At 33.5% G+C, this 57,671-nt stretch carries 47 protein-coding genes and 1 pseudogene (2 of these 48 only partly in view); 19 read left to right on the forward strand and 29 right to left on the reverse strand.

The window, feature by feature from the left end; genetic code table 11:
* Window positions 1-963, reverse strand: the beginning of a protein-coding gene (locus EB819_RS08975) for a TonB-dependent receptor (protein WP_069798573.1). 1,407 nt of this gene lie to the left of the window's left edge; only the first 963 of its 2,370 coding nucleotides appear in the window; its start codon is at window positions 961-963; its stop codon lies off the left edge, out of view.
* 79 nt (window positions 964-1,042) lie between these two features.
* Window positions 1,043-1,396: a hypothetical protein gene (locus tag EB819_RS08980; RefSeq protein ID WP_069798571.1), complete on the reverse strand. Its 354-nt coding sequence runs from the start codon at window positions 1,394-1,396 to the stop codon at window positions 1,043-1,045.
* 110 nt (window positions 1,397-1,506) lie between these two features.
* Here EB819_RS08980 and pfkA point away from each other — a divergent pair, with 110 nt between their 5' ends.
* Together pfkA and gap are read left to right on the forward strand one after the other, a co-directional pair.
* On the forward strand, window positions 1,507-2,493 hold the full coding sequence (gene pfkA / locus EB819_RS08985; RefSeq protein ID WP_069798569.1) for a 6-phosphofructokinase: 987 nt from the start codon (window positions 1,507-1,509) through the stop codon (window positions 2,491-2,493).
* Window positions 2,494-2,521: 28 nt separating this feature from the next.
* Window positions 2,522-3,526, forward strand: a complete 1,005-nt coding sequence (gene gap / locus EB819_RS08990) for a type I glyceraldehyde-3-phosphate dehydrogenase (protein WP_069798567.1) — start codon at window positions 2,522-2,524, stop codon at window positions 3,524-3,526.
* Between the two features lie 158 nt (window positions 3,527-3,684).
* On the opposite strand, the gene EB819_RS08995 is transcribed toward gap, so the two are convergent.
* From EB819_RS08995 to queD, 6 genes are all read right to left on the reverse strand, one after another.
* Window positions 3,685-6,540: an alpha-amylase family glycosyl hydrolase gene (locus EB819_RS08995; RefSeq protein ID WP_069798565.1), complete on the reverse strand. Its 2,856-nt coding sequence runs from the start codon at window positions 6,538-6,540 to the stop codon at window positions 3,685-3,687.
* Window positions 6,541-6,667: 127 nt separating this feature from the next.
* Window positions 6,668-7,207: a hypothetical protein gene (locus EB819_RS09000; protein ID WP_069798563.1), complete on the reverse strand. Its 540-nt coding sequence runs from the start codon at window positions 7,205-7,207 to the stop codon at window positions 6,668-6,670.
* A 9-nt stretch (window positions 7,208-7,216) separates the two neighbouring features.
* Window positions 7,217-8,272, reverse strand: coding sequence for a LuxE/PaaK family acyltransferase (locus tag EB819_RS09005; RefSeq protein ID WP_069798561.1), 1,056 nt, complete (start codon window positions 8,270-8,272; stop codon window positions 7,217-7,219).
* Window positions 8,273-8,309: 37 nt separating this feature from the next.
* The gene (locus EB819_RS09010; protein ID WP_069798559.1) at window positions 8,310-8,696 is read right to left on the reverse strand and encodes a GxxExxY protein; all 387 of its coding nucleotides are present in this window, start codon (window positions 8,694-8,696) and stop codon (window positions 8,310-8,312) included.
* Window positions 8,697-8,831: 135 nt separating this feature from the next.
* Window positions 8,832-9,632, reverse strand: a complete 801-nt coding sequence (locus tag EB819_RS09015) for a UDP-2,3-diacylglucosamine diphosphatase (RefSeq protein WP_069798557.1) — start codon at window positions 9,630-9,632, stop codon at window positions 8,832-8,834.
* Between the two features lie 103 nt (window positions 9,633-9,735).
* On the reverse strand, window positions 9,736-10,182 hold the full coding sequence (queD, locus tag EB819_RS09020) for a 6-carboxytetrahydropterin synthase QueD (protein WP_069798555.1): 447 nt from the start codon (window positions 10,180-10,182) through the stop codon (window positions 9,736-9,738).
* Between the two features lie 184 nt (window positions 10,183-10,366).
* On the opposite strand from queD, the gene EB819_RS09025 reads away from it, so the two are divergent.
* The gene (locus EB819_RS09025; RefSeq protein WP_069798553.1) at window positions 10,367-12,778 is read left to right on the forward strand and encodes a glycoside hydrolase family 31 protein; all 2,412 of its coding nucleotides are present in this window, start codon (window positions 10,367-10,369) and stop codon (window positions 12,776-12,778) included.
* Window positions 12,779-12,964: 186 nt separating this feature from the next.
* Here EB819_RS09025 and aceA read toward each other — a convergent pair whose 3' ends face one another.
* Window positions 12,965-14,242 (reverse strand): isocitrate lyase, encoded by a 1,278-nt coding sequence (gene aceA / locus EB819_RS09030; RefSeq protein ID WP_069798551.1) that lies wholly within the window; start codon window positions 14,240-14,242, stop codon window positions 12,965-12,967.
* 228 nt (window positions 14,243-14,470) lie between these two features.
* Window positions 14,471-16,042: a malate synthase A gene (gene aceB, locus EB819_RS09035; protein WP_069798546.1), complete on the reverse strand. Its 1,572-nt coding sequence runs from the start codon at window positions 16,040-16,042 to the stop codon at window positions 14,471-14,473.
* A 225-nt stretch (window positions 16,043-16,267) separates the two neighbouring features.
* On the opposite strand from aceB, the gene EB819_RS09040 reads away from it, so the two are divergent.
* The 3 genes from EB819_RS09040 (at window position 16,268) to EB819_RS09050 (ending at window position 19,992) form a co-directional block, all read left to right on the forward strand.
* Window positions 16,268-17,743, forward strand: coding sequence for a helix-turn-helix domain-containing protein (locus tag EB819_RS09040; RefSeq protein ID WP_069798544.1), 1,476 nt, complete (start codon window positions 16,268-16,270; stop codon window positions 17,741-17,743).
* Between the two features lie 148 nt (window positions 17,744-17,891).
* Window positions 17,892-19,148, forward strand: a complete 1,257-nt coding sequence (locus EB819_RS09045; protein ID WP_069798542.1) for a putative DNA modification/repair radical SAM protein — start codon at window positions 17,892-17,894, stop codon at window positions 19,146-19,148.
* Window positions 19,149-19,227: 79 nt separating this feature from the next.
* The gene (locus EB819_RS09050) at window positions 19,228-19,992 is read left to right on the forward strand and encodes a TIGR03915 family putative DNA repair protein (protein ID WP_069798540.1); all 765 of its coding nucleotides are present in this window, start codon (window positions 19,228-19,230) and stop codon (window positions 19,990-19,992) included.
* Window positions 19,993-20,103: 111 nt separating this feature from the next.
* On the opposite strand, the gene EB819_RS09055 is transcribed toward EB819_RS09050, so the two are convergent.
* Complete coding sequence (locus EB819_RS09055; protein WP_069798538.1) at window positions 20,104-20,607, reverse strand: hypothetical protein; 504 nt, start codon at window positions 20,605-20,607, stop codon at window positions 20,104-20,106.
* Between the two features lie 749 nt (window positions 20,608-21,356).
* On the opposite strand from EB819_RS09055, the gene EB819_RS09060 reads away from it, so the two are divergent.
* Both EB819_RS09060 and EB819_RS09065 read left to right on the forward strand, forming a co-directional pair.
* Entirely contained in the window at window positions 21,357-21,920 is a 564-nt protein-coding gene (locus EB819_RS09060; protein ID WP_069797984.1) for a Crp/Fnr family transcriptional regulator, read from the forward strand.
* Window positions 21,921-22,122: 202 nt separating this feature from the next.
* Window positions 22,123-22,803: a type 1 glutamine amidotransferase domain-containing protein gene (locus tag EB819_RS09065; protein ID WP_074650848.1), complete on the forward strand. Its 681-nt coding sequence runs from the start codon at window positions 22,123-22,125 to the stop codon at window positions 22,801-22,803.
* Window positions 22,804-22,988: 185 nt separating this feature from the next.
* Here EB819_RS09065 and EB819_RS09070 read toward each other — a convergent pair whose 3' ends face one another.
* The 3 genes from EB819_RS09070 to EB819_RS09080 all read right to left on the reverse strand — a co-directional run bounded on the left by EB819_RS09070 (window position 22,989) and on the right by EB819_RS09080 (window position 25,997).
* Window positions 22,989-23,282 carry a putative quinol monooxygenase gene (locus tag EB819_RS09070; RefSeq protein WP_069800796.1) on the reverse strand — a complete coding sequence of 98 codons (294 nt, stop codon included), beginning with the start codon at window positions 23,280-23,282 and terminating at the stop codon, window positions 22,989-22,991.
* A gap of 613 nt (window positions 23,283-23,895) precedes the next feature.
* Window positions 23,896-25,467, reverse strand: coding sequence for a Na+/H+ antiporter (locus EB819_RS09075; RefSeq protein ID WP_069800794.1), 1,572 nt, complete (start codon window positions 25,465-25,467; stop codon window positions 23,896-23,898).
* A gap of 20 nt (window positions 25,468-25,487) precedes the next feature.
* Window positions 25,488-25,997, reverse strand: a complete 510-nt coding sequence (locus EB819_RS09080; RefSeq protein ID WP_069800792.1) for a GNAT family N-acetyltransferase — start codon at window positions 25,995-25,997, stop codon at window positions 25,488-25,490.
* Between the two features lie 181 nt (window positions 25,998-26,178).
* Between EB819_RS09080 and EB819_RS09085 the strand changes: the two are divergent.
* Window positions 26,179-26,556 (forward strand): annotated as a pseudogene (locus tag EB819_RS09085) (transposase); the annotation flags it as partial.
* 111 nt (window positions 26,557-26,667) lie between these two features.
* On the opposite strand, the gene EB819_RS09090 reads toward EB819_RS09085, so the two are convergent.
* Window positions 26,668-27,165, reverse strand: a complete 498-nt coding sequence (locus tag EB819_RS09090) for a hypothetical protein (protein ID WP_069800789.1) — start codon at window positions 27,163-27,165, stop codon at window positions 26,668-26,670.
* Between the two features lie 755 nt (window positions 27,166-27,920).
* Between EB819_RS09090 and EB819_RS09095 the strand changes: the two genes are divergently transcribed.
* Window positions 27,921-28,430 (forward strand): YceI family protein, encoded by a 510-nt coding sequence (locus EB819_RS09095; protein WP_069800787.1) that lies wholly within the window; start codon window positions 27,921-27,923, stop codon window positions 28,428-28,430.
* Between the two features lie 64 nt (window positions 28,431-28,494).
* On the forward strand, window positions 28,495-29,322 hold the full coding sequence (ygiD, locus tag EB819_RS09100; protein WP_069800785.1) for a 4,5-DOPA-extradiol-dioxygenase: 828 nt from the start codon (window positions 28,495-28,497) through the stop codon (window positions 29,320-29,322).
* A 65-nt stretch (window positions 29,323-29,387) separates the two neighbouring features.
* Here ygiD and hutH read toward each other — a convergent pair whose 3' ends face one another.
* The 9 genes from hutH to folE all read right to left on the reverse strand — a co-directional run bounded on the left by hutH (window position 29,388) and on the right by folE (window position 43,120).
* The gene (gene hutH, locus EB819_RS09105) at window positions 29,388-30,881 is read right to left on the reverse strand and encodes a histidine ammonia-lyase (RefSeq protein ID WP_069800782.1); all 1,494 of its coding nucleotides are present in this window, start codon (window positions 30,879-30,881) and stop codon (window positions 29,388-29,390) included.
* Window positions 30,882-30,952: 71 nt separating this feature from the next.
* Window positions 30,953-32,878, reverse strand: coding sequence for a DUF3858 domain-containing protein (locus EB819_RS09110; RefSeq protein ID WP_069800780.1), 1,926 nt, complete (start codon window positions 32,876-32,878; stop codon window positions 30,953-30,955).
* A 2-nt stretch (window positions 32,879-32,880) separates the two neighbouring features.
* Window positions 32,881-34,767: a DUF3858 domain-containing protein gene (locus tag EB819_RS09115; RefSeq protein ID WP_069800778.1), complete on the reverse strand. Its 1,887-nt coding sequence runs from the start codon at window positions 34,765-34,767 to the stop codon at window positions 32,881-32,883.
* A gap of 151 nt (window positions 34,768-34,918) precedes the next feature.
* The gene (locus EB819_RS09120) at window positions 34,919-35,383 is read right to left on the reverse strand and encodes a DUF4890 domain-containing protein (RefSeq protein ID WP_124878743.1); all 465 of its coding nucleotides are present in this window, start codon (window positions 35,381-35,383) and stop codon (window positions 34,919-34,921) included.
* Between the two features lie 89 nt (window positions 35,384-35,472).
* Window positions 35,473-36,453 carry a glycosyltransferase family protein gene (locus EB819_RS09125; protein WP_069800776.1) on the reverse strand — a complete coding sequence of 327 codons (981 nt, stop codon included), beginning with the start codon at window positions 36,451-36,453 and terminating at the stop codon, window positions 35,473-35,475.
* Between the two features lie 259 nt (window positions 36,454-36,712).
* Window positions 36,713-37,642, reverse strand: coding sequence for a hypothetical protein (locus EB819_RS09130; RefSeq protein ID WP_069800775.1), 930 nt, complete (start codon window positions 37,640-37,642; stop codon window positions 36,713-36,715).
* Between the two features lie 210 nt (window positions 37,643-37,852).
* Window positions 37,853-40,504, reverse strand: a complete 2,652-nt coding sequence (locus tag EB819_RS09135; protein ID WP_069800773.1) for a 4-alpha-glucanotransferase — start codon at window positions 40,502-40,504, stop codon at window positions 37,853-37,855.
* A gap of 312 nt (window positions 40,505-40,816) precedes the next feature.
* Window positions 40,817-42,304 carry a cysteine--tRNA ligase gene (cysS, locus tag EB819_RS09140; RefSeq protein WP_069800771.1) on the reverse strand — a complete coding sequence of 496 codons (1,488 nt, stop codon included), beginning with the start codon at window positions 42,302-42,304 and terminating at the stop codon, window positions 40,817-40,819.
* Window positions 42,305-42,454: 150 nt separating this feature from the next.
* The gene (folE, locus tag EB819_RS09145) at window positions 42,455-43,120 is read right to left on the reverse strand and encodes a GTP cyclohydrolase I FolE (RefSeq protein WP_069800769.1); all 666 of its coding nucleotides are present in this window, start codon (window positions 43,118-43,120) and stop codon (window positions 42,455-42,457) included.
* 171 nt (window positions 43,121-43,291) lie between these two features.
* On the opposite strand from folE, the gene EB819_RS09150 reads away from it, so the two are divergent.
* Genes EB819_RS09150 through pyk form a run of 5 tightly spaced genes read left to right on the forward strand, consistent with a single transcriptional unit; the run spans window position 43,292 to window position 47,431 of the window.
* The gene (locus tag EB819_RS09150) at window positions 43,292-43,531 is read left to right on the forward strand and encodes an acyl carrier protein (RefSeq protein WP_069800766.1); all 240 of its coding nucleotides are present in this window, start codon (window positions 43,292-43,294) and stop codon (window positions 43,529-43,531) included.
* Window positions 43,532-43,557: 26 nt separating this feature from the next.
* A complete protein-coding gene (fabF, locus tag EB819_RS09155; RefSeq protein WP_069800764.1) occupies window positions 43,558-44,805 on the forward strand; it encodes a beta-ketoacyl-ACP synthase II in 1,248 nt (415 codons plus the stop codon).
* On the forward strand, window positions 44,805-45,572 hold the full coding sequence (gene rnc / locus EB819_RS09160; protein ID WP_069800762.1) for a ribonuclease III: 768 nt from the start codon (window positions 44,805-44,807) through the stop codon (window positions 45,570-45,572). The genes fabF and rnc overlap by 1 nt, the downstream gene beginning before the upstream one ends.
* The gene (locus EB819_RS09165; RefSeq protein ID WP_083250206.1) at window positions 45,544-46,002 is read left to right on the forward strand and encodes an IPExxxVDY family protein; all 459 of its coding nucleotides are present in this window, start codon (window positions 45,544-45,546) and stop codon (window positions 46,000-46,002) included. Before rnc ends, EB819_RS09165 begins: the two co-directional genes overlap by 29 nt.
* A complete protein-coding gene (gene pyk / locus EB819_RS09170) occupies window positions 45,995-47,431 on the forward strand; it encodes a pyruvate kinase (protein ID WP_069800760.1) in 1,437 nt (478 codons plus the stop codon). Before EB819_RS09165 ends, pyk begins: the two co-directional genes overlap by 8 nt.
* Window positions 47,432-47,475: 44 nt before the next feature.
* Here the strand turns inward: pyk and EB819_RS09175 are convergent, their stop codons facing one another.
* The 3 genes from EB819_RS09175 to hutI all read right to left on the reverse strand — a co-directional run bounded on the left by EB819_RS09175 (window position 47,476) and on the right by hutI (window position 51,210).
* A complete protein-coding gene (locus EB819_RS09175) occupies window positions 47,476-48,771 on the reverse strand; it encodes an NAD-dependent succinate-semialdehyde dehydrogenase (protein WP_069800758.1) in 1,296 nt (431 codons plus the stop codon).
* A 273-nt stretch (window positions 48,772-49,044) separates the two neighbouring features.
* Window positions 49,045-49,968: a formimidoylglutamase gene (gene hutG / locus EB819_RS09180; RefSeq protein WP_069800756.1), complete on the reverse strand. Its 924-nt coding sequence runs from the start codon at window positions 49,966-49,968 to the stop codon at window positions 49,045-49,047.
* A gap of 6 nt (window positions 49,969-49,974) precedes the next feature.
* The gene (hutI, locus tag EB819_RS09185) at window positions 49,975-51,210 is read right to left on the reverse strand and encodes an imidazolonepropionase (RefSeq protein ID WP_069800812.1); all 1,236 of its coding nucleotides are present in this window, start codon (window positions 51,208-51,210) and stop codon (window positions 49,975-49,977) included.
* Window positions 51,211-51,484: 274 nt separating this feature from the next.
* Here hutI and ruvB point away from each other — a divergent pair, with 274 nt between their 5' ends.
* From ruvB to coaE, 3 genes are all read left to right on the forward strand, one after another.
* Complete coding sequence (gene ruvB / locus EB819_RS09190; protein ID WP_069800754.1) at window positions 51,485-52,507, forward strand: Holliday junction branch migration DNA helicase RuvB; 1,023 nt, start codon at window positions 51,485-51,487, stop codon at window positions 52,505-52,507.
* 83 nt (window positions 52,508-52,590) lie between these two features.
* Window positions 52,591-53,457 carry an MBL fold metallo-hydrolase gene (locus tag EB819_RS09195; RefSeq protein ID WP_069800752.1) on the forward strand — a complete coding sequence of 289 codons (867 nt, stop codon included), beginning with the start codon at window positions 52,591-52,593 and terminating at the stop codon, window positions 53,455-53,457.
* An 18-nt stretch (window positions 53,458-53,475) separates the two neighbouring features.
* Window positions 53,476-54,096, forward strand: a complete 621-nt coding sequence (gene coaE, locus EB819_RS09200; RefSeq protein ID WP_069800750.1) for a dephospho-CoA kinase — start codon at window positions 53,476-53,478, stop codon at window positions 54,094-54,096.
* Window positions 54,097-54,165: 69 nt separating this feature from the next.
* On the opposite strand, the gene EB819_RS09205 is transcribed toward coaE, so the two are convergent.
* On the reverse strand, window positions 54,166-57,093 hold the full coding sequence (locus EB819_RS09205; RefSeq protein ID WP_069800748.1) for a reprolysin-like metallopeptidase: 2,928 nt from the start codon (window positions 57,091-57,093) through the stop codon (window positions 54,166-54,168).
* A gap of 132 nt (window positions 57,094-57,225) precedes the next feature.
* Window positions 57,226-57,671 carry the 3' portion of a DUF6048 family protein gene (locus tag EB819_RS09210; RefSeq protein ID WP_069800746.1) on the reverse strand. 205 nt of this gene lie beyond the right edge of the window, so 446 of the gene's 651 nt are visible here — the last part of the coding sequence; the start codon falls outside the window, past its right edge; the stop codon is at window positions 57,226-57,228.

A 57,671-nucleotide genomic window follows, 5' to 3' on the forward strand; every position in this document is an offset into this window, starting at 1 on the left:
CAAAGTAGTGTTATAAGAACTCACGTTGAAATAAGAATGTCCCCAGTTTTTATTGATTCCTAACATTAAGTTGCCATCAAATTCTTTGAAACCAGAGTTCAAGACTTTTCCGTCATATTTATTTTCGTAGTTACCAGCCAATTTATTGGTCAATCTTCCTTCCCAAACGAAGCCGTTTTTGTTTCCTTTATTCGAAAAAGAAGTCGCAATTAAATTGTTATTCGTTTGATAATTGGTAATTAATTGATTTTCGATTTTACCATTTGCAGCTGCTTTTGGAGAAATAAAATTCAGTACGCCCGCAATTCCGTCTGAACCGTACATTAAACTTCCTGGACCTTTTACAATTTCTACTTTCCCCACCGAAAATTCATCGATTTCTATTCCGTGTTCACCGCCCCATTGTTGACCTTCTTGCTTAATTCCATCTACCAAAGTGATTACTCTATTGTAACCTAAACCTCTAATTACAGGTTTAGAAATAGCCGTTCCAGAAGTAATTTGGTTCACTCCCGGAATATTTTTCAATCCATCAATTAAATTGGTAGAAGCATTTTGGTTGATGATATTTTTATCTACAGATTTAATGACTACTGGAATCTTTTTAAGTTCCGAAGCTCTGGTTACTGCTGTTACCACCACCTCATCTATTTCTTTGGCTGATTTTTGAAGAGTGAAATCAGAAACAGCATCTTGACTCACTTCTATGGAAACCAATAATGAAGTATAGTTATCTCCTGTGATTTCCACAAAATATTTTCCAGATTTTAAGTTTTGGAAAGCGTAATTACCATTTTGGTCTGAAACAGTACTTTTTTTAAGGTCTACCAAATAAACCGAAGCATTTTTTACAGGCTCTTGAGTATCAAAATCAGTGATTTTTCCACTTAATTTATATTGAGCCATTACCAACTGTGTTGCAAGAAACATTGCAACAAAAAAATATATTTTTTTGATTAACATTTAGATTAATTTTTGTTAAAATTGAAATAATAAAGGAATTTGCGAACTTCTAAAAATAGCATCGCAAGTCGTAAAAAATCTAAATGAAAACTGGTGGCGCCCGTAATGAGAAGAATACTACTTTTTCTGTAGGTACAGTAAAGTGATATTGGAAATTTTTAAGCGTAAATTTTTTAGAAATAATGAACAGAAAATTTGCATCGGAATCTAAAATCCCTATCCCAGCATTAAAAAAGTGTGAAGAGAAACAATCATCTACTCCACCAAAATTTACAATTTTTTCAGAAACGGGTTTCTTGCTAAAAGACAGTAAATCTTCTTTGAAATTATTGGTATGGGTATGGAAAAACCCCGAAAACACTACAGCAAACAGATATACACTTGCAAAAAGTGACGCCAGAAATCTTCTGTTTGAATGTAATTTTTTGTTCATTCCTACAAAAATAGCAATATTTTATTAATAGCCAAAAAATCAAATATGACCAAAAACATGGTATCCCGTTTTGTATTATTTTGTAAATTTGCATGTCAAATTAAAATACTATGGGTAACGCAAGTTTGAAAAAAATCGCGGTGCTTACTTCGGGTGGAGATGCACCGGGAATGAATGCAGCAATTAGAGCAGTGGTAAGAACTGCTAACTACCATAAAATAGATTGTATAGGTGTAAGAGGTGGTTACACTGGTCTTATCGAAGGTAATTTTACCAAAATGGGACCTCGTTCTGTAAGCAATATCATCAATTTAGGAGGAACTATCCTTCGTTCGGCTCGTTCTAAAGAATTCAGAACCGAAGAAGGTAGACAAAAAGCTTTCGAGCAATGCCAGAAAAACGGCATTGACGCTTTAGTATGTATTGGTGGAGACGGTACATTTACAGGAGCTAAAATTTTCGCAGAAGAATTTGGCGTAAAAGTAATTGGTGTTCCAGGAACGATTGATAATGATATCTTCGGTACAGACTTTACCATCGGTTATGATACTGCACTGAATACTGCAATGGAAGCCATTGACAAAATTAGGGATACTGCTACCTCTCATAATAGAGTATTTTTCATCGAAGTAATGGGAAGAGATGCTGGATTTATCGCTTTGAACAGTGGTATTGCTTCTGGAGCATTAGATATTCTTATTCCTGAGAAAAAAGACAGTTTAGAAGATTTGTTCGAAACTTTCGAAAAAGCACAAAAAAGAGGAAAAACTTCTAGTATTGTTATAGTAGCTGAAGGTGAGAGATTAGCTTCTACTTATGAGTTAGCTGAACAAACTAAACAAAGATTCCCAGATTATGATATTAGAGTTTCTATTCTAGGACACATCCAAAGAGGTGGTGCGCCAAGTTGTGCAGATAGAGTTTTGGCAAGTAGAATGGGATATGGAGCTGTGGTAGGACTTATGAAAGGATTAACGAATGTAATGGCAGGAATTAGATCAAACGATTTAGTTTTTACGCCAATAGAAGATGCGATTAAAAAGCATAATGAAATCAATCAAGATTTACTCCAGATTGCAGAAATCTTGGCAATGTAACTTAATTAAACAACTAAAAACAAAAAATATGTCAACAATTAAAGTAGGAATCAACGGATTCGGTAGAATTGGAAGTCTAGTTTTCAATGCAATGTTAGAAAGAGATAACATTGAAATCGTAGGGATTAATGACCTTATCAACGCAGAATATATGGCTTACATGATGAAGTATGATTCTGTTCACGGCAAATTTAATGGAGAAGTAAGACTAGAAGGAAATAACTTAGTAGTAAACGGAAAAACAATCAGAATCACTTCTGAAAGAGACCCTAATAACTTAAAATGGAACGAAGTAGGTGCAGATTACATCGTAGAATCTACAGGACTTTTCTTAGATAAAGGTACAGCTTCTGCTCACATTAATGCAGGTGCTAAAAAAGTAGTTCTTTCTGCTCCATCTAAAGACGATACTCCAATGTTTGTAATGGGAGTAAACCACAAAGAATTACCTGCTGATTTACAAATTTTCTCTAACGCTTCTTGTACTACTAACTGTCTTGCTCCTTTAGCAAAAGTAGTTCACGAAAACTTCGGAATCGTAGAAGGTCTTATGACAACTGTTCACGCTACTACAGCTACTCAAAGAACTGTAGATGGCCCATCTATGAAAGACTGGAGAGGTGGTAGAAGTGCTTTATTAAACATTATCCCTTCTTCTACTGGTGCTGCTAAAGCTGTAGGTAAAGTAATTCCTTCATTAAACGGAAAATTAACAGGAATGTCTTTCAGAGTACCAACTGCTGACGTTTCTGTAGTAGATTTAACAGTAAGATTAGAAAAAGCTACTTCTTACGAAGAAATTTGTGCTGCTATGAAAGCTGCTTCTGAAGGTGAATTAAAAGGAATCCTAGGTTACACTGAAGATTTAGTAGTTTCTCAAGATTTCGTAGGAGATAAGAGAACTTCTATTTTTGATAAAGATGCTGGTATCATGTTATCTCCAAACTTCGTAAAATTAGTTTCTTGGTATGATAATGAAACTGGTTACTCTAACAAGTTAACAGATTTATTATTACACTCTGCTTCTTTATAATCAGAAAGAAATAATATCAAACATAAAAACCTTCGGAATGTTTCTGAAGGTTTTTTCATGTCCATATTTTTCGAAAATAGAAAAACCATTTGCTCTATTTTCAAAAATAGAAAAGCCACTCTTTCGAATGGCTTTTTATTTGATCATATATTGTAATCTTATTTAATAATTACTTTTGAAACAGACATTCCTTGATCTGATTTCAGCATCAGTAAATAATTACCAGTTTGTAAATTGCTTACTGAAATGGTATCATCTCCAGAATTGGCAGAAACTTTTTGAGTTTTAAGCATTTTACCACTTAAATCATAAAGATAAAGATTACCACCTTTTGCATTAGAATATCTAACTTGAATTGTTCCGTTTGTAGTAGGATTTTGTAACACTTCTAATTTCTGAGACTGAGAAGGTTTTACTATATCATTAGTAGACAAAGCTGTTGCATTTCCAAAAATTCTGAATTCACCAGGATTTAGTGTTACTGGACTTGTAGTATTAGTTACATTAAGGGTAGAATTATCCATTAAATTATACCAAGTTCCTGTGTAAGGGAAATATGGCGTAATATTCTGAGAAGAAAGCGTGAAGTTTGCCAAAACCACTACATTTTTAAGTGATGTAGAAGGAAGTGCATCATTCCAAATATAGATTCTAGGCATTAAATCACCAGAATTGATAGTATATGTTTTGGTATTAAAAACTTCATTATTTACTCTTAGATTGATAATTTTCGCCCAAGCATCATAAACAGATTTTCTTTGTGTATCATTATAATAATTGAGTGTAGATGAAAAAGCACTTGGTTTAGAATCTGTTCTACAACCATTATTTATCGTTCCATTTGTACATCTATTGATACTTAAATCAAAACCTAATTCACCAAACTGCCAAATCATTTTAGGCCCAGGAATTGTGAATAAAGTTGCCGCAAAAGTTTTTTGTCTTTCTAAAGCAGTGGATAATGTTTTAACATTATAAGTTCCATTGGTCGCTCCAGAATTAAGATTTCTATACATTAATCTTTCTTCATCATGGCTTTCTCCATAGGTTTTATTTCTTCTTTCTGTAAATCCATGACTTTCATAATCTGCTCTATTTATATTACTACCTGAGGCAAATCCCATTGTATTTTGGTTATAAGCATAGTTCAGAATATCCCACATCATTACTCCTTTTCCTTCTCCTATTCTGTAATTTGCCCATTGCTGTTCTTCTGAATCCGTTCCTAAATGTTCAAAAATAACATAAGAACTTGGGTCAAAACTCCATTGTTTATCTGCATAAAGTTTTAAAACATCTACCCTATCTTGTTGATAAGCATTGGTACATGTTTGATCAGAAGAATTACAATTCTGTGTAAATCCTTTAGTTAGATCCCAACGGAAACCATCAACTTTATATTCTGTAATCCATTGTTCTAAAACTCTTTCTACATAATAACGAGTAGCAGCAGAAGAATGATTCATATCTTCATGTACATTATACGTATGCTTTGCAACAGTATTAAAATAAGGATTAGAAGAGTTAGGCGTTCCATAACCGTCTGCATCTGGATCATTATTCCATAATCTTACTAATGGATTTCTTTGTGTAGCATGATTAAGGGCTATATCTAGAATTACCGCAATTCCATTTTGGTGACATTTATCTATAAATTCTTTAAATTTATCAGAAGTTCCGTACGCTTTATCTAGAGCAAAGTGAAATGATGGGTTATATCCCCAAGAATTATTTCCTTCGAACTCCATTACTGGCATTAATTCTACTGCATTTATTCTCAAAGATTTCAGATAAGGAATTTTATCAATCATTGATTGCCAATTTTGCTCTACTGTAAAATCTCTTACTAAAAGTTCATAAACAATAAGGTTATCTTTAGCTGGCTTAGTAAAATTAGGAACTTGCCAATTATAAGTAGGCATTCCTGTTTGCACTACAGAAACATCAAACTGTTGACCAGCAGGATATGCTGGCAAATTAGGATAATCTGCTGCTTCTATATAAGGATCATCATCTGGTGAAAGCACCAATCTAGAAAAAGGATCTGCTACCTTTTTACCATCATCAGTTCTGTATTGGAAAGTATACATTTGCTGTGGCGTCAATCCCGTAATTTCTATCCAATATAAATTTGGATTGGTGGTATCTCTTTTCATAAGATACGCATTACTTACCGTCCAGTTATTAAAACTACCGATGACATGTACATAATTTTTCCCAGGCGCATAAATAGCTAAACCAATTTTATTAGGATTTGCCGCATCATAATTAATTCCTTGTCTTATCCAAGAAGGAATAGTAGCAGTTTGAACAGATGGTGTAGTAACCACTGTAAAGGATTTAGTTTGCACTTCACTATTTACAGTACTCGTTGCTTCTAATTCTATAGCCGCATCTTGAGTAACGGTGTAAGAATAATTATAAGAAGTAGCACCAGTACTTGTAGAGTTCACTACGTTTCCATTAGCTTTCAGTTTAAACGTTGCATTTTGTGAAGCGGTTGCACTTACTACTACACTGCTTCCAGAATTTAAAATGTTAGTACTTCCCGCAACTGGATTGGTTAAGTTCATCTGAAATTTCCCAACAGGAAGAACTATATCCTGTGATTTAAAGCTACCGTTAAGTGTTTTTACTAAAAATCCTATTCTAGACAAAGGAGTTGTTTTATTACCATAAAAAGATTTTACAGTATTCATGGTATAAGTATAAGTACCTGTAGTACCTGAACTACTTACATAAGTTAATTTACTAGCTGTTCCAGAATTAGTCCACGATCCATTAGTCGAAGCATCTTGAATTGCATTAGCTGAGTCAAAAGTCCAAGCCCACAAATAAAGCGCATGAGAAGAAGCTACACCAAAAGAGCTTTCATTAACGGTAAATGTAACTGTTATAGATTCTGTTTCCTCAAAAGTAGGTGGATTAACAGAATAACTTACATTAACTAAGGTCTGACTAAATGCAAAATACTGCATTAATAGTACTAATAATAAAGTAAATCTATGTTTCATTTCGTTTGATTTTCAAAAGGTAAAGATATATAAAAGAAATCTTTTTAAGAAGCATTTTTTTATGACTTTTGTAATTTTTCTAGAAAAAAAAGTCATTTTTTTTAACACAAATCTTAAAAAAGGAATATTATTTTTTATTTCCCAATTCATTTCTGAAAATAAATTCTTCTGTTTTTCCTTTTAATTCTAGTTTTTTGAAGTAAAAATTTCTAGATAATTTTCTTAAAAAATCTTTTTGGTCTACTAAATTCCAATAAAAATCTTCATGAATTTTTTGCGGTAATCTTCGGATATAGAATTCCGTTTTCCAAGTATCTTCATTGTGATAAAATTCTATCACGCCACAATGCTGGGGAATTTCTTCCAACGCAATCATTCCCATTGGCAATAGAAAGCTGAAATAATTACAGACATAATCACCACAACCAATTTTGTCATGCTTCAGAAATTTTTCTCCGCTATTTTGATTTTGATAAAATTTTTTGAAATCGTTTTTGAAATCGCTCTTCGATAACTTAATTTCAATTTCGTGAGAAAAACCTTCCTGATTAATCACCAAAATATCAGCTTCCCAATCGGTATGGAAATGATTGGTCAAGACAATATCTTTCTCAAAATCGCAAAATTTTTGAATATAGGCAAAAGTAAGTTCCTCTACTTTAATCATAGCAGAATTTTATGAAACCAATAAACTGCAACCGCGAATATCAGAATGGTCAATTCTTCCCAAAACCTGAAACGCATGTTTGTCATTCTGAGCATAGTGAAGAATCTCAAAATCATTTACAATTTTGCCCAAATCTTGTGTCGCAATAAAGCTGCAAGAATGTCTATTCGCCAAGTCTATGATGTTAATAGCGCCAGTTCTCCCTGCTTCCATATAAGAAAACGGATCTTCGGTATTTCTGATGAGAACACGCATCCAATTAGGCGTTTCGTATATATTTTCGCCTAGAGAATATGCCTGAGAAAGCAGTTCTGTCATAGAATATTCAGAGAAAATTTTATCTGTTCCGAAACCTTTTTGTAGAATTTTCAAAAGTTCATCTTTCGTCATTTCAGCTTTTCTGCCTTTCATTCCGCCAGTTTCTATGACTGTGAGGTATTCCGAACGAATTGAAACAGATTCTTCACTTCGTTCAGAATGACAATAATCTAAAAAATCTAACAAAGCAAAAGAAACACCGAAAAGAATTACTTTTTTATTTTCTTGACCTAATTTCTGTAACAATTCAAACAATTCTTGGTGATTATAGAGAAAATATCCGTTTTCAGGCTTTCCAGACTTTTTCATCAAAAAATCTACCATATAAATTAATGAAGAATGCGGATTTTCTGAATAATTGGGCAATAATCCTAAGAAAATATAATCTTCTGGTTTCCCTATAAACTGCTCAAAACTCTTATAAATACTTTCTTCGTAAAGGTTAAAATCTGCAATATAATGTTTAGAACGCGTCTGAATTTGCGTAGTTCCCGAACTTTGAAAATAGCTTAAAGGTTTGTCAGTCTTAGCGGAGCCGAAGACTTTGTCTAATACCAAATGGTTTTTAAACATTTCAATGGGTAAAAACGGAATATCTTTTATTTCTTTAATTTCCGAAGGGTTTTTACCTAAAAAATCTACAAATTTTTGGTAAACTTCTACATTTTCGTACTGATAGAAAAATATTTCCAAACATGCCGCTTGGAAATCTGCTTCAGATTTTATATTGAAAATATTTTTAAACACAGAGATACAGAGATTTTATATGGAGTTCACAGAGTTATTATAAGGAAACATTTCCGTTCAATATTCTTCTGTAACCGTTTTTAAATAAGTTAGTATTAAAATTAATAAGTAATCCCAATCTACAACCGCTTAATTTTAAATATGTTAAAACTTGAGCAAGATGCACATCGTTTAGTGCTTCACAGGATTTCACTTCTATTACAACGCTTTTTTCAACTAATAAGTCAATTCTATAGCCAATATCTAATTTCACTTCTTCGTAGATTAATGGCATTGGTTTTTGTTTTTCTACAAATAATCCAGCTTTTGAAATTTCATAAAATAAGCATTCTTCATAAGCACTTTCCAAAAGTCCAGGACCAAGATTTTTATGAATTTTTAGTCCCAAATCAAAAATAATTTTAGAAATTTCGTTTTCGTGCATACTATATTATTTTTTTAGCCACAGAGACATTGAGTTTTTCACAGCGCTCACAGAGAATTAATTTTGTGTTTTCTGTTATTTTCTGTGTCTCCTTATTTCTTTAAACCACGGACTTACAAAGTTTGCAAAAGCTTTTTATTCCTGTGTGCTCTGTGCATTCTCTGTGTCTCCGTGTTTCAATATTTTAAATTCCTCTCCATCAAAAACACCATACGTAAAATAAGAAATCCAGTCGCCAAGATTCACATGTTTCGCTTCCTTCCCATCAACTTTCAAATCTATAATCATAGGCAAATGACGATGACCGTAAACGAAGTAATCTAAATTTTCAGATTTCAATTTTTCTTTAGAATAAATGATAAGAAATTCTTTGTCCTCGCCTAAAAACTTCATGTCTTCTACTCCACTAATCATCTTATTTTTGGTAGAAAAATAAATCGCAATTTTCATCGCAATATCAGGATGAAGCCACTTAAAAAACCATTGCGCAATAGGATTAGTAAAGAGTTTTTTCATTCTCTTATAACCTTTATCGCCTGGTCCAAGTCCGTCTCCATGCGCTAAAAGGAAGTTTTTCCCAGAAACTTCATAATATTGTTTTTCGAAAAAAACTGGAATGCCGATTTCTTCTTCCAAATAATCTTTCATCCACAAATCATGGTTTCCAACGAAGAAATAAATGTCAATTCCACTGTCTTTCAGTTCGGCCAATTTCCCTAGAATCCTCACGTAACCCTTCGGAACTACATATTTCCATTCGTGCCAAAAATCAAACAAATCGCCCATCAAAAATAAAATTTGTGCATCGTGTTTTATTTCGTCTAACCATGCCAAAAATTTAGCTTCTCTTGGCTTACTCAACTCTGGAGTTGGCGCACCAAAATGCTGATCAGACGCAAAATAGATTTTTTTATTAGGCTGTAATTCGATTTTCATTTTTTTAGCTAAGATTAAAATCTTAGGGTAAAATATTTTTCGTCGCTCTGCGACTTCATTAATAATTCTATTTATTGGCTCTTTTAACTTTTTACTTGGCTCTTTAAGAATTTTCTTCCGCAAACCATTCTCCGTAAGAATTTTCGGTTTCGTGAAGTTTCAGATACGCCAATTGAACATGAGAAGGCAATTTATTTTTAATTTTTTCGGCAATTTCGTATAGCATATTTTCACAAGTGGGTTGGTAATTACATTCAATTACTTTATGCCCTTTATTAGCCAAATCTTCGCCCAATTCTTTATGCGGCGTCAATGCATTCAATAAAACAGCATGATCCCAAACTTCTACAATTTCCTCTTTTACAATTTTTTTAATGTCTCCAAAATCTACTACCATTCCGTTTTTCACGTTATTGATGTCATTAATTGGAGTTCCTTTTACGGTCACAAAAAGTTTGTAAGAATGTCCGTGCATATTTTTGCATTTGCCGTCATAGTTATACAAAACATGCGCCGTCTCGAAGGTGAAAATTTTAGTAATGCGTATCATGGTGCAAAGATAGAGAATTTTTGAAATTGAATTTGTTTTAAAACCATCATTTAATTAGCCTAAATTTGATTTAAAAATCTGCTCAATCAGCAAAATCAGCGAGACAAAATTCAAGATAAATTTCATAAATTTTTAAATTTCAATTTCCTTACCTTTACGCTAACAAATTTTAATGCTTTAGGAAATGAAACACCTTTTCAAGTTTTTGTTGCTTTTTTTTGCAACAAGTCTTTTCGCACAAAACAATCAAAGATTTTTTCAAAAAATTGAATTTAAAAATAACACCGCCGAAATTTCTGTCAATGACGGATTGTATCAAGTAAAATTTTATTCGCCAGAAATGGTAGAAACGGCTTTTATCCCAAAAAATCAAACGCTTGCAGAAAATTCTCACGCCGTAATTCTCTCTCCAAAATCTGTAAAATACAATTTCAGAGAAACCAGAGGTTTTGCATGGATTGAAACTTCTGGAATTACCGTAAAAATTCAAAAATTGCCTTTTCAAATTTCTTATTACAAAGGAGATGAACTCTTGATTTCTGAAAAAAATGGTTACGGAACTTATGAAAACGGCGAAATCAATAATCATCCACAAAATTTTGAAACATTAAATTTCAATCTTTCTCCAGACGAAGTTTTATATGGAGTTGGAGCAAGAGCACTCGGAATGAATCGTCGCGGAAACAGATTAATGTTATACAATCGTGCTCATTACGGCTACGAAACCAAATCTGAATTGCTTAATTACACGATGCCTATTGTAGTTTCGAGTAAAAAATATTTGATTCATTTTGACAATGCACCGATTGGTTACCTCGATTTAGACAGCAAAAAAGACAATTCATTGACTTACGAAACGGTTTCTGGAAGAAAAGTGTATCAAGTCATTTCAGGAAATTCTTGGGAAGATTTGGTTAAAAATTACACCAATTTAACAGGAAAACAACCCATGCTTCCAAGATGGAGTTTAGGGAATTTTTCGAGCAGATTTGGATATCATACACAGCAACAAACCGTGGAAACCATAGAGAAATTCAGAGCCGAAAATATTCCTGTTGATGCCATTATTTTAGATTTATATTGGTTCGGAAAATCTATTCAAGGAACGCTCGGAAATTTTGCTTGGGACAAAGATAATTTCCCAAAACCTCAACAAATGATTGATGATTTGAGAAAAAACAACGTAGAAACCATTCTCATCACCGAACCTTTCGTGGTGAATACTTCTTCGCGTTATCAGGAAGCTCTTGACAAAGATATTTTGGCAAAAAACAACGATGGAAAAGCATTTATGTACGATTTTTATTTCGGGCACACTGGTTTGATTGACATTTACTGTCAAAAAGGAAATTCTTGGTTCAAAAATATTTACAAAGACTTATTGAATCAAGGCGTTACAGGAATTTGGGGAGATTTAGGTGAGCCAGAAGTTCATCCTTCTACCATTCTTCACGGAAACGGAAAAAATGGCGACCAAGTTCACAATATTTACGGAATGGATTGGGCGAAATTAGTGAAAGAAAGTTTTGCAGAAACTTCACCAAATGCTCGTCCGTTTATTTTGATGAGAGCAGGTTATTCTGGAGCTCAAAGAAATGGGCTCGTTCCTTGGAGTGGCGACGTTTCTAGAAGTTGGGGCGGATTGCAAAGTCAACCCGATATTTCTTTACAAATGGGACTACAAGGAATAGCTTTTATGCACAGTGATTTGGGAGGTTTTGCAGGAAAAAATGAAGACGATGAATTGTATGCTCGTTGGTTGCAATATGGCGTTTTTAACCCAATTTACAGACCTCACGCTGATGAAAATGTACCAAGCGAACCGGTTTACAGAAGCGAAAAAGCAAAAAATTTAGCCAAAAAAGCGATTGAATTGCGTTACGCTTTGCTTCCTTATAATTACAATTTGGTTTTCGAAAATCATAAAAACGGAACTCCTTTAATGCGACCATTATTTTTTGAAGAACCAGAAAATCAAAAATTGTACACGTATAATACCGCTTATTTTTGGGGCAAAGATTTCTTAATTTCTCCGATTTTAAATAAAGGACAAAAAGAACAAAGCATTTATTTTCCTAAAAATTCTGATTGGGTAAATTTCTATACCGATGAGAAAATTTTAGGCGGAACTACTCAGACTTTTGCCACAGAAGAAGATAAAATCCCAACTTTTGTAAGAGCTGGAGCGATAATTCCGATGGCGAAACCGATGCAATCTACCAAGGAATATGATGGAAATACATTGATTCTTCATTATTATTTTGACGAAAAAGTAAAAGAAACCAAACTTAAATTGTACAATGACGATGGTTTACAAAACGGAGCCTACGAAAAAGGACAATTTGAAATGATGGAATTTGAAGCTAAAACCAACGGAAAAACCATTACTTTTGAACTGGGAAATGAAGTTGGTGCTAACTTTTCTGCAAAATCTAAAAATATAGAACTCGTTATTCACCATGTTTCTAAAAATCCAAATTCTATAAAAGCAGGTTGTAAAAAATTAGAATACACTTATGATTCTGAGAAGAAAACTTTGAAAGTGAATTTGGTTTGGGATTCTGCGAAAGAAAGTAAAGTGAAAATAAAATTATAAATTAAAATCGCCTCGCAAAATTGCGAGGCGATTTTTTCAACAAATTAAAAACTATGGACTCTTTGTTTGTTAAGAGTGACAAATGGAAATGAATTATGAATAAATCATTTTTTATTTTCTAAAATTTAAGAATCCTTTTAAACTATATTCTTACTTTTTACTTGAGTCTTTTTACTTGGCTCTTGATTAATGAAACTGCTCCGCTTCCGTAGAACCAGCTAAAGCTGTTGTAGAAGAATTTCCTGCTGTAACAACGGTTTGAACCGCATCAAAATAACCTGTTCCCACGAAACTTTGGTGTTTCACTGCACGGAAACCTTTCGCTTGTAATGCAAATTCTCTTTCCTGTAATTCGCTGTAACCCGCCATTCCTCTTTCTTTGTAAGCCAATGCCAATTCGAACATTGCAGTATTCAAAGCGTGGAAACCCGCCAAAGTGATAAATTGGAATTTGTATCCCATTTTTGCTAATTCTTCACGGAATGTTTCCATTTCAGGAACGGTTAATTTTGCTGCCCAATTGAAAGATGGAGAACAGTTGTAAGCCAACATTTTATCTGGGAATTTCGCATGAATTCCTTCTGCAAATCTTCTTGCATAATCTAAATCTGGGTTAGAAGTTTCCATCCAAATTAAATCTGCATAAGGCGCATAAGAAAGTCCTCTATCAATACCTTGCTCCACACCACAATTCACTTGGAAGAAACCTTCAGAAGTTCTTGCACCAGTTACAAATTTATGGTCTCTTTCATCAATATCAGAAGTCAATAAATCTGCTGCATCTGCATCTGTTCGCGCCACTAAAACCGTAGGAACTCCGCAAACATCTGCGGCTAATCTTGCTGCAATCAATTTATTGATCGCTTCTTGAGTAGGAACCAAAACTTTTCCACCCAAATGTCCACATTTTTTAGCAGAAGACAATTGATCTTCGAAGTGAACACCAGCTGCACCAGCTTCTATCATTTGTTTCATCAATTCAAAAGCATTCAGATTTCCTCCGAAACCAGCTTCTGCATCTGCAACGATTGGAACCAAATAATCTTTTTCACCACCTCCATTTACAGACTGAATTTGATCTGCTCTCAAAAGTGCATTATTGATTTTTTTAACCACAGCAGGAACCGAATTCGCAGGATAAAGCGATTGGTCAGGATACATTTCTCCAGAAAGATTCGCGTCTGCGGCAACTTGCCAACCAGAAAGATAAATCGCTTCTAAACCTGCATCCACTTCTTGAACTGCCTGATTTCCTGTTAAAGCACCTAAACCTGCAACAAAATCTTGATTGTTTAGCTTTTTCCAAAGCAACTCAGACATTTGAGTAGCGATGGTATAATCTAACTTGTACTTTCCTCTGAGTTTTAACACTTCTTCAGCCGAATAAGGTCTTGTAATTCCGCTCCATCTTGGATTTTCTCTCCATTCTTTTTCGAGCGCTTGGATTTGTTCTTGTCTGTTCATGATATTTTGGGTTTGTTTTGTTTATTTTAATTCACAGCGTTCATGGAGTTTTTCACTGAGAACACTGATTTTTTTAACGCAAAGCGCGCAAAGATTTTTTTTATTTTTCTTGAAAATATTTTTAAGTTCACAAAGAATCATCAAAGATGATTTGCAATGTCCGCAAAGGTTTTTCCTCTTTTTTAACACAGAGTTTTTTCTTGGCTCTTTTTACTTTTTACTTGGCTCTTAAATAAACGGATACGCTTTTAAGGTTAAAAAATCTTCAAAATTTTCATCGAAAACCAACTCATTAAAGAGTTTTGTTGCCAAATCGAATTTTCCTTTTTCGTAACGATTTTCGCCTACATATTTTTTGATATTTTCGAGTTCTTCTTTCTCAAATTCAAGAACCATTTCTTGGGTCAATGTTCTTCCGTCATTAAGTTTTGCTTGATTTTTTAGCCATTGCCAAACTTGAGTTCTAGAAATTTCTGCAGTGGCAGCATCTTCCATTAAATTATATAATGCAGCCGCACCAGTTCCCATGAGCCAAGATTCTATATAAAGAATTCCAACGTTGATGTTTTTTCTCACGCCTTTTTCGGTGATTTCACCTTTTGGAACTTCTAATAAATCTGCCTCTGAAATATGATAATCTTCGTGTTTTTTATCTATTTGATTTGGTGTTGGCATAAATTCGTCAAAAATTTTCTTCGCTACAGGAACCAAACCAGGATGAGCTACCCAAGTTCCATCGTGACCGTTTTTCACTTCACGCTCTTTGTCTGCACGAACTTTTGCATATGCCAATTCGTTTTCTTCTTCATTATTTTTTACTGGAATTTGCGCTGCCATTCCTCCCATTGCATGAACTCCACGTTTATGACAAACTTGAATTACCCGTTTAGAATAGGCACTCATAAAAGGCGAAGTCATGGTCACTTGATCTCTGTCTGGAACTAAAAATTCCTTGTGATTTCTGAATTTTTTGATGTACGAGAAAATGTAATCCCATCTTCCACAATTGAGTCCAGAACTGTGTTCTTTGAGTTCGTATAAAATTTCATCGAGCTGAAAAGAAGCAGTAATGGTTTCGATGAGAACTGTGGCCTTAATAGTGCCTTGAGAAATACCTAAATAATTTTGTGAGAAATTGAAGATCTCATTCCACCATCGTGCTTCTTTATAGTGCTCTAATTTTGGTAAATAGAAATAAGGACCACTTCCGTTTTCTAATAATTTCTTCGCATTTCTGAAAAAATAAATTCCGAAATCAATCAGAGAGCCAGAAGCTTTTTCTCCATTTATTGTAATATTTTTTTCTTCTAAATGGAGTCCTCTTGGCCTTACAATTAGCGTTGCCAAATTTTCATTAAGTTGATAAGGTTTACCTTCCTTATTTACAAAATCTATTTTTCTATTAATCGCATCCGTAAGGTTAATTTGACCTTCCATGCAATTTTTCCAAGTTGGCGAATTAGAATCTTCGAAATCTGCCATAAAAGTAGACGCTCCAGAATTCAAAGCATTGATAATCATCTTTCTATCAACAGGACCTGTAATTTCTACACGTCTGTCTTGTAAATCTTTTGGCAATCTGCTGCATATCCAATTTTCTTCTCTAATTCCTGCGGTTTCTTCTGGAAATTTTGGAAAAACACCTTCATCTATATTTTGTTGTACCATTTTTCTTGCAGACAACAATTCTAATCTGTCTTGATTAAATTTTTTATGCAAGTGAACCAAAAATTTCACCAATTCTTCCGAGAAAATTTCGGGATAATGATGAGCGGCTGTTATTTTAAAATTAGATTCCATAGTATATTTTGTTGTGGTTTCAAAAAAATGTGGTTATTAGTTTTATTTGAAACGAAATGAATAGATTTTGAATTTGTTCTTTTGCAAATATAGAAAATATTTTCACTTACAGCGAACGTTCGCTAAATTTTTATAAAAAATTATTATGCGAAAAATCGCTTATATTTCTTATCTTTGAATTTCAAAGGGTTTTACCACTTATTTAGATTCAATAAAAATTTTATTATGAGTAGCGAAAGTGATTTTATCAAGACCGTTTTTGGTTTAAAACTGAGACAACAGAGACAAAAGAAAAATTGGTCTCTGCAAGATTTAGCAGACAAAACCAAACTTTCTAAATCTTATCTCAACGAAATAGAAAACGGAAAAAAATACCCTAAACATGACAAAATCATTCAGTTAGCCGATGTATTGAATTGTAAATTTGACGATCTAGTCTCTACCAAATTGGATAAAAACCTCGCTCCATTTAGTGAGATTTTACAAAGTGATTTCTTCAAAGAAATTCCTCTAGAACTTTTTGGAATCAATAAGAATACACTCATTAATATCATCAGTGAAGCGCCCAAAAAAGTAACTGCTTTTATCAACACTTTGATTGAAATTTCTCAAAATTACAATCTCGGAAAAGAGCGTTTTTACTTCGCCGTGGTGAGAAGTTTTCAAGAATTATACGACAATCACTTCCCCGATATCGAAGAAAAAGCCAAAAATTTCGCCGAAGAAAATCAATTAAAGCTTGGGAGAAATATTGACATCAAACATTTAGAAAAAATCCTGATTGATGTTTTCGACTATGAAATAAAATCCGAAGATTTTGAACAATACGGAACCTTAAATCATCTTCGTTCGCTTTACGTTCCTGAGAAAAAATTATTGCTTCTGAATCGTTTGCTTGACGAGAATCAAAAAACCTTTATTCTAGCCAAAGAAATTGGGTTTCAAGTTTTAGAACTTAATCCAAGACCAAATACTTATTCTTGGTTAGATTTTACCAGTTTTGAAGAATTATTGAGCAATTTCTACGCTTCCTATTTTGCAGGTTGTATTCTGATACCAAAAGATGAATTGATTGAAAAAACAGAAGAATTCTTTGACGAACCAGACTTTAATTCTCAAAAATTTGATGATTTAATCGCTCATTTCACCAATTCTCCTGAAACTTTTTATTACCGATTAACCAATTTACTTTCAGCAGAATTTGGGATAAAAGACTTATTTTATTTGTGTTTCGTCAAAAAGAAAAATACAGATAAAGTTCAAATTCTCAAGGAATTACACCTAAATCAACAACAAGCTCCTCACGGAAATGCGACTAACGAACATTATTGCAGACGCTGGATTGCCATTAAAAATCTAAAAGAACTAAAAGAAAACGAGACCGCAACTTCTGCACAAATTTCCCATTACAAAGATTCTGGACTGAGCTATCTGGTCATTTCTACCTCGCACAGAAATCCTTTCTCAGACGGAACCAACAGAAGTTACTGCTTGGGAATTTTACTGAATTCAAACTCTTTGAAAAAAATAAAATTTGCGAAAAACGACAGCATTAAATCTGAAGATGTAGGCGTAACCTGCGAAACTTGTAGCATCTCTGATTGCGAAGTAAGAAAAGCACCACCAACCCGATTAGAAAAAGAACACTTCAATGAAAGCATGAAAAAAGCGATTGCAAAAATCAGAAAAGAAGTGCTTTAATTTACGATTTGTGATTTGTGATTTGCGATTTTGTTAAGATTTAAATTAACTATTACAATTATTTCTTTTTAACATTTTTTGCGGATAACTTTAGACAAAATCTATTGAAATTTTATTTTGTTGGTACTATCTTTGACCTGAGAAGATTATGAATTTCGACAGAATAAAAGAAAAATTAGAAATCCTTGCAGACGCTGCTAAATACGACGTTTCCTGCTCTTCGAGTGGTGGAAATCGTAAAAACAAGGGCGGACTAGGCAACAGTCATACTGCGGGAATTTGTCACTCCTTTACTGAAGATGGCAGATGTATTTCTTTGCTCAAAATTCTCTTGACCAATCATTGCATTTACGACTGTTTATATTGCGTTTCCAGAAAATCAAACGATATAAAACGGGCTGCTTTCACGGTGGAAGAAGTGGTAGATCTCACCATGAATTTTTACCGCAGAAATTATATTGAGGGCTTATTTTTAAGCTCTGGAATTTTTAAAAATGCAGATTTCACCATGGAACGATTGGTGAGAATTGCCAAAAAACTGAGAGAAGAGCATAACTTCAATGGCTACATTCACCTAAAAACCATTCCTGGCGCAAGTGATGAATTAATTAGAGAAGCTGGCCTGTATGCAGACAGACTTTCCATTAATTTGGAAATTCCTACAGAATCTGGCTTAAAACTTCTCGCTCCTGAAAAATCTCATCAAGACATGATAAAACCGATGGGTTTTATTAAAAATGCTTTAACGGTTTATCAAGAAGAAAGAAAAATTTTCAGAAAAGTTCCGAAATTCGCTCCAGCTGGTCAATCTACCCAAATGATTGTAGGCGCAACCAATGAAACCGACCTCAAAATTATTCATGTAGCCAAACATTTTTACCAAAATTACAACATGAAACGGGTGTACTATTCTGGTTACGTTCCTGTTTTAGAAGATAAAAATTTACCTTCCATTCATGCGCAAGTTCCGATGCAAAGGGAAAACCGACTGTATCAAGCGGATTGGTTGATGCGTTTTTATGGTTTTGATGCTAATGAAATTTTAGACAAAAACCATCCGTTTCTAGATTTAGAAGTAGACCCAAAATTAGCTTGGGCGCTGAGAAACAGAGAAAAATTCCCAATAAATATCAATACTGCTCCGAAAGAATTGCTGTTAAGAATTCCTGGAGTGGGCGTAACTTCTGTAAATAAAATTCTGATGGCGAGAAAATTTCAGAAACTGAATTTAGAACACCTCAAAAAAATGGGTGTTGCGACCAACAGAGCCAAATATTTTATAGAATTTGAAAGTCAAAATATTTTCAACCGATTGATTGACGAGCAGAATTTCAGACAAATCATTGTAAAAGGAATGAAATCTAAATGGCAAAATCCGTTTTCGGAGCAGTTGAGTTTGTTTTAAATTGCCACGAATACACGAATATTTAATTACAAAGATTATCATTTATATTTCATTAATAATTTATTATCATTAATAAAAATTGACCACCCTACTCTACGATTCCACTTTTGAAGGATTAATGACGACTGTATTTGAAGTTTTCGAGTACAAATATGATGTGGTGGAAATTGTGGCTCAACAAAATTACAGTCAAGAGAATTTCTTTGCAGAAACGCATGAAGTGATTACTGATTTTACCAAATCTGACCGAGTTCTGAAAAAATTAGATCAAAACCTAGGAAAGCAAGGCATTTCTCAACTCATGATGGTTTATTTCTCGGAGAGAAAAGACTTTGAACGATTAATTTTGAGCGCAGTTCGACATTCTATAAAACATCCAAAACAAAATATTTTACAAGATTTTGGGAATGAAGATATTCTAGAAATTTCTAAAATTTGCAGAAGCGTAAGTAGAGAACGACACAGAATGCTGGCTTTTGTACGTTTTGAATTATTACAAGACGAAGTGTATTTTGCCAAAATAGAACCTGATTTTAATGTTTTACCACTTATTAGAAAACATTTTAAAGAAAGATACGCTGACCAAAAATGGATGATTTTCGATTTGAAAAGACATTACGGAATTTTCTATGATTTAAAAGAAGTTCATTTTTTCACGCCTGATTCTTCTCAATTGCAAAATTTCAGAAATTCTGAACAATTCCATCACGAGGAAGAGAAAAAATACCAAACACTTTGGCAACGTTACTTTGTAAAAACAGGAATTCCTGAAAGAAAAAACATGAAACTTCATATTCAGTGGGTTCCGAAACGTTATTGGAAATACTTAACTGAAAAGTACTAAAACAAACCTCTCTAAAATTGCTTCTAAAGAGGTCAAAATATATGTTTTTGAAAACTATTTTCTAAAAAAAAGAAGTTGTGCAACAGTTATCGATGTTGTAGGCAGTTTCTTTTATTCAAGTTTATGTTTTTTTTGATATACAGATATTAAACTATTATTTTTTTTGTCATCAAAAATTATTTTATCATCTACAATTCTGCCTTTTAAAAATGTTCTTTTATAAATTTTAGTTTTACTTCCTTTTGACGGAGCAAAACATTCAAGTTCAATAGTATTTCCTGAAACTTTGTATTTTCCTCCACTCCAAATTGTTTCTTTAGTTCTGTAAGAAAAGTTTTTGTAATATTTTAAAGAAGAATCCTTGTAAAATCCGTCATTATGAAATTCCAAAACCATAGGATTTTTTATTTCATCTTCATTATAATATCTTTCTTCAAATATTTGTATATAATATGCGGTTGTATCAATCTTTTTTAGATTTTCCACACTTGGTTTTTCAGTAAAAGTATAATTCATATTTTTTCCGAGTTTAGGTTCTCCATTCTTATCATATTCCACGATATATGACTTACAACCTAATAGAAAAAATAGCAATAAAAAAATAAAGATTTTCATATATGTTTTTTTTATGAAATTGCCTTAACGGTTCGGCGGATTTGCGAAGTCCCGAAAAGGAAGTTTACTTCCGTTCTTAGGATTTTGCAAATTCATAGTGTATGTTGCACATACTCAAATGTACTAAAAATTTTTATAAAAACTATGCTTTACAACTTCAATAACTCCATTGTAAGCGCTCTAAATTTTAATATTTTAAAAACAAACCTCTCTAAAATTGCTTTTAAAGAGATTTTTTATATTTATTTTCTAAAAAAGGAGTTTTGCAACAGTTACCGTTAGCTGCAGTTTTATTTTTTTTAATAAAATTTTTATTTCAACTGCGAGACAATTTTAATGGATGGTATTCTTATATAGGTTCGTTAACATTCCATTTTCCTAAGCATACCAATTTCAATGCAATCATCGCTGTGATAGTTTTGACTAAAGAATTAACAATAAAAATAGAGTTGTATGATGCATTAGTTCCTTCAGATCCTTAAAACTTTTTTGCGATATTGATTTGTTGTTTCATTAAAATAATAAACTGTTTTTTTTGGATTTCTTTTATCAATTGATTTTTACAATCCTCAAAAACAAAAATAGGTACGACCAAGATATCATTCTATAGCTTTTGTTTTCTCTACCAATCCATAAGAATTTTATCTACCATATTTAAAAAATCCATCAAGAGCGATGGATTTTTTGGTTTCAATAGTTTACATTTGGAGTGAACAATTCTTTTGTTTGCAATTTAGAATGATAAAAATATGAGTGAGATTTTAAGACGTCAAATTGAGAAAATTACGCCATTAACTGACCAGGAGTTCGAGTATATTCTGTCTCATTTTACCTTGAAAAAATTTAAAAAGCATCAGATTTTAATTCAAGAAGGAGATACCGTACAAAATGATTATTTTGTGATGAATGGTTTGTTAAAAGCATCTTACCTTAATCAAGAAGGGAAAGAGCACATCATGCAATTTGCAATGGAAGATTGGTGGATTACCGATTATCAGGCGTATTTTAATCAAACGGAAGCTACTTTTACCATTGATGCATTAGAATCTACCGAAGTACTTACTTTGTCTCTCTATAACCGAGAGAAACTCTGTGCAGATATGCATAAAATAGAACATTTTTTCAGGAAAAAGTCTAATAATGGTTATATCGCACTCCAAAGAAGGATTTTGTCTTTGCTGAATAGCAATGCCAAAGAACGCTACGAACAATTTATTTCTCAATATCCTACACTTTTACAACGATTGCCCAAAACATTAATCGCTTCGTATTTAGGTGTTTCCAGAGAAACCTTGAGTCGGCTTTCGGTGTAATGTGATGTAGGTCACAAAAAAGTTGTGAGGTAGGTCCTGTTGTTTGTGGGGAGCTACATTTACCTTTGCACTATCAAATCATTAAAAAATCAATAGTAAAATGAATTACAACAAGTTTTTATCAAAGATAATTTTCTTAACGAGTTGTATTCTTTTTTTAGGAATCAACATGGTAAATGCACAAACAATAAAATCTAACAAAATGAGCAAAAAAGTATTATTCGTGGTTACGAGCCACGACAAATTAGGAAACACTGGTGAATCTACCGGGTATTATTTAGGTGAAGTTACGCATCCTTGGGCTGTATTAGTAGATGCTGGTTACGAAATAGATTTCGTGAGTCCAAAAGGTGGAAACCCGCCATATTATGGAAATACTCCAGATGATAAGGTTAATGAAAGATTTTTAGCAGATGAGTATTATCAAAATAAAATTCAGAATACCATGACCCCTGCAGAAGTACATCCTGATGAATATGTGGGGATTTTTTATGCTGGAGGTCACGGTACGATGTGGGATTTTCCAGATAATGAAGAATTGGCAGTAATCGCACAAAAAATCTACGAAAAAAATGGAATCGTAAGTGCGGTTTGTCACGGTCCTGCTGGATTGGTGAATATTAAACTCAGCAATGGAAAATATCTGGTAGATGGCAAAAAAATCAATGCTTTCACCAATGAAGAAGAAGCTGCTGTGAAATTGGATGATGTGGTTCCATTTAGATTAGAATCTAAATTAATTGAACGCGGAGCCAAGTTTGAAAAATCTGGCTTATGGCAGACTCACGTTACCGTAGACGAAAGAGTGGTAACAGGACAAAATCCTCAATCTGCTCATGCAGTTGGCGAAGCTGTTTTAGAAGAACTTAAAAAACTTCAATAGTTAAGAATACAAAAGAGACTGTTTTCAGTCTCTTTTTTTTGAGCTCAATTGAAATTTTATTCGAATAATCTAGATAAAACTTTTATACATAGCAAAGGTTCAACATGTCACAAAATGATAAAAAAATGGAGCCAGGTAAAATTCCTGACTCCATTTAACTGTATTAAAAATTTGTGTTCGATTGCTTATTTTACCGCAAGTAGATCTACCATTTCAAGTACAGGATCTTTCGCAAGTAATTCAGAAGCATTGGCCATTAAAGCTTTTGCAATCTCACCATTCAAGTGAGCATCTCTTGCATCTGTAGTTCCGAACGTATCGAATATACCAAAAGTAGAAGGGCCGATTTGTAAAGCATACCATCTTATGGTTCCTGGCTCACCTTCCGCAAGCGGTAAAGCTGACTTTAGGAATTCCAATACGTCATTTTCTTTACCCGGTTTTGCTTCTACTCTAGCTAATATTGCAAACTTTTCCATAATTTAAAATTTTAATGTTATTAAGAGTGTTCTTCAACTCTTTATAACAAAAATAAGTTTTCCTTATCAAACTAAAAACACAAAAGATGTTAAATAACGTTAATGTTGATCATTGAAAATCAGCAAATTTTCTAATGTGCTCTCCCATTAAAATTTGTTCATCATAAAATATTTCATCCCACCAACTAAAAATCCGTCTAATAATCTTATTTTTTTAGAATTTTTCTCAATACTCTCTAAAATATTTGATGATAATAGTAAGATTATTCCAATAAATGCTAAACCAAAAGAAATAGGAAAGGGATATTTTAAAAATGAATAAGTTTATTTCGTGATAGCGAATATTATATTTTGGGTTGGTTATGCTTTGGGCACAACGTAATTATACACTACGACACACCTTGGAACTCTACCAAACTGATACAATGAATAGGGCGTGTAAATCGTATCGGAACAAAAGCAAGTGCCATTTACAATTATTTATTTTACCCTTCGGCTCAAGGCGATTCAGAAATACGATTGAACAAAACCGCCTTGAAGAAAATTCACGTGTAATATCCTTTAGCACAAAAGAATAACGCTACACGTCAACAAAGTGCATTGTTTTAGAAATTTAATGCATTCCCAGTTTTTCCTCCTGTAAATCGAGCATTTTTAAATGTTTACGTATAATTTCTTCATCCAGCAGAATTTCCTCACGGTTTTTGGAGATCAGCCATTCGCGCTGCTGGTTGATGATATCCAGGTAAATTTCACGGTATTCCGGAAAATTCAGAATTACTTCCGAACTGTTGACACGATTTTCCCAGATTTGCAATTGATCCTGTAACGCCGGGAATTTTTCAAGTTTTTCAAAATGGGTATCCCAGATTCTCTTCACTCCTATTTTTGCAAGTTCGTTCCGGATTTCATAATCGATTTCCTTTTCCGAGCGGGTAAAATCAGGATCCGGAATTTTAAATTTTTTGATGAGAAAAGGCAACGTCAATCCCTGAACCACCAAAGTGAGCAGAATGACCACGAAAGTGATAAATAAAATCAAGTTCCTGTGCGGAAAGGGTGTTCCATCCTGCAAAGTCAGCGGAATAGAAAGTGCAGCAGCCAGTGAAACTACGCCGCGCATTCCCGTCCAACCGATTAAAGCAGGTCCTTTCCAGCCTGGATTTTGTCGGTCGGCAACAGTGATGAAATTACGCATAATCATCGTGGTGAATACGGCGCCATAAGCCGCAACGACTCTTGTTATCATCAGAATAACTGTAATCAAAACGCCATAACCGAATGCTGTGAACAAGTCTGTTTCAAGCCCTGAAACAATCTGCGGAAGGTCGAGCCCAATCATCATAAAAACAATACCATTCAGCAAAAAAACCAAACTGCTCCAGACATTTAGCGTCCCTAAACGCGATGAAGTAGCCAGAAACGAATGACTTCTGTTGGAAAGCAACAAACCACCACTAACTACAGCCAAAACACCGGAAGCGTGAAGCTCTTCCGCCACAAGATACATGAGGAACGGCGTCACGAGTGTGAGGACGATATCGATATTGGCGTCAGTTGGCAACAAGCGGTGCATCTTCATAAAGAAAATCCCTATAAGGATTCCGATTCCAGCACCACCGATACACATCCACAGGAAACTAAGGGCAGCTTCATGCCAGATGAATTGTCCTGTCGCAACGGCAATCATTGCAAAGCGGAAAATAATCAATGATGAAGCATCGTTCAGCAAACTTTCACCTTCAAGAATCGAAGAATACCGTTTCGGAATTTTTACAAATTTCAAAATCGCTCCAGCACTTACGGCATCTGGCGGCGAAACTATTCCACCCAAAAGAAATCCCAGCGCCAGCGAAAATCCAGGAATAAAATGATTGGCGACAAAAGCTACTACCAAAGAGGTAATAAACACCACCACGAAAGCAAAACTGACCACAATCCTACGCCAGCGCCACAATTCTTTCCACGAAGTCGCCCAGGCAGCTTCATACAAAAGTGGCGGCAGGAATATAAAAAATATCAGTTCAGGTTCTATATGAATTTTGGGCGTGCCGGGAATGAAACTGATGCCCAGACCGGCCAGGACCAGCAAAACCGGATATGCAACTTTTATTTTTTTGGCGAGCATCACCAGCAACACGGTGATGATCACCAGGATCAGGTAAAATGTGAGGTTCTCAAGCATTTAGTTTTTAGATTTTAAGATTAAAGAAGTTTCTCGAAAGCTTTTCTTTCACCGCCTGCCAGGTAAACCTCGCCGCAATAAGTATAGTCTAGTTTTTTGAGTATGTGAAGCATGGCTGCGTTATCAAAATTCGTGTCCACTTTTACGCTGAAAATTCCGTTTTGGCGAGAGAGATCTTCAATCCTTCGGAAAATCTCTGTGGCGTACCCTTTTCCTGCAACTTCATCAGAGACTGCTAATCGGTTTACCACATTGAAATCCCCGTCCGAAAGCCATTTTCCCTCAATATTTTCATAAGCCGGTTCATCGTTCAAAATCACGGCACTGTAGACGACAACATTATCATTTTCCTCAAGAACATAGCCGATTTGCTTTTCAATATCTGAATGTACGGTTTCGGGATTTGGATATCCGTTTTGCCACTGTTGGGAGTTGTCCAGCCTGCGTCTTTCGATGGCCTGTTGGAGAATTTTCCAGATTTTATCGGAGTCGTCCTGCGTTGCCTTTCTGAATTTTATTTCTGATATCATTAATTATGTACGTCTTCAAACTAAATTGGACTTTTTTTTAAGAGGTATTTAGTTAATAATTCAAAGATAAAAGATTTTTTTGATTTGTTGTTAATTTTGATTTTTGGTGCTCATTTCTACGGTTTATAATTGCCATTTTCTTTAATCGTTCACGTTCTTCTAAAATCAGTTCACCTCTCCCAAAATAGACGACAGCATCCACAAAGAACATTACGACCGCATGCATCAAACGCTCACACAGAATGCAACCTATGCCAAGAAAATGGTAAAAGTACGAAGTAAAACGGTAGAACCCGTAATAGGAACCTTGGTCAACTTTACGAACATGAAAAGAGTAAACACAAGAGGCATCAAAAACGCAAACAAACATGTACTGATGGCAAGTTTAACCTATAACTTGAAAAAATACTTGCGCTTTACCATCAAAAAACCAAGTGTTAAAGCTCAGGTTCTATCTCTAAAACAATGGAAGAACTTTGCTTTTGTAAAATCAGTCTTCCCAAGCATCAATAACTCAATTTTAAGCACACCAAATTTTATGATTTTGAATCTTAATTAAAAAATAAACCTCTCTAAAATTGCTTCTAAAGAGGTCAAAATATATGTTTTTGAAAACTATTTTCTAAAAAAAGGAGTTGTGCAACAGCTATCCTTGTTGGCAGAAGTTTTTTTATTTATTGGTTTTTGTGACTTCGTCAAATTTCAGTTCAATTTTTTTACCTTTTCCATATTCCACAATCAAGACATTAGAATTTATTCCGATAATTTTTCCGTCAACAATTTCTCCTTTTCTTTTAAAAACAACAGAGTCTCCAACTTCAAGTTTAATTTCCGCATTTGCAGAAGTATTAACAGCTACCATTGCATTTTGTATTCCCCAAACATCACCAATAACTTTCACTTTTTTTCCGTTATCTTTTACATAAATTTTTGCATTGCGAATAAATTCACCTTCATATTTTTTTGTTAAATCGTCAATTGCATTTTCCAAAGCATCGGAATCAGCATCTGCAATTCCTTCGACTTCTCGGTTTAAAAGGACGTATTTTTTACTATCGTCCAAATTTCTGTTACTAATAGAAGTTAAATCTCCGATTCTTACCCAAGAACCGCATGAAATAAGTGTTGAAAAAGCTAATACTGCAAAAAATAAATTTGTGTTTTTCATAAAAAATTTTAGATGTTAAATTGCTTACTTTCAGTTTTTTTCAAGTCGCTGTTTCGGCAATTCCGACTATTGTCAGAATTTAAGATTTTGGTTTTCAGCACCGAGTTTGTATAAAATTTCTGCCAACACTCAAATATACGAAAGTTTTGTGAAAGAGCTATTTTTTTGGTAAATTTTACCTACATGCTATACATTCAGTGTTTTTTGTGTATATTTTGTTTCACATTTCGTATAGAGATTTTTAGAATTTATTGCTTTCCATTTTTATAATCTACTCAAAATGAGTAATTTAAATTATAAATAAACGGTTGTATAGTTATTTTAGGTCGACGCACATTTTGAAGAAAACAAATAAGGGTTTGAGTTGAATCAAGTGGCAGTCAAACTCGAGTTTTGTTCGCAAAAAGTACCCTTTTTCCGAAGCTGATTCGAACTTGATTCGAACCTGATTCGAACAAATGTCTAAAAAAAGACAAAAAACAGATGAAATAAATACCAACGAAAAGTAAAATAAAAACAAGCTACCCTATTTTTTTTCAGACACGAAATAACACTTGCGTTACCTGTTTACTTCCTGAAATAAATGCTGTGGAATAGTTATTGAAAACATTACAATACGCACATTACAGATTATCAATCTTTTCAAATCAATGGTAAATGTATTAAAAAAATCATTTCTTATCTTACATCAATGCATCTAGGATTCTGTGCGCTGTACATTTGCACCATAATAAATAACTAAAATACAAAATATTATGGCAACAAAATGGAATTTAGACACTACGCACAGTGAAATTACCTTCAAAGTAAGACACATGATGATTTCTAACGTAAAAGGAGCTTTCAATACTTTTACTGCAGAAGTAGAAGCAGAAGATGATACTTTCAAAAACGCAAAAGTAAGCGCGACTATCCAAACAGATTCTATTGACACAAATAACGCAGATAGAGATACTCACTTGAAAAGTGCAGATTTCTTTAACGTAGAACAAAACCCAACGATTACTTTCGAAAGTGCTTCTTTAGCTGATGATGTAACAGGACATTTAACTATTAACGGAGTTACTAAACCAGTACAATTAGAAGTGGAATTTGGTGGAATCAACCAAGATCCTTGGGGAAATACTAAAGCTGGATTTACTTTTGAAGGAAAAATTAAAAGAAGTGATTTCGGTCTAAACTGGAATGCAGCCTTGGAAACTGGCGGTGTTTTAGTAAGCGATGAAGTAAAAATCGCTGGAGAATTACAATTCGTAAAAGCATAATAAAAACACAAATGATGAAAGATGCAGAATGCTCTAAAGTATTCTGCATCAATTTTTAATCAAGATGAACATCAACGTATTAGAATACATTTCTGAACAATTGCCAAAAAGCGAAAAAATGCCGGTTCTATTTTTAGGACATGGTTCGCCGATGAGTGCAATAGAAGAAAACCAATTTGTGAGAGGATTTAGAGAAATTTCTAAAAAAATTCCTACTCCCAATGCTATTTTGTGTATTTCTGCACATTGGTACACCAAAGGAACTTATGTTACTTCGGGAGAAATGCAGAAAACGATTCATGATTTTTATGGATTCCCGCAAGAACTTTTCGAGGTAGAATATCCTGCAAAAGGAAATCCTGAATTGGCGAAAGAAACAGCAGAACTTTTGGCGCCCACTTCAGTTATAGAAACCGATAGTTGGGGACTAGATCATGGAGCTTGGAGCGTGATAAAACATTTGTATCCCGCAGCAAATATTCCTGTAATTCAAATGAGTATAGATTATACTCAGCCTGCTCAATATCATTTTGATTTGGCTAAAAAATTACAAAAATTAAGAGAAAAAGGCATTCTTATTATCGGAAGCGGAAACATAGTTCACAACCTGAGAATGATTGACTGGAAGAACATCAATACGGTTGGCGCTGGTTGGGATTGGGCAATAGAAGCTAGAGCTAAAACGAATGAATGGATTCTCGATGGAAATTTTCAGAATTTAATTCATTTTGAAAAACAAGGTGCAGCTTTACAAAATGCAATTCCTACACCTGATCATTATTTACCGCTGATTTACACGCTTGGTTTGAAAGAAAAAAGCGACAATATATCACTTTTTAACGACGAACTCATCGGTGGAAGTCTAAGTATGACGAGTGTTTACATAGACTAAAACAAATTGAGTGAAATAAAAACCCCACCAAAGTTAAGTTTGGTGGGGTTTATTTTAATAGCGACTTAAACCTCCACTTTAAATGCTCTATTTTTCACCATTTCTGCAATGGTGAGAATATCTTCGCCAATTAATCTGTCGTTTTCTAGTTTTTTCACTTTAGCTCGAATGATTTCGTAGTTTTCTTCAATGATTTTAGAAGATTTCAGCGGCCTACGGAACTCTAAACCTTGCGCTGCAAACATCAATTCTATTGCTAAAATATTTTCTAAATTTCCTAAAACTTGATTGAATTTTCTTCCTGATATACTTCCCATAGAAACATGGTCTTCTTGTCCGAGACTTGTAGGAACAGAATCTGCCGAAGCTGGGAAACAAAGCGTTTTGTTTTCGGTAACCAATGCTGCAGTAGTATATTGCGGAATCATAAATCCAGAATTCAATCCAGAACTTTCAATCAATAATTTTGGCAAACCATATTTTCCTTCGAGTAAAAGATAACTTCTTCTGTCTGAAATATTCCCTAATTCTGCAGCTGCTAAAGTTGCATAATCAATGGGTAAAGCCATTAATTGACCATGAAAATTTCCTCCAGAAATGGCTTCTTCATCAGAAATTACAATCGGGTTATCCGTTACAGAATTCAGTTCTGTTTCTGCCATTTGTTTTAAATGTTCATAAGCATTTCTACTCGCACCGTGAACTTGCGGAACACAACGCATAGAATACGGGTCTTGAACTCTACCGCAATTTTCGTGGTAGTTTAAATTTTCAGAATTTTTGAGCAGTTTGGTCATTCTTTTCGCCACCAATTGACTTCCTTTGTACGCTCTAATTTCGTGTAATTCTTTCTTAAAAGGACTTGCAGAACCTTGATATGCTTCTATAGAAAAAGCTGCAGCTACATCTGCTAAATCTAATAAATATTTAAATTTATCTAATCCTAAAATTGCATGTGCCAGAATAAATTGAGTTCCATTGATCAATGCTAAACCTTCTTTGGCTTGTAATTTTAGAGGTTGTAATTGATGTTTTCCTAAAACTTGGGCAGTTTCTACTGTATTTTCGCCTTCCCAAACTTTTCCTAAACCTAAAAGTGGTAAAACCAAATGAGAAAGCGGCGCTAAATCTCCACTTGCGCCAACTGAACCTTGCTCCGGAACTACAGGAATAATGTCTTTTTCTAGCATGAGCATCAATCGTTCTACAACGTCTAAAGAAATCCCCGAAAATCCTTTTGACAAAGCGTGAATTTTACACACCATCATAATTTTTGAAAGTTCTTTAGCAATTGGTTTTCCTACTCCTACAGAATGTGAAATGATAAGATTCTCTTGTAACTGTGCGGTTTCTTCTTCGGAAATTTTCACGTCACAGAGCGGACCAAAACCGGTATTAATCCCATAAACGGTTTTATCTGATTTTACAATCTTCTGTACATTTTGGTAAGAATTCTGGATTTGGGATTTTGATTTTTTATCCAAATTTGCTTTTTGCTTGCCATTGATAATATTGATGACATCTTGGTAAGTAAAGTGGTCTACTCCGTAAATTAACATTTTAAAATATTTTGCCTAAAATTACACAAATCATTGCAAAGAAAAAAGCGAGAAAAAATCTCGCTTTTTGTTTATTTTTTTACCAATGTTACCAGCTGACCTTCGAGTTGTGTAATGGCATCAAAAATCTGCTTAAATGCAGGGTAATATTCTTTAGGAAAATTATCCGAGTCTATTTTAACTGAGGTTTCTACAGTGATTTTGTTCCCTTCAGTGCTCACTAGATAAGAATAAACAATCCCTTCATCTTCGGTTTTGAATTTCTTAGACTTCGGAAGATTTTCAAATTTATAGTTATCTGGAATAGTGATGGTTACTTTTTTTACCGTTTCATAAGGAGAAAGAAACTCTATAGGATATTTTCTTTCTTCGGTTTGATTAAATTCGTGGTTTTGGCGGTATAAAAATAGCAGTGGATTGAAAATTAATTTACCCCCAACTCCATCTACAAAACCGTCTGTATTGAAATCAAAACTGGTCTGAAACTCATTATCATTTACTACTTCTGATTTATAATTATTAAAATTAAAGGTGTATCTTTCTTTGTACTTTTTCTCGTAGTCTTGTTTATTGTCTACATATTCATCATAGGCAAGAATCGCAAAAGTTTTAGTATCTCTATCTTTAAAGTTGCCTTCAAAAGTAGTATCTTCATTCAGTTTAGCATCTACATTAAGATAAGTTTTACTTTCGATGAAATTATTAATTTGTAGAATTTCCGCTTTTTTATCTTTTAACAGAATAGCGTTATAGTTATAAGCTCTTGGTGGCAATAGATTAGGCAAAGAAAATTTAGAAGTTGCATCAAACAAATAGTAATTACCATTATCTTCTAAACAAGCTACTACATAATTAGGAGCACCAATTGTAGGAAATGCAATATTCAAAATTCCTCTATTTACAGTATTCATAATCATTGGACTTACATTAAGCCCAGCTTCTCTCATCAGCATAATTAAATAAAGATTAATCTCTGCACTATTTCCTATTTTAGAATCTATTAAGCTTTTTATACCATCTCCTGTAAATAACCCAACATTTCCGTCCCACGTATAAGTTGATTGCACAAATTTCAGAATTTTATTGGCTTTTTCTTTTGGCAAAGTCATGCTTAAAATATCTTGTGAAAGAACATTTCTTGCCAAAGATTTTTTACTTAATTGTCCACCAAAATCATCATACTCTTTTAATTTATCTCTCACATCATCCCAAGTTGTAGCGTAAGATTTAAATGTATTATTAAAATTAGTAGAATTCAATTCTGGCCTTACACTGGTAATATAATTTCTTTCATTTTTCATGAAATTTTCGGCTTTAAAAGGCGGTACATTTTCAAAACCTAGTCTCAAACTGTAGTAATCTTGACCATACATCATTTGAGCTTGATCTTCTTTATATTTTGGCATTAATCCTCCTTGAAAATTATAATTGTAGCCAAAAAACTTAGGAAAATCAAAAACATATTCTTCATAAATAACGGGAATATCAAACTCTAAGTAAGTTTTGTCTAACAATTGTAGAAAAGGCGTATTTACTTGATATTGATATTCTATAATAGAACCATCTTTTACATTAGGAAATGTAAATTTCTGGATGAATTGATTTTTTTGTTCCTTAGACTTAAATTTTGCATCTTTTTCTACTTTAGAAGTAATGACTTTATCATTGTCTAAGTTATATGTTACCGCTTTCAGTCCAGAAACATATTCTTTTTCTCCATTTCCTTCATATAAAGGTATTTCTACATCTAAATACTGAGAAGATTTTTCTTTATTGTAAATTTTAATTCTTTTAAAGACTTTAGTTTCTAATTGTCCATTAATAATCAAATTACTAATAGAGCTGTATAAAATTTCTGCGGGAGCATCTTCTTTGATAGTAGATTTTGTTTTAGAAAGTTCATTTTTATTGAACTCTGGATATTTCATAAACTTGTGCTGCGAAAACACAAACACAGAAATAGAGAATAAAAAAACAGTAAAAATTTTAGTCTTCATGGTTATATTTTAGTTAAAAGAATTTTAGTATTATCTAGGTTATTGGTTTTTTTTCTGAATTCTATATATTCTTTAAATTTTTCTTTAGGATAAATATTTTTCAGAATCGTAATTTTTCGTTGAGTAACCAATTTGCCATTTTCCATAGAAAATTGGAGAGAATAGCTGCCAAACTCTGAATTTAACTGTACAGATTTTGGAACTTCTGCTAACTTATATCCTTCTGGAATTTCTAGGGAAAAATTGTAAGTATCTTGATAAGAAAAATAGACTTCTAATGGTAATTTTCTGTCTTCATGACTGGTCGTTTGCATAAGATCTAAGAACGGCATTACTCTTAAAATGATGTCGTTTCCTAATTTTTTAGAATAATTTTTCGCTTGCAACTTCACTTCATAATTTATCAGCGCTTCATCTCTATTATTAGTCACATTATTAGCCTCCAGATTTTCCATATTAAGGTAATAAAATCTTTCTTTAAGCGCTTCCTTTACCTCATCTTTGTTTAAGGAAGTAAGTGGCATCTGGAAATCATATTGCGCCCCAGAAAATCTAAATTTAGCATCCACATTTATGCTATTATCTGGATTTAGTTGAACCGCAGCATTTAGAATTTCACTGCTTTCTTCTGGTTTATATGTAGGCGTATTGATTAACTTAATTTCGTTCTCAGAAATGGCCATCACATTTCTATCTAAAGAAGTATAATTCAAATGATTAAAAGCAATTTCTTGTGAAGTATTTTCTAACCAAATGTTTCCTTTTTCTGTAGGAACCATTAGAATAGCATGATTTCCAAACATTTTTGGAAAATCTTCAGAAAATTTTATCGGAGAACGATCATCTGTGATAATACAGTAATAAGATTTAATTCCTGCAGCTTGTAATAAGGTTCTCATGTAATTGGTTAATGCTTTACAATCACCATAACCTTTTTTTCTAACATCTTCTACCAACATAGGTTTCCAACCACCAATTCCTATTGCTACCAAAACATATCTGGTTTTGCTCTGCATGTATTGGAAAAGTTTTTTCACCTTATCATGTGTACTTCCTGTAAGATTAAGTGCTGCAACTTCTGCTTGAAGCGCAGGTGTAATTTCTGAAACAGGGTTGATTAGATTTTGGTAATACCAATTCCCAAATTCATTCCACTGAGTAAGGTTTCCTTTTTTCCCTTCTAAGGAAAATTGATCTAACGAAAACTCTGCTTTTGGTAAAAAATCTATTAAACTAGGTGAGCGTGGTTCATCTTCTACTGCTGGAACATTAGAAAAACTGTAAAAATATTTTTGCCCATTTTCTGTAAATGAAATTTTCGCGAAATCTGCTTCATGAACCTTTGTTCTTAATCTGATTCCAGATTTATTATTAATCGCTAAACTCGTTTTTTCTGTAGAAATATTATAGCCATCGATTGGGAAAAAATCTGGCATAAATACTGTATTTCTTGTCTCTGTGGTATAAGAATACTGTATAGAATACGGATAAGAAATTGACATGTAATTTAGAAACAAAATTCTACTATCATCATAAAAAGAAAAACTAGGACTATGACTAGCATCTATAAAATCGCTTTTAGAGTATTTCTTAATTACTTTTCCGTTTTGGTCTAAAATAGACACTTTTATATTGCTTACCGAAACACTTTTATCATAAGGAATACGAATACTCGAAAAATTTTCACCAGATTTATTCAGTATGGTAATGGTTTTATTGTAAGTCTGCACCATATTATCTATGGCATTAATATCAATAGTAGTTTCATCATTTCTTACTACAGCATTGGCTTTATGAAGTAAATTTTCTGGAATCGCAGAAACCGCATAATTTTGAGAAAACAAGAAAGCACTGAAAACAAGAAAGATAAAAGATAAAAGCTTGTTCATAAAATGGTTTTGATAGTTTTTGCTAAATTTATAAAAAAACTTTTATTAAACAAACCTTTAAGAACTTGATAAAAATCACAAAAAAAGCGAGAAAGAATTTTCTCGCTGTGTGAATTAAAAATTAAAATAAAAAGTTTATGAAGTTTGTGTTTTATTGAGGAGTATTTTGTGATTTCATTCCGCCTTGTTTCCCTCCTTTTCTCATGGCTTTATTTTTCCATGCGTCTCTTTGTTTCTGCATGTTTTCTAATCTTTGTTTTTGCCATTTATCATATTGTTCAGGCGAAAGGATTTTTTTCATTTCTGCATCATGAGCATCTCTTTTCGCTTGCATTTCTTGTTGTCTTTGCTTTCTCATTTCTTCCATTTTTGCTCTATTCGCTTCTCTTTCTGCATTATTTTTTTCTTGCAAAGCTTTTATTTGTTCCACTTGCTTTTTAGAAAGATTAAGTTCTGTGGTCATCTTTTCTAAATGAGCTTGTTGTCTTTCTTTCGCTTTCTGAACCATTTCGGCTTTTTTAGCTTCTCTTTGTTCTGGCGTAAGTTTTTGTCTCTCTTGTCCGAACATGAATACTGCACCAAAAATGGCTGCACTTAAAATCATTTTCTTTGTCATTTTTTTGTAATTATTTGGTTAATTATCTTTTTGATGACAAAACCTTACCAAGGTTAAATGCTGAAAAGCTAAAATTTTGTTAAAAAAACTTAACTGTATTTTTCAATAAGGTTTTTAATGACTTCTTCTGTTTCATCAGGAAAATTGACTTGAATGGGTTCTGCATTTTTGAGCCAATGATTTAATTTTTGGTCAAATTCTTTTTCACTCCAAATCACAGTTGCTCCTATTTTTTCGGCAGCCAAAGCATTGCATTGCTGTTCATACTGATGAAACATAGGCACACACAGAAGTTTTTTGCCCAAGAATAAAGCTTCTGCAGGACCTTCAAAACCGCCACCCGTTAATAATCCTTCGGATTTTGCTAAAGATTGATTAAATTTTTCATTATTCACCTTATAGACTTCTACATTTTCTTGAGAATAATCTTCGCGAGTATGTTTAGAAAAAACTTGAAACTTTTGGCCTGGATGTTTTGACAATTTTTTCAAAATAAATTCATCTGAATACGCAGGAAGATAAACCGTGTAATGTCCTAAATTTTCTGGTTTTAAATTCCTTATTTCCGAACGAATCACAGGAGTCCTGATAAAATCATCATATCGCTCGAAATGAAAACCCACTTTATCAGTAGCTGGAGCATAATTTTTGAGAATGATTTCACCCAAATGAATTCCAGAAATAATAGGCGTTTTAGGAGACAAAAATGCTGATTGATGACTCAGCGCAACCGATTTTTTCCCTCTCAGTTTACAAGCCCAAGCGGTAATAGGTTCAAAATCATTAATCACCAAATCATAATCTTTCACAGGGAGATTTCTAATATCTTTTATTAATTGTGAAAAATCTGCTTTTCGGAAACTGCCTCTATAATCTATTCCACCCTTGGTTCCGAAATCAAACCCGAAACCTTTGAACTGATATTTTATTTCTTCATCTAGATTTACATCGGCTTGAGTTCCACTGATGAGAATATCTAGTTCGCCATATTTTTTAAGAATGGGAATAATTTCTCTAGCTCTGGAAACATGTCCGTTTCCTGTTCCTTGAATCGCATATAAAATTTTCATAACTACGAAGTTAGAACAAAAATTTTCTCAAAACTCAAGTTTAAATAAATTTAATGTTAAATAAAAAAAGCGAAACTAAAGTTCCGCTTTTGTGTGAATGTAAAAAATTAATTTGATATGAAGAATTACTTCTCTTATTTAACATAATCAAATCTCGTGCCTAAAAATTGGTTTATGTTTTTTATCATAAAAAATGAGGAACAATAGAATCGTTCCTCAATTAAAAAATCAAAATATTGGTATGTAAAGTATGATGTTTCTATCTAAATCCGCCACCTCTATTTCCGTTTCCGTTACCATTTCCTCTTCCATTTCCTGAAGAACGATTTTCTGAAGCCTTGTTTTCTTGGCCTTGATTTCTAAAACCACCGCTTCTTACTGCGTCATTTCCTCTGTTTTGGTTTTCACTTCTTTGAGGATAAACGCTTCTGAAGCCTTCATTTCTAGATGGTTGTTGATTTTGGTTCCCGTAGTTTCTGTCATTATCATTTCTAGAATCTGAACTTCTAAAACCTCCATTATCTCTAGGTCTTTCCTCAGATGAACCTGATCTAAAACCTGAATTTTCTCTAGATTTCTCGAAGTTTCTATTATCATTATACGCTCTATCATTATTTCTGAAACCTCCTGTTCTGTAAGCATCATTTTTAAATGTTCTTACATCTACATTTCTATATCTAGGAGTCACATAAACCGTTGGTCTATAATGTTTTACTCTATAATTTTGATAATAAACAATCGGATTATAGTTTCGATAATATCTTTGATAATACACTACGTAAATTCTAGGACCTAAAATTCTTTCTAATGCAATAAATCTGTCATAATACCATCTGTTAGGATTATATCTGTAATATCTGTGCCAGTTTCCGTAATTAGAGAAACGTGAGTTCAAAATTCTTATTTCTCTTATTTGATAAGGAGAAAGCCTGAATTCTACGAAAAATCTGTCCCAATTGATGCTGATAATCGTGTTCCTGTAATCATTATAATATCCTCTATATAAATCATTGGTGTAATAATCATTAGGATATTCATAATAATATTCGTCTGGATAATTGTAATCATCATAATAATATTCATAGCCATAATTGTTGCCATAATCATCATTAGGATAATATTGTGCGTATGAAATTCCTATAACTGATAACGCAGAAACGAGGAATAATTTTGTGAATATAGATTTCATCTTCTTAGTTATTTAAGGTTCTATTATGCATTATTAAAAATACGTGCCAAACTTTCTATTTTTTTGATAACGATAGGTTGTATCTTTTTAAAAATGTAGAATTTAAGCCATATTTACTAACTAAGAATTTGATGTAGAAAAATAAAAAAAGTTAAAATCTAAACTCGATTTTAACTTTTTTATTGTGTAACTAAGGAATTTTAATCTTAATTATTGTCTGTTTGATTCACTTACAAACTGTGCAATTTTATCATTAAAATGTTCTTTTTGTAATAAATCTTCTAGTGCAATATGCATTCTGTATCTCCAATAATGAGGGAAAACCGCTGGATTATTGATTCTCTCGTCATCTGCATAAGGATTTACAATTTCATAATCTGTAGCAAAATACTCTTGAATTGGGAAAATCGCTAACATCGCTTGAGAATGCAAATGCTGTTTCATAATAATCTCTGCCAATTCTGGAAGAAGTTCCGAAGGCGCAGTTCCGTATTGATTAAGCTGATTATTATAATAATTTTGTGTAAGTTCTCTGTTTTCTTTCCACCATTGTCTTAATGTAGAACTGTCGTGAGAAGAAGCTGTAACTACATTCATATAACCTGCATTTTGAGGATTATAATATGGAACATCTTCTTTTGGCGAACGCTGAACTTTTAATGCTGTAATTCCTAAAGCATCCATCACACCAGGAACACAATCTGGAACCAAACCTAAATCTTCGCCACAAATTAACATATCTGTTGCAGAAAGCAACATAGGTAATTTTTCCATGGCTTTTTCATGCCAAAGTCCGTCTTGTCTTCTGAAGAAATAATCGATATACAATTCATGTAATGCATTCTTTTCCCAATCAGAAAGATGTTGATAGGAAGACGTTTTTTGAATATTAAATCTTGGGTGATAAACAATGTCTTCGCCATTATTTTCGGTTAAGAATAACACATTCGCGGCAAGTGAAATCAGTTTTTCTTCCATCCAATCTCTAGGATGTGTTTTAAAATAATCTACTAATTTTCTTTGCGAATCATATTCTGGTTTGAAATGATACACTCCATTTTCTTGATACAAGAAATGTTCTGCAATCGCCTCTTTTTCGTAACCGAAATTATCCCAAAGAATTTGGTCATTGATAAAAGGTCTGCAATATCTATCATAATTAAATGGAATATGTCTTGCCGAAAACTCTTGCAAAGTCACAGGAACCGCAGGATAAAAATACCCTAAAATCCCTTGTGTAGCAGTCATTGGCATTCTCCAAATTCTGAAAAATCCTAGAATATGGTCTATTCTCATCGCATCAAAATAGCGCGCAATTACGTTAAAGCGTTTTTTCCACCAATCGTAATTGTTTTCTTTCATTACTTCCCAATTATACGTTGGGAATTCCCAGTTTTGACCTAAATCAGAGAATTCATCAGGTGGTGCTCCTGCTTGAAAATCCATCCCGAAAAGTTCTGGCTCTGTCCACGCATCAGCAGAAAATCTGTAAATACCGATTGGCAAATCTCCTTTCAGAGAAATTCCCAAACCGTGAGTATAATCTACAGCGTCTTTTAACTGCAAATGCAATTGATATTGCACCCAAGAATGAAGCATTACGCCTTCAAATTCGGCATGTTTTGCATCAAAAAATTGAGAAATTTTTCCTGCAACGTATTTTTTATGCGTTTTCCAATTATTGAAATTCGGAGTGTTATTTTTGTCTCTTAAAACACAAAAAGCAGCATAAGGTTTCAGCCAATCTGCATTTTCTTTCAAGAATTTTAAGAAATCTTTGTCTTTAAGAATTTCAGATTTATTTTCTTCAAAAACAGCTTTGATGAATTTCCATTTTCCTGAAATCATTTGTTCATAATCCACAAACTTTTCAGCATTTAATTCATCTTTTTTGTGCTTATATTCTACTTTTAAATCTTCTGGAATTGAAAATTGCAGATTCTCTAAACTCAAATACTGTGGATGCAATGCATACACCGAAATCGCAGCATAAGGATAAGAATCCGTCCAACTGTAATTAGCGGTAGTATCATTAATTGGTAAAATCTGAATGATAGAAAGATTGGTTTTATGTGCCCAATCTGCTAATTTTTTAATATCTGCAAACTCACCAACTCCAAAACCGTTTTCGCTTCTTAAACTGAAAACAGGAATGGCAACTCCCGCTGCTTTGTACAATTGTTCGGCATTAAATCTGAAATAATGATCTGCGTGAACTTGCAAAACTTCTGCATATTGATTCGGGAAAGCCAATCTGTTTTCGCCGTATTCTACTGCAATAAATTCACCTTTTTTCTCGTCGAAAATCCCGTATTTATACTGTACAAATTCTTTATGTTTTTTTAAATCTACTGCCAATTCCCAAACGCCAACAGATGTTTGAGCCATTTTTGGAGCATCAGCATAATTCCAGTTACCCAAAGCTTCATTATTTCCTAGAATCACAACCTTCCAATCAGGCGAATACAGCGGAGCTTCTATTCTGAAATGATGCGTATGTTTCTTAAGAATGGCAACTTTCTCTGCTTTGAAATCTCCTAGTTTGTTTTGAAGAATCTTATTATTGAGATAGTTTTCTGGGAAATTTTTATTGTTCCAGACATCGTAAATATTATACTCTTGAAAATTATTCACAAAATTCAATCGATGATGGCAAATCTCCTCATTAATGATTTGATTATTAGCATCTAGAACCAAATATTTGTATTCTATAGATTTAGAGAAAAAATCGATTTCGCCCTTCCAATTTCTATTATCAGAGAAATGAAGGTCATGTGTTTTCACATTTTTCCCTTCAGAAACTTGAATGGCTAACCTCTGCCCAAACTCAGTTCCATAATTAATAGTGAAATATAATTTCATTTTTTTCGTTTTTCAAATCACGAATTTACAAAAATATATATGCTTTAGAAAAAATTAATTATATGATTTTTAATTTGTTTCTGATAATTTATGCCTTTAAACAAAGGGATTTAATGTCTCTTGATGATATAATAATGTTTAGTAAAGTATCTAAAAATTCAAGGTATTTTAAAAAATTTTATTCTACTGAAAATTTATGATTTTTAATAAAAAGAATTCCCAATTTACAATCAGGAGTCTATTTTCAAGAAAACAAAAAACCCTTTCTATATTTGGAATACAAAAAGGGTATATTATAAAAATTTGATTTTTTTAATTTAAAACGTAAGAAGTTCCTTCTCTTCCGTCTTTCAATTCTATGCCTTGCTCTAATAACTTATCGCGAATTTGGTCTGAAAGTTCAAAATTTTTGGCCTTTCTAGCTTGATTTCTCAACTCAATTAAGACTTGCAACGTTTGGTCTAGTTTGGCGTTGTTATTTTCTTCGATATTTTGAAGTCCTAAAACATCAAAAACAAAAGCGTTCATCAATGTTTTTAATTCTTCCAAATCTTCAGTAGAAATGGTTTCTTTTCCGTCTTTTAATTTGAAAATAAAACTTACCGCTTCAAAAAGATGAGAAATTAAAATTGGTGAATTGAAATCGTCATTCAAAGCATCATAGCATTTTTCTTTCCATAAATTTAGATTAAAATCACTTTCTGCTTTCTGCTTTCCGCTTTCTGCCGATTGCTGATTGCCGATTGCTGATAGCGTTTTCAAAGATTCCATCAAACGTTGGAAACCTTTTTCCGAAGCGAGCATTGCTTCATTTGAAATATCAAGAACGCTTCTGTAATGCGCTTGTAAAAAATTAAAACGAACTACAGTTGGATGAAATGGTTTTTCAAAAAAATCATTTTCACCAGAAATTAATTGCTGCGGTAGAATGTAATTTCCTGTAGATTTACTCATTCTTTGTCCGTTCATGGTCAGCATATTGGCGTGCATCCAATATTTCACTGGCGAAACGCCGTTGCAACCTTTTCCTTGTGCAATTTCGCATTCGTGGTGCGGAAATTTAAGATCCATTCCACCTCCGTGAATATCAAATTGTTCTCCTAAATATTTGGTACTCATTGCAGTACATTCTAGATGCCAACCTGGGAAACCTTCTCCCCAAGGTGAAATCCATTTCATAATGTGTTCTGGTGATGCTTTTTTCCAAAGGGCAAAATCTTGTGGATTTTTCTTTTCGTTTTGTCCGTCTAAATCACGAGTATTGGCAAAAAGTTCGTCGATATTTCTTTTGGAAAGTTCACCATAATTTCCTCCTTTTTCGTTGTAAGTTCTTACATCGAAATACACAGAACCATTACTTTCATAAGCCAAACCTTTTTCAATTAAATCTTTAGTTAATTCAATTTGTTCGATGATATGTCCAGTTGCAGTAGGCTCAATCGTTGGAGGCAAAAGATTAAATTTTTCTAAAACTTTATGAAAATCTACGGTATATTTTTGCACAATTTCCATAGGTTCTAGTTTTTCGAGGCGAGATTGCTTCACGAAACGGTCGTTATTTACATCTCCATCATCAGTAAGATGACCAGCATCTGTAATATTTCTAACGTAACGAACATCATAACCCAAATGTTTCAAACTTCTATAAATGAAGTCGAAATTCATAAAAGTTCTCACATTTCCTAAGTGCACGTTGCTGTAAACGGTAGGTCCACAAACGTACATTCCTACTTTGTTACCGTTAATAGGTGTGAAAATTTCTTTTTCCGCATAAAGCGAATTGTATATTTTAAGTTGCATTGAATTTTTATTTAATGATTGATAGATTTAAAAAATTGAAGAATTAAGATTTTATTTTATAAAAATCATCAACAACAAATAATTGTAGTTGTAAAAATCTGGTGTGATATTTTTTTAAATCTGGTCATTATACTATTTTAGATAAATTATTTAATCCAACTTCGCATGACTTCCTACGTAATGTAAGAATTCTTGTCTGGTAATAGGATTGGTTCTAAAAATTCCGCTTAATTCTGCGGTAATGGTAGAACTTGCGGTGTCTTTTATTCCTCTACAATTTACGCAAAGATGTTTTGCATCGATAATACAAGCTACATCTTTCGTTCCAAGAGCTTCTTTCAGAGCGTCAACAATTTGCATAGTCAAACGTTCCTGAACTTGCGGACGTTTTGCGTAATAATCTACAATTCTATTGATTTTAGAAAGCCCGATTACTTCTCCGTTTGAAATATACGCAACGTGCGCTTTGCCAATAATCGGTAAAAAATGATGCTCACAGAAAGAATACACCGTGATATCTTTCTCTACAAGCATTTGTCTATACTTATATTTATTGCTGAAAGTAGAAATCCCTGGTTTGTTTTCTGGCAAAAGTCCACCAAAAATTTCGTTCACATACATCTTAGCAACACGTTTTGGTGAATCTTTCAGGGAATCATCGGTCATATCAAGACCCAAAGTGTGCATAATCTCTGCAAACTTTTCTTCTATAATTTTTATTTTTTCTTCTGGTGTCTTTACGAAAGCATCCTCACGAAGCGGAGTATGGTCTTTGCCTGTAAAAACATCATCATCGTTTTCAAAAAAGTTACTCATAGTCTGAAATAATGTCACAAAATTAAGAATTAATCTCTAATTCGTATTACTAAAATATTATTAGACTGATTTACAATAATTTAAATTCAAAATATATGAAAAAAATTTGTATTGGCACAGAATTTTATATATTTGCACTTGAATTAACAAAAATTTTTAAAACAAATTGCTATGTCAGACATTACATCAAGAGTAAAAGCTATCATCGCAGATAAGCTAGACGTGGAAGAAACAGAAGTAACTCCTGAAGCAAGCTTCACTAATGATTTAGGTGCAGATTCTTTAGATACTGTAGAATTAATTATGGAATTTGAAAAAGAATTCAACATTCAGATTCCTGATGATCAGGCAGAAAAAATCACTACTGTAGGTCACGCAATCGCTTATATTGAAGAAGTTATCAAACAATAATTTTTATTACAAAAATTAACAAAACTATGGAATTGAAGAGAGTTGTAGTAACAGGATTTGGTGCAATTACACCAATTGGTAATAATGCTCAAGAGTATTGGGAAAACCTTGTAAAAGGTGTAAGTGGCGCTGCTCCTATCACTCTCTTCGATTCTACTAACTTCAAAACAAAATTTGCTTGTGAGGTTAAAAACTTCAATCCTTTAGATCATTTCGAGAAAAAGGAAGCAAAAAAAATGGACCGAAACACTCAACTCGGTGTGGTGGCAGCTCGTGAAGCTGTATCACATTCTAGAATTATCGAAGATCAAGTAGATAAAAACAGAGTGGGTGTAATCTGGGGCTCAGGAATTGGAGGTTTAGAAACTTTCGAAACCGAAGTTCTAGGCTGGGCAAAATCTGAAGGAATACCTAGATTTAATCCATTCTTCATTCCAAAAATGATTGCGGATATTACTCCGGGTCACATTTCTATGGAATACGGTTTTCACGGACCTAATTACACTACAGTTTCAGCGTGTGCATCTTCTGCAAATGCTTTGATAGATGCTAAGATGCTTCTTCAATTAGGAAAAGCAGACGTAATAGTATGTGGAGGTTCAGAAGCTGCTGTTACCGCATCTGGAATGGGAGGATTTAATTCTATGATGGCTCTTTCTACAAGAAATGATGATTATAAAACTGCTTCTAGACCTTTTGACAAAGACAGAGATGGATTTGTGTTAGGAGAAGGTGCAGGTTGTATCATCCTTGAAGAATATGAACATGCTAAAAAACGTGGTGCTACCATTTATGCAGAACTTGCAGGTGGTGGTTTAAGTGCAGATGCATATCATATGACAGCACCTCATCCAGAAGGATTAGGCGCTTATTTAGTGATGAAAAATTGTTTAGAAGACGCTGGTGTAACTCCAGATGAAGTAGACCACATCAATATGCATGGTACCTCTACTCCATTAGGAGACATTGCAGAATCTAATGCAATTGCCAGACTATTAGGCGAGCATGCATTTGATATTCAAATAAACTCTACTAAATCTATGACTGGTCACCTTCTTGGTGCAGCTGGTGTAATAGAAGCTATAGCAGCGTTAGGAACTATTTTACATGGTATTGTTCCTCCTACTATTAACCATTTTACTGATGACGAAAACATTGACAGCAGATTAGATTTTACATTTAACCACGCTGTAAAAAAAGATGTAAAAATTGCCATGAGTAATACCTTTGGTTTCGGAGGTCACAATGCTTGCGTTCTATTCAAGAAATTATAATGGGCTTAAAAAATTCATTACAAAAATTTCTACTTAAAAGACCTTTCAAAAAAAAGACTGAAAAAGAAAAGCTACTTTCTGCCAGAGTTAGTAAAATAATTGGGCAGAATGTAAAAAATCTTGATTACTATCATGAAGCTTTTTCATTAAAAATTCCTAATAAAACTACAGGAGCTAAAAACTACGAAAGATTAGAATTTTTAGGAGATGCAGTCTTAGGAAGCATCATTTCTTGCTACCTTTATAAAAATTATCCTGTTGCCAATGAAGGATTTCTTACCCAAATGAAATCAAAAATTGTCAATCGAAAAAACCTTAACTCTCTAGGCGAAAAACTGAAGCTTAGAGATTTTATTCAAAATGGTGGAAATGGTAATTTAGGTGAAAACATTTCGGGGAATCTCTTCGAAGCCTTTATTGGTGCGCTTTATTTAGACACCAATTATGAAACTTGCGAAAAAATTGTTTTAGAAAAATTGTTTACCGATAAACATATCGAAAAACTAGAAAACAAAATCGTAAGCTACAAAGGATTATTGCTAGAATGGAGCCAAAAGAAAAAGGTGACGATAAAGTATGAAATCACCGAAGAAACTTTGCCCAATAAGAACCTTCTATTTAAGAGTTGCATCTACTTAAATAATGTAAAAATATCTTCTGCCACAGAAACTTCTAAGAAAAAAGCAGAAGAAAAAGCAGCACAAAGAGCGTTTTACTCCTTAAATAAAAAAGAACACATTGTTGAAAAGCAAAAAAATATTTCTTGACCTAGAAGATGATGAACCAATGGACATTGGTTTACTTAGATTGGCTAAAAAATTACCCGATCACGAAATATTTTTCGAAATTAACAAAATAAATCCCTTCCAATTCGTAAGAACAGACGACTTAAAAATAAAACAGTTTTGTTTTACAAAATTCGAAGGATATCACAAAGAAACCAAAAATTGCTATTCTATAGTATCTAACAAATCAGCACCATTACGAAAAAAAACAGACAACGAACTCTTTGCACAGACTGAAGAAATAAAATTTCTGATGCCCAAAAATAAAGATGTAGACTACATTATTTATGCAAAGGATAGTTTTAAAGATTTTTCACTAATTTTGCTGCCAGAAAACATCATGTTTCAAATACAAGATTTTTCTTTACAACCCAATAGCGAACTATACAAGCTAATTAATTATTATGAATAAGAGAGCGAAAAAAACCAAAGTAATCGCAACATTAGGACCTGCTTCTTCTACGAAAGAAATCATGCTAGAACTGGTAAAAGCTGGAGCCGATGTTTTTAGAATAAATTTTTCTCATGCCGATTACGAACTGGTTAAGAGAAATGTAAACATTATTAGAGAAATCAATCAAGAATACGGTTATAACATCTCTATTTTAGGAGATTTACAAGGTCCTAAATTAAGAGTAGGTGTGGTAAAAGAAGGTTCTTTCCTTAATCCAGGAGACGTACTTACCTTTACCAATGAGCCTTGCGAAGGAGATTCAACCAAAGTATTCATGACGTATGAAAAATTCCCACAAGACGTAAAAGTTGGTGAAAGAATCCTTATTGACGATGGAAAATTAGTTTTCGAAGTCATCGAAACCAACCAAAAAGATACGGTAAAAGCAAAAACAATTCAAGGTGGACCATTGAGCTCTAAAAAAGGAGTGAATTTACCAAACACCAATGTTTCTCTTCCTGCTTTGACAGAAAAAGACATCGAAGATGCTAAATTCATGATTGAAAATGAGTTTGACTGGATTGCACTTTCATTCGTTCGTCATGCTCAAGACATTATTGATTTAAAGAAATTAATTGAAGCGCATTCTGATTTCAAAATTCCAATTATTGCAAAAATTGAAAAACCAGAAGGGGTAAAAAATATTGACGAAATTCTTCTAGAATGTGACGGATTAATGGTTGCACGTGGAGATTTAGGAGTAGAAGTTCCAATGGAAGAAGTTCCTGTCATTCAGAAAAAATTAGTAGACAAAGCCAGATATTACTCTAAACCAGTAATTATCGCTACGCAAATGATGGAAACCATGATTAGTAGCCTTACTCCAACTAGAGCTGAGGTAAATGACGTGGCAAACAACGTGTTAGACGGTGCTGATGCAGTAATGCTTTCTGGTGAAACTTCTGTAGGAAAATATCCAGTAGATGTGGTTAAAAACATCACAAAGATTATTAAGAATATAGAATCTACCAATCTTTACGAAAAGAAAAATGATATTATAGAAAAAATAACTTGTGTAGACGATCGTTTCGTAACAGATATGGTTTGTCTTAACGCAGTTAAAATTGCAGAAACTACTGGTGCAGCAGCCATTATTACGCTTACTCACTCTGGTTACACTGCTTTCCAAATTTCTGCACACAGACCTACTTCTAGAATTATTGTATACAGTTCAAACAGAAGAGTTCTTACCATGCTAAACCTTTTATGGGGAGTAAGAGCATTCTACTATGACATGAACAAATCTACTGACGAAACGGTAATCCAAGTGAACATGTTGACTCATCATTATGGCTATGTAGAAAAAGGAGATTTCGTAGTAAATCTCAATGCAATGCCAGTTTATGAAGGTGGAAAAACCAATACACTCAGATTAACCAATATATAAAATGAAAGCTCCAAAAATTGGAGCTTTTTTATTTTTTAAAATTTCTAAAATTTACCGATAATGGTTTTGGGAGCGGTAAATTCTTTGAGTGCATACATAGACAATTCTACTCCATATCCAGAATTTTTTCTTCCGCCAAAAGGCAATCTTACATCTGAACGAAAAATTTGATTAATTGCTACACTTCCGCTTTCTAAATTCTCTGCAAAAAACAAAGCTCGTTCTTTATTTGAGGTGAAAACGGCGTTTCCTAATCCAAACATCGTATTATTGGCAATTTGTAAAGCTTCTTCATCATTTTTTACTTTAAAAACCATTGCTAATGGACCAAATAATTCTTCCTGAGCAATAGGATTTTCTGGATTCATTTCTAAAACCCCTGGTTTAAAAGCCATACTTCCTACAGATTCTAATGCTACAATAGCTTTCGCTCCGTTGTTAAGCGCTTTTTGATATTGTTTTTCTAAATCTGAAGCCAAATCTTCTCTCGCCATTAATCCTAACTTCGTTTCTTTATTCATAGGATTTTCTGGTTGGTATTTTTTATACTCTTCTGTGAATTTTTCTACAAAATCTTGATATATTTTCTCGTGAATGATAAATCTTTTTCCAGCCACACAAGTCTGTCCGTTATTTTGCAATCTTGCTTGTGCACCATCTTTTGCTGCTTTAGAAACATCTGCATCTTCACAAACGATAAAAGCATCACTCCCGCCTAATTCCAAAACACATTTTTTTAAATTTTTCCCTGCAGTTTCGGCAATTTTTCTTCCTGCAGCTTCACTACCTGTAAGAGAAACGCCACTAATAATAGGATGAGCAATCATTTCTTCTACTTCGGTGTGAGAAACTTTTAAAAAGGTAAAAACGCCTTTTGGAAAACCTGCTTTCTCGAAAATTTCTTGCATGGTTTCACCTGATTTTTCACAAATAGAAGCATGTTTTAGCACGATTACATTTCCTGCTAAAATGGTAGGAACTGCAAATCTTATCGCTTGCCAAAAGGGAAAATTCCATGGCATAACGCCCAAAATAACGCCCAAAGGTTCGTGATGGATTTCGGAAATTTGAAATTCTGTTTCTAATTGTTCTGTTTTCAGTATATTTTCTGCGGTAGCATAATAATCACATAACGCTGCGCATTTTTCTATTTCTGATACCGATTGCGCAATCGGTTTATTCATTTCTTGGGTAATGATTGTCGCAAACTCTTGCTTTCTATCATTCAGAATTTCAAATAGTTGAGTAAAATATTTTTGTATTTCTTCAAACGGAATTTTTCTCCATTTTTGGAAAGCGTCTTGAGAATTTTGTAAGGTATTTTGAAGGAATTGTTCCATAATTTTTGATTAAAAAAAGTGTACAAAGATACTGTACTAAAGCCTAAACGTGATTTTGCCAAAGATAAAAATTTTAAATGCTTATCATTTAAAAAAGTGAAAATAAAACCGAAACAAATTTCTAGCCCTGATTGCAGTGGAAATCCTTTTTGTTGGCTTAGCTTGTCGAAGCCATAAAAAAGATTGTAACGAAAAGCAGGACTGAAAGTGAAAAAAAACAGAAAACGTGTTGCTCCTAAAAATTTTAATTATTGGACAAATCACGATTTGTCCCTACGAAATCATAAACCACTCATTTACCAAACTGGCAGCCAATCTGGCGGTTCTCTCGGCAATATCAAACTCTGGATTTACCTCCGCAACATCTAGCGCAACCAATTTTTCTGACTTCAAAATATGTCTGTAAAAATGCAGAAAAGTAGCATCTGCAAAGATTCCGTTGTACGCAGCAGCCGAAACTCCGGGCGCAATAGACGCGTTGAAAACATCCATACAAATGGTGAGATACAATTGGTCTACCGAAAGAATTAGTTCATCTATTTGCTGATAGATTTTAGGAAGATTTTCGAAGAAAATTTCGTCTGCCAAAATATATTTCATGCCGAATTGATGGGCAGTATCGAACAATTTGAGTGTATTAGAATTTTTTTGAATTCCGATGTGCAATGAATGGATTTTTCCTTCTTGGGCAATTTGCCAAAAACCCGTTCCAGAGCTTGCTCCTACTCCATTTTCGGGTTCTCGGTTATCAAAATGTGCATCGAGATTGATGATTCCAATTTTTTGGTTGGGAAATGCTCTTTTGATACCAGAATAATGCGCAAAAGTCACTTCGTGGCCGCCTCCTAAAACAATTGATTTTCCATTCTTTTGCAGAATTTTAGAAACTTTTTCAGCAAGATTTTCTTGAGTATTTTCTAAATTTCGGTCTTCGCTAGTGATATTTCCAAAATCTAATAATTTAAAATCTGGAGAAACTACAGGGAAATTGCTCATGTTTTTTCGGATGATATCTGGAGCTTTGGCAGCGCCAATTCTTCCTTTGTTTCTTCTAACGCCTTCATCTACCGCAAAACCATGCAAAACGAAATTATTCGGTGAAATATTTTCATAGTTCTCCACTATTTCTACTCGTTGAAATATTCTGTGATGAAGCGGTGAATCTCCATCGTTTCTACCTTGCCAAATGTTGTCCATTTTTAATTAAATTTTTTCTCCATCAATATACACTTCACTCGCCACCAAACTTCCTTGGTTGTATAAGATATTCTGAAAATTATCAGTTTCATAAACTACGAAATCTGCCTTCATTCCTTTTTTCAGAATTCCTCTATCAGTCAAATTTAATGCTTTTGCAGCACGAAAAGCAATTCCAGCCAAAACTTCGGCAGTACTTAACTTCTGAAAAGTGGCTAAAATGGAAGCTTGGGTAATGAGATTTCCCATCGGTGCTGAACCGGGATTCCAATCACTTGCAATGGCAAGAATTCCGTTTTTATCTAAAATTTTTCTTGCTGGTGTAAAAGGTTCTCCCAAACCTAAACTCGCACCCGGAAGTGCCACTGCAACGGTTTCTGAATTGGCTAAATATTGTATATCTTCATCAATTGTGGCTTCTAAATGGTCAGCTGAAACTGCGTCAACTTCCACTGCAATTCGGGAACTTCCTGCGGTGAATTGGTCTGCGTGAACGGTGATTTCAAAACCTAATTCTTTTGCTTTTTCTAAAAATTTTCGGCTTTCTTCTGGTTGAAAAGCAGATTTTTCGATGAAAATATCTACTCTTTTCGCTAAATTTTCTTCTTTTACTTTTGGTAGAATTTCATCTACAATATATTGTAAGTATTCTTCATTACTCCCTTCAAAATCTCTTGGTTTTAAATGGGCAGAAAGACAAGTTGGGACTAAAGTTGCTTTGGTTTTAGTTTGTGCCTGTTGAATCACACGAAGCATTTTCAGTTCACTTTCTACATTCAATCCGTAACCAGATTTGATTTCAATAGTCGTAATTCCCAATGAAATTAATCGATTGATTCTTTCTAGAAGCTTTTCTAAAAGTTCTTTTTCTGAAGCATTTCTGGTATGCTTAACCGAACTCCAAATTCCACCACCTTTTTCTGCAATTTCTAGATAAGTTTTCCCTGCATTACGCATCGCAAAATCATTGGCTCTGTTTCCTCCAAAACAAATATGCGTGTGACAATCTACAAAAGCGGGAAGAACAACCGAGTTGGAGAATTGGGAAGTTGTAGAATTAGACACTTCGACTCCGCTCAGTGTGACAAGCTCCTCAAAATCACCAACTTCCTCAATTAAATTATCATTATTGATTAAAATTCCGCCGTTTTCGATAATTTCTAATTGTTCATCAGAGAGTTTTCCTCGAAGTGGAAGATTATTGAGTGTAAGAATTTGTTTGAAAGGACCGATTAGTTTCATAATTGTAAAAATAAACAATTTGTTCTTTTGTCTTGATACAAAAGAAGCAAAAATTGCCTCCTTTATGTCGGCGAATACTATTTCAAGACTTGAATTCTCGGCTAAAAATTTCAAAATAATTCTAAAATCCCTGAAACTCGCTCCACCACAAACCCAACAATGCTCAAACAGCAGGAATTTTTTAACGAATTATTTCAAAATTTTCTTAACGCCTCCGAATTCTATGTCGTAAATTGAGTAAAAAAGAATAAATTTGAAGATATAATTTTCACTGATGCCAGATTTTTTACACGCAGATAAAGAAAATTTCTCTGATGAGGAATTAATGCAGGAAGAACAGATTCGTCCACAAAGTTTTAAGGATTTTGCGGGACAAAGAAAAACGTTGGATAATTTAGAGGTTTTCGTGGCGGCTGCTAAAAATAGAGGTGGCGCTTTAGACCACGTACTTTTACACGGACCTCCAGGATTGGGAAAAACAACTTTGGCCCATATTATTGCCAATGAACTGGGCGTAAATTGTAAAATTACTTCGGGGCCAGTTTTAGATAAACCAGGAAGTTTAGCTGGACTTTTGACAAATTTGGAAGAAAACGATGTGCTTTTCATTGATGAAATTCACCGACTTTCGCCTGTGGTGGAAGAATATTTGTATTCTGCCATGGAAGATTATAAAATCGACATTATGCTAGAAACAGGTCCTAATGCTCGTTCTGTGCAAATTGGATTAAATCCTTTTACTTTAGTTGGCGCAACTACACGTTCTGGAATGCTTACCAAACCCATGTTAGCAAGATTCGGGATTCAATCTCGATTAGAATATTATACGGTAGAACTTTTGGGGATGATTATCGAGAGAAGTGCAAGAGTTTTGGGTGTTCCGATTTATGAAGATGCTGCGTTGGAAATTGCAAGAAGAAGCCGTGGAACGCCGAGAATTGCCAATGCATTGTTACGCAGAGTTCGAGATTTTGCAGAAATTAAAGGAAACGGTGAAATTGAAATTGGGATTACAAAATTTGCTTTGAATTCTTTGAATGTTGATGAATATGGATTGGATGACATGGACAATAAAATTATGCGCGTAATGATAGAAAATTTCAAAGGAAAACCAGTTGGGATTTCTGCTTTGGCCACTTCTATTGGCGAAAATCCTGAAACTTTGGAAGAAGTTTACGAACCGTTTTTGATTCAGGAAGGATTTATCATCAGAACTCCAAGAGGAAGAGAAGTAACGGAAAAAGCTTATAAACATTTAGGAATTTCGAGACCGAAAAACCCGGGAGAGCTTTTTTAGGTTGAGGCAAAGAATTAGGTTAATAAAATGAAAATTATAAACTATCAGAAAATTAATTAAATTAGCACAAAATCACACTTTATATGAAACTCTATCCTATACAATGCGGAAATTTTAAATTAGATGGCGGTGCTATGTTTGGCGTCGTCCCGAAATCTCTTTGGGAACGTACTAATCCTGCAGATTCTAAAAATTTAATCGAACTCGGAACTCGTTCTCTTTTGGTGGAAGATGGCAAAAAACTCATCTTAATTGATTGTGGTTTAGGAAATAAGCAAGATGAGAAGTTTTTCGGGCATTATTCGCTTTATGGAGACGAATCTTTAGACAAAAATTTAAAAAAATTCGGGTTTGTAAGAGAAGATATTACCGATGTTTTTTTAACACACCTTCACTTTGACCATTGTGGTGGCGCAATTGAATGGAATGATGACAAATCAGGTTACAGACCTGCTTTTAAAAACGCACAATTCTGGACCAACGAAAATCATTGGCAATGGGCAACTGAACCCAATCCAAGAGAAAAAGCAAGTTTCTTGAAAGAAAACATTTTGCCAATGCAAGAAAGCGGACAATTGCAATTTCTGCCTACTCCAAAAACAGGAAATTATGGTTTCGCACCAGATTTGAAAATGGATGTTATATTTGTAGATGGACACACCGAAAAACAAATGCTTCCTGTGATTCAATATCAAGAAAAAACAATTGTTTTTGCAGCAGATCTCATTCCAACAGCGGGACATATTCCGCAAGTTTATGTGATGGGATATGATACGAGACCGCTTCTTACCATGGAAGAAAAAGGAAAATTTCTGAAACAATGTGTAGAGAATGAATATTTACTGTTCTTCGAACACGATGCTCACAATGAATTGGCAAGTCTGAAAATGACTGAAAAAGGCGTGAAGCTAGATGAAACGTTCAGTTTTAACGAAGTTTTTGGGTATTAATTTGCGGGAAGTTAGAAGATGGAAGCTGGAAGTTTACATACTGGAAAAAAAATCATCGGAATTACAGGCGGAATTGGAAGTGGAAAATCTACGGTTTCTAAATTTATAGAAGAGTTGGGATTTCCTGTATATGATTCTGATTTTTGGGCTAAAGAATTGGTGAATGTAGACGAAAATCTAAAGTCTAGAATTATAGAACTTCTTGGCGAAGAATCTTATGATGAAAACGGAAAATACAACCGAAAATTTGTAGCTGAAAAGGTTTTTGACCATCAAGAATTGCTTTTACAACTCAACCAAATCATTCATCCTGCGGTGAAAATTAATTTTGAAAATTGGGTAAATGCTCAAACCGCTGAATTTGTTTTCAAAGAAACGGCTTTGCTTTTTGAATTAAAACTGAATGAAAGTTGTTATCAATCTATTTTGGTTACTGCTGATGAAAACATCAGAATAAAAAGAGTGATGGATAGAGACGGCAGAACGTATAGAGAAGTAAAAGAAATCATCGATAAACAAATGCCTGAAACTGACAAAGTAAAATTAGCGGATTTTGTGATTCAAAATAATACTGATTTAGAGTCTTTAAAGGAATTTACTCATCAAGTTATAGACGACTTGCAACGAATGGATTTGTAAATTCTAATTTACTAAAAATAAAAAAACCTTGAGACGAACTCAAGGTTTTCTTTTTTATATCATCTAAGATTATTTTTTGATAAATTTCATTTTAGAAGTTTTTCCTTTTTCAGAAACTTCGATGAAATAGACTCCTTTAGCAAGAGTAGCTACATTGACTTTATTATTGATCACTTTTCCTTTTGAAATAAATTGACCAGAAACGTTATAGATGGTAAAAGTAGTATTATTAGATACTTTAGTAATATTTAAAACATCTACCGCTGGATTAGGGAAAATCTGAATATTGTTTTCAGAAAATTCGCTAGTGGCTAAATTAGATGTAATGTTTACTTTATAATCTTCTACTTCGCCATAATCCACTTCGCCACAAGCAGAATTTGGAGAAGCAATATCTGTCATTAAAACTCTAAGTCTAGTATTTCCTAAGACAGCATCAGAAGGAACGGTAAATATTACAGAAACCGGTGTCTGCTGATTAAGAGCAGTTCCCATAATTTTTTCTGTAGTATCAAAAACACCATTTTGATTAAAATCAATCCAAGCGGTCACCGATTCATTATATTTATAATCAGGATCTGTCCAAGCTTTGGTAACCGAAAGTGTGTTATTTGCAGAGCCTTTAACCAAGGTGATTAATCTAGAAGAGTCTGAAGTGTAGTCTGTATAGAAACTTTCAAAAGAATTGCTAGACATGGTACCAAGTGTAACATTTGCAATATACTCGGATGAATTATCTAAAGATTTTAAAGTACAATAAGTTAATCCAAGAGTAGAAAAATTATTAGACGAGCTATAAGTTCCTGTTACGGAAGAACAAACTGCTGCAACTTGAACTTCATACGAAGTATTAATGGTTAATCCACTAATGGTATATGAAGTACTAGAAGTTGTAACGGTAGTCCAGTTTGTATCTCCCACTTTTCTATATCTTAATGAATAAGTAGCATTAAGAATTGCACCCCAAGAAACTTGAGCAGAATTAGCAGTAATAGCAGAAACGGAAATATTAGAAGGTGCTGCACCATTACATGTACTAGCTTGATTTACTGTAACATTTTTGATGGCATAGAACACATTACCTATAGCAGAAACTCTAATTTTAAGATTAGCATTTGTAGCAAAAGATGAAAAATCTAAAATTTCGGAACCATCATTTGGTGTAGAATTGGAAATCACCGTCCAAGTTGAACCATTATTGGTTGTATAATCTATTTTAACATTTGTTACATTATATGGTGCTGCGTTTGTATTTACCACATCCCAAGTAAAAGGAATATTTGCATTATTGTATACCATAGAAGAAATGATTGCAAATGGTCCATCAGTTCCTACAGTAATTTGTTGATTGGCCGTTTGAGTTTGTACACCTGCTGCATTATTATCTCTAACAGTAACTTTAAAGTTAGAAACTCTTGCTACAGTAGAAACAGCTTCCCAATCACTTAAATTTTTAAGATTACCCGCCAAAACGGTAGATAATTTAGGGAAATAACGAGTCGGATTACTTGTTCCAGTTAAAGATCTAAAGCTAGCTCCTGAAGTGGTGTCCCCAAGATTTTCGTTTGATATGATTACACTTGCGTCATCTGCTTGTTCCCATGTATATGTTAAAGCATTTCCTTCCGGATCTGTAGCAGAAGCTGTTAAAACAAATGCTGTACTCTTCGGAATGGTATAATTTTGTAGTGCAGCTATTGTAGGAGGATTATTAGCTATAGCCGTTTCTACATCACATGTTGTAGAGATTAGATTAGATTGAATTTGGTTAATAGATGCAAAATGATAATAAGGATCTGAATTTGATTGAACGTCAGTAGTTGCTCCTGTAATACCTGCATATCCCATGATTGTACTTCCAGAACCTGGCTCCATGTTTACGCCCGTTCCTTCTAAACCATGAGAAAAAGTGTGGTTTGCTCCTAATTGATGTCCCAATTCATGGGCTACATAATCTATATCAAAAGTGTCTCCACTAGGAACTCCATCTGCTGGAGCAGTATATCCGCTACCTTTATATGCAACAGGAGAACCATAAGAATCTAAAGTGGTATCATTACTACAAACACAACCAATACATCCTGCATTACCACCACCTCCAGTTGCGCCAAATAAATGACCTATGTCAAAATTAGCATTTCCTACAGCTGTTTTTAAAGTATTCATCAACTGTGCATTCCAATCATCCATAAAGTCAGAATCAGAATATGGGTCTGTATTCGCATTGGTATAAATAATAGTTGTGTTATTTACTAAATTTAAGTGAACTGCTAAATCTTTTTCCATTACACCGTTTACACGTGTAAGTGTTGCATTGATAGCAGTTAATGCACCTGAAACTGTACCTCCAAAATATGCTGTATATTCTCCAGTAACAGAAAGTGCTAGTCTTAAGGTTCTATATTTTTTATCAGAAGATTGAATTTTATAATCTAATGAATTTACTTTTTTATTTCCTGCAGAAACTAAAGTGTTAATTTCCTTTCTTTTTTCAATAGCTTCAGTGGTTTTACAGAAAAATCCATTATCACTCTTTTTAGATTTATTAAATAATGCATATACATTTTTATCTGTATTTGCAGGTTCTATAAATTCGTAAACACCATCTTTAATAATCATAGACTGAAAATCATTTGGAGCAGTACTGAATCGAATGGTTTTACTAGGATCATCTATTCCTACTCCTATGTAAGAACCCAGCTTATATTGAGCTGCTAATTCTGCATCCATCACGGGAAAACTTCTCACAGAAAACCTTTCTAATTTTCCATCAGATGTTGGGATTTTTACAATTTTATCTTTTCTTGATTTATCATTAATACTTGGCGTATCGTTTAGATATAAGTTCAATTGGTTTATATCTAATTTGTAGAATTTTGATTTAGAACTTAATTTTCGAGCTGAAACCCCAGAAAAATTAGATTCTTGCCAATAGTCTTGTGCATTGAAATTAGAAATCACTAAAAGCAAAAACACAAATAGTAAAAGTTTTCTCATCTACATCTGTTTTTAAATTATACATTGATTTTTAGAATCTCCAAAGTTATAGAGTTTCTCTTAATTATTAAGATAAAAAAGAATTTATTTTTATGAAAAACAAATAGATTTCTAAAATTTCATTTAAATTTTTTAAAATTGATACGCTAAATTCCAGCTAAAGCCCACATTAAATTTAGTAGAGCTTTTGCCAAATCCAGGCACAATCATGGGTTTCATTTCTTCTTGTTTGGTAGAATACAATAAAAATCTTGGTTGTGCATTCACATCTACGTATAAATTAGATTTAAACAACTGAACTCTAGCTCCTGCAAAACCTTCTAACCAATATGCAGATTGATTCACTGATGGAAAGGCAAGATATTGGTCACTGCCACCAAAACCACGAATGGGAACTTTTTTGTACTCTTGATTGTAAAAACTTGCTGCCATTTTTGCTCCTGCATAAAAACCATTATCAGGATTTTCGGTATCCATAGAAAGCATATAATATCCTCCTAATTTTCCGAAAATTCCGTTTGCAGTAGCATCATAACCGTTTTTCTGATAAATATTTTTTTCAAAACCTACATCTACAA

The sequence above is a fragment of the Cloacibacterium normanense genome (assembly GCF_003860565.1).
GTDB lineage: Bacteria > Bacteroidota > Bacteroidia > Flavobacteriales > Weeksellaceae > Cloacibacterium > Cloacibacterium normanense.

Excerpts from the sequence above, each read along its gene's own strand:
- EB819_RS08980 (WP_069798571.1), bottom strand. The coding sequence starts at position 1,396 with ATGAACAAAAAATTACATTCAAACAGAAGATTTCTGGCGTCACTTTTT.
- pfkA (WP_069798569.1), top strand. The coding sequence starts at position 1,507 with ATGGGTAACGCAAGTTTGAAAAAAATCGCGGTGCTTACTTCGGGTGGA.
- gap (WP_069798567.1), top strand. The coding sequence starts at position 2,522 with ATGTCAACAATTAAAGTAGGAATCAACGGATTCGGTAGAATTGGAAGT.
- EB819_RS08995 (WP_069798565.1), bottom strand. The coding sequence starts at position 6,540 with ATGAAACATAGATTTACTTTATTATTAGTACTATTAATGCAGTATTTT.
- EB819_RS09000 (WP_069798563.1), bottom strand. The coding sequence starts at position 7,207 with ATGATTAAAGTAGAGGAACTTACTTTTGCCTATATTCAAAAATTTTGC.
- EB819_RS09010 (WP_069798559.1), bottom strand. The coding sequence starts at position 8,696 with ATGCACGAAAACGAAATTTCTAAAATTATTTTTGATTTGGGACTAAAA.
- EB819_RS09015 (WP_069798557.1), bottom strand. The coding sequence starts at position 9,632 with ATGAAAATCGAATTACAGCCTAATAAAAAAATCTATTTTGCGTCTGAT.
- queD (WP_069798555.1), bottom strand. The coding sequence starts at position 10,182 with ATGATACGCATTACTAAAATTTTCACCTTCGAGACGGCGCATGTTTTG.
- EB819_RS09025 (WP_069798553.1), top strand. The coding sequence starts at position 10,367 with ATGAAACACCTTTTCAAGTTTTTGTTGCTTTTTTTTGCAACAAGTCTT.
- aceA (WP_069798551.1), bottom strand. The coding sequence starts at position 14,242 with ATGAACAGACAAGAACAAATCCAAGCGCTCGAAAAAGAATGGAGAGAA.
- aceB (WP_069798546.1), bottom strand. The coding sequence starts at position 16,042 with ATGGAATCTAATTTTAAAATAACAGCCGCTCATCATTATCCCGAAATT.
- EB819_RS09040 (WP_069798544.1), top strand. The coding sequence starts at position 16,268 with ATGAGTAGCGAAAGTGATTTTATCAAGACCGTTTTTGGTTTAAAACTG.
- EB819_RS09045 (WP_069798542.1), top strand. The coding sequence starts at position 17,892 with ATGAATTTCGACAGAATAAAAGAAAAATTAGAAATCCTTGCAGACGCT.
- EB819_RS09055 (WP_069798538.1), bottom strand. The coding sequence starts at position 20,607 with ATGAAAATCTTTATTTTTTTATTGCTATTTTTTCTATTAGGTTGTAAG.
- EB819_RS09060 (WP_069797984.1), top strand. The coding sequence starts at position 21,357 with ATGAGTGAGATTTTAAGACGTCAAATTGAGAAAATTACGCCATTAACT.
- EB819_RS09065 (WP_074650848.1), top strand. The coding sequence starts at position 22,123 with ATGAGCAAAAAAGTATTATTCGTGGTTACGAGCCACGACAAATTAGGA.
- EB819_RS09070 (WP_069800796.1), bottom strand. The coding sequence starts at position 23,282 with ATGGAAAAGTTTGCAATATTAGCTAGAGTAGAAGCAAAACCGGGTAAA.
- EB819_RS09075 (WP_069800794.1), bottom strand. The coding sequence starts at position 25,467 with ATGCTTGAGAACCTCACATTTTACCTGATCCTGGTGATCATCACCGTG.
- EB819_RS09080 (WP_069800792.1), bottom strand. The coding sequence starts at position 25,997 with ATGATATCAGAAATAAAATTCAGAAAGGCAACGCAGGACGACTCCGAT.
- EB819_RS09090 (WP_069800789.1), bottom strand. The coding sequence starts at position 27,165 with ATGAAAAACACAAATTTATTTTTTGCAGTATTAGCTTTTTCAACACTT.
- EB819_RS09095 (WP_069800787.1), top strand. The coding sequence starts at position 27,921 with ATGGCAACAAAATGGAATTTAGACACTACGCACAGTGAAATTACCTTC.
- ygiD (WP_069800785.1), top strand. The coding sequence starts at position 28,495 with ATGAACATCAACGTATTAGAATACATTTCTGAACAATTGCCAAAAAGC.
- hutH (WP_069800782.1), bottom strand. The coding sequence starts at position 30,881 with ATGTTAATTTACGGAGTAGACCACTTTACTTACCAAGATGTCATCAAT.
- EB819_RS09110 (WP_069800780.1), bottom strand. The coding sequence starts at position 32,878 with ATGAAGACTAAAATTTTTACTGTTTTTTTATTCTCTATTTCTGTGTTT.
- EB819_RS09115 (WP_069800778.1), bottom strand. The coding sequence starts at position 34,767 with ATGAACAAGCTTTTATCTTTTATCTTTCTTGTTTTCAGTGCTTTCTTG.
- EB819_RS09120 (WP_124878743.1), bottom strand. The coding sequence starts at position 35,383 with ATGACAAAGAAAATGATTTTAAGTGCAGCCATTTTTGGTGCAGTATTC.
- EB819_RS09125 (WP_069800776.1), bottom strand. The coding sequence starts at position 36,453 with ATGAAAATTTTATATGCGATTCAAGGAACAGGAAACGGACATGTTTCC.
- EB819_RS09130 (WP_069800775.1), bottom strand. The coding sequence starts at position 37,642 with ATGAAATCTATATTCACAAAATTATTCCTCGTTTCTGCGTTATCAGTT.
- EB819_RS09135 (WP_069800773.1), bottom strand. The coding sequence starts at position 40,504 with ATGAAATTATATTTCACTATTAATTATGGAACTGAGTTTGGGCAGAGG.
- cysS (WP_069800771.1), bottom strand. The coding sequence starts at position 42,304 with ATGCAACTTAAAATATACAATTCGCTTTATGCGGAAAAAGAAATTTTC.
- folE (WP_069800769.1), bottom strand. The coding sequence starts at position 43,120 with ATGAGTAACTTTTTTGAAAACGATGATGATGTTTTTACAGGCAAAGAC.
- EB819_RS09150 (WP_069800766.1), top strand. The coding sequence starts at position 43,292 with ATGTCAGACATTACATCAAGAGTAAAAGCTATCATCGCAGATAAGCTA.
- fabF (WP_069800764.1), top strand. The coding sequence starts at position 43,558 with ATGGAATTGAAGAGAGTTGTAGTAACAGGATTTGGTGCAATTACACCA.
- rnc (WP_069800762.1), top strand. The coding sequence starts at position 44,805 with ATGGGCTTAAAAAATTCATTACAAAAATTTCTACTTAAAAGACCTTTC.
- pyk (WP_069800760.1), top strand. The coding sequence starts at position 45,995 with ATGAATAAGAGAGCGAAAAAAACCAAAGTAATCGCAACATTAGGACCT.
- EB819_RS09175 (WP_069800758.1), bottom strand. The coding sequence starts at position 48,771 with ATGGAACAATTCCTTCAAAATACCTTACAAAATTCTCAAGACGCTTTC.
- hutG (WP_069800756.1), bottom strand. The coding sequence starts at position 49,968 with ATGGACAACATTTGGCAAGGTAGAAACGATGGAGATTCACCGCTTCAT.
- hutI (WP_069800812.1), bottom strand. The coding sequence starts at position 51,210 with ATGAAACTAATCGGTCCTTTCAAACAAATTCTTACACTCAATAATCTT.
- ruvB (WP_069800754.1), top strand. The coding sequence starts at position 51,485 with ATGCCAGATTTTTTACACGCAGATAAAGAAAATTTCTCTGATGAGGAA.
- EB819_RS09195 (WP_069800752.1), top strand. The coding sequence starts at position 52,591 with ATGAAACTCTATCCTATACAATGCGGAAATTTTAAATTAGATGGCGGT.
- coaE (WP_069800750.1), top strand. The coding sequence starts at position 53,476 with ATGGAAGCTGGAAGTTTACATACTGGAAAAAAAATCATCGGAATTACA.
- EB819_RS09205 (WP_069800748.1), bottom strand. The coding sequence starts at position 57,093 with ATGAGAAAACTTTTACTATTTGTGTTTTTGCTTTTAGTGATTTCTAAT.